The sequence below is a fragment of the Clostridium yunnanense genome, assembly GCF_016595795.1.
Classification (GTDB): domain Bacteria; phylum Bacillota; class Clostridia; order Clostridiales; family Clostridiaceae; genus Clostridium_AR; species Clostridium_AR yunnanense.
Map to the genome: position 1 here is coordinate 30,425 of NZ_JAENHN010000046.1, position 57,671 is coordinate 88,095.

The 57,671-nt window shown below is 31.0% G+C and carries 62 protein-coding genes and 1 pseudogene (1 of these 63 cut by a window edge); 29 read left to right on the top strand and 34 right to left on the bottom strand.

From position 1 onward, the window contains the following. Positions 1 to 243, bottom strand: a 243-nt coding sequence (locus JHL18_RS25725; protein WP_420839230.1) for an IS1/IS1595 family N-terminal zinc-binding domain-containing protein, incomplete at its 3' end; no start/stop codon positions are given. A gap of 738 nt (positions 244 to 981) precedes the next feature. Here JHL18_RS25725 and JHL18_RS16335 point away from each other — a divergent pair. Both JHL18_RS16335 and JHL18_RS16340 read left to right on the top strand, forming a co-directional pair. After that, on the top strand, positions 982 to 1,428 hold the full coding sequence (locus tag JHL18_RS16335; protein ID WP_200271124.1) for a hypothetical protein: 447 nt from the start codon (positions 982 to 984) through the stop codon (positions 1,426 to 1,428). 54 nt (positions 1,429 to 1,482) lie between these two features. Next, positions 1,483 to 1,671, top strand: a complete 189-nt coding sequence (locus JHL18_RS16340; protein ID WP_200271126.1) for a YvrJ family protein — start codon at positions 1,483 to 1,485, stop codon at positions 1,669 to 1,671. 52 nt (positions 1,672 to 1,723) lie between these two features. On the opposite strand, the gene JHL18_RS16345 is transcribed toward JHL18_RS16340, so the two are convergent. The 3 genes from JHL18_RS16345 to JHL18_RS16355 all read right to left on the bottom strand — a co-directional run bounded on the left by JHL18_RS16345 (position 1,724) and on the right by JHL18_RS16355 (position 3,829). Further along, complete coding sequence (locus tag JHL18_RS16345) at positions 1,724 to 2,338, bottom strand: sugar O-acetyltransferase (RefSeq protein WP_200271128.1); 615 nt, start codon at positions 2,336 to 2,338, stop codon at positions 1,724 to 1,726. 111 nt (positions 2,339 to 2,449) lie between these two features. Next, a complete protein-coding gene (locus JHL18_RS16350) occupies positions 2,450 to 3,235 on the bottom strand; it encodes a histidinol-phosphatase HisJ family protein (protein ID WP_200271131.1) in 786 nt (261 codons plus the stop codon). Positions 3,236 to 3,253: 18 nt separating this feature from the next. Next, a complete protein-coding gene (locus JHL18_RS16355; RefSeq protein ID WP_200271133.1) occupies positions 3,254 to 3,829 on the bottom strand; it encodes a GNAT family N-acetyltransferase in 576 nt (191 codons plus the stop codon). 184 nt (positions 3,830 to 4,013) lie between these two features. On the opposite strand from JHL18_RS16355, the gene JHL18_RS16360 reads away from it, so the two are divergent. Next, the gene (locus JHL18_RS16360) at positions 4,014 to 4,904 is read left to right on the top strand and encodes an AraC family transcriptional regulator (RefSeq protein WP_200271135.1); all 891 of its coding nucleotides are present in this window, start codon (positions 4,014 to 4,016) and stop codon (positions 4,902 to 4,904) included. 287 nt (positions 4,905 to 5,191) lie between these two features. Further along, positions 5,192 to 6,004 carry a Cof-type HAD-IIB family hydrolase gene (locus JHL18_RS16365; RefSeq protein ID WP_200271137.1) on the top strand — a complete coding sequence of 271 codons (813 nt, stop codon included), beginning with the start codon at positions 5,192 to 5,194 and terminating at the stop codon, positions 6,002 to 6,004. A 179-nt stretch (positions 6,005 to 6,183) separates the two neighbouring features. Here the strand turns inward: JHL18_RS16365 and JHL18_RS16370 are convergent, their stop codons facing one another. Then, entirely contained in the window at positions 6,184 to 6,426 is a 243-nt protein-coding gene (locus tag JHL18_RS16370) for a DUF4351 domain-containing protein (RefSeq protein WP_200271139.1), read from the bottom strand. A gap of 351 nt (positions 6,427 to 6,777) precedes the next feature. After that, positions 6,778 to 7,437 carry an LbetaH domain-containing protein gene (locus tag JHL18_RS16375; protein WP_200271142.1) on the bottom strand — a complete coding sequence of 220 codons (660 nt, stop codon included), beginning with the start codon at positions 7,435 to 7,437 and terminating at the stop codon, positions 6,778 to 6,780. 254 nt (positions 7,438 to 7,691) lie between these two features. Here JHL18_RS16375 and JHL18_RS16380 point away from each other — a divergent pair, with 254 nt between their 5' ends. From JHL18_RS16380 to JHL18_RS16400, 5 genes are all read left to right on the top strand, one after another. Beyond that, entirely contained in the window at positions 7,692 to 8,282 is a 591-nt protein-coding gene (locus JHL18_RS16380) for a DUF3267 domain-containing protein (RefSeq protein WP_200271144.1), read from the top strand. Between the two features lie 253 nt (positions 8,283 to 8,535). Then, positions 8,536 to 8,919 (top strand): BlaI/MecI/CopY family transcriptional regulator, encoded by a 384-nt coding sequence (locus tag JHL18_RS16385; RefSeq protein WP_200271146.1) that lies wholly within the window; start codon positions 8,536 to 8,538, stop codon positions 8,917 to 8,919. A gap of 5 nt (positions 8,920 to 8,924) precedes the next feature. Next, on the top strand, positions 8,925 to 10,646 hold the full coding sequence (locus JHL18_RS16390) for a M56 family metallopeptidase (RefSeq protein ID WP_200271148.1): 1,722 nt from the start codon (positions 8,925 to 8,927) through the stop codon (positions 10,644 to 10,646). Positions 10,647 to 11,115: 469 nt separating this feature from the next. Then, positions 11,116 to 11,340, top strand: a complete 225-nt coding sequence (locus tag JHL18_RS16395; RefSeq protein WP_200271150.1) for a DUF1659 domain-containing protein — start codon at positions 11,116 to 11,118, stop codon at positions 11,338 to 11,340. Positions 11,341 to 11,470: 130 nt separating this feature from the next. After that, positions 11,471 to 11,689, top strand: coding sequence for a DUF2922 domain-containing protein (locus JHL18_RS16400; RefSeq protein ID WP_200271152.1), 219 nt, complete (start codon positions 11,471 to 11,473; stop codon positions 11,687 to 11,689). 145 nt (positions 11,690 to 11,834) lie between these two features. Here the strand turns inward: JHL18_RS16400 and JHL18_RS16405 are convergent, their stop codons facing one another. The 4 genes from JHL18_RS16405 to JHL18_RS16420 form a co-directional block, all read right to left on the bottom strand. Continuing rightward, on the bottom strand, positions 11,835 to 12,815 hold the full coding sequence (locus tag JHL18_RS16405) for an aldo/keto reductase (RefSeq protein WP_200271154.1): 981 nt from the start codon (positions 12,813 to 12,815) through the stop codon (positions 11,835 to 11,837). A gap of 52 nt (positions 12,816 to 12,867) precedes the next feature. Continuing rightward, positions 12,868 to 14,220 (bottom strand): MATE family efflux transporter, encoded by a 1,353-nt coding sequence (locus JHL18_RS16410; protein WP_200271156.1) that lies wholly within the window; start codon positions 14,218 to 14,220, stop codon positions 12,868 to 12,870. Positions 14,221 to 14,376: 156 nt separating this feature from the next. Next, positions 14,377 to 14,892, bottom strand: a complete 516-nt coding sequence (locus JHL18_RS16415) for a flavodoxin (RefSeq protein ID WP_200271158.1) — start codon at positions 14,890 to 14,892, stop codon at positions 14,377 to 14,379. A gap of 323 nt (positions 14,893 to 15,215) precedes the next feature. Beyond that, the gene (locus tag JHL18_RS16420) at positions 15,216 to 15,776 is read right to left on the bottom strand and encodes a TetR/AcrR family transcriptional regulator (protein ID WP_200271161.1); all 561 of its coding nucleotides are present in this window, start codon (positions 15,774 to 15,776) and stop codon (positions 15,216 to 15,218) included. 133 nt (positions 15,777 to 15,909) lie between these two features. Between JHL18_RS16420 and JHL18_RS16425 the strand changes: the two genes are divergently transcribed. After that, on the top strand, positions 15,910 to 16,878 hold the full coding sequence (locus JHL18_RS16425) for an alpha/beta hydrolase (RefSeq protein WP_200271163.1): 969 nt from the start codon (positions 15,910 to 15,912) through the stop codon (positions 16,876 to 16,878). Between the two features lie 221 nt (positions 16,879 to 17,099). Continuing rightward, complete coding sequence (locus tag JHL18_RS16430) at positions 17,100 to 17,822, top strand: DUF4386 domain-containing protein (RefSeq protein WP_200271165.1); 723 nt, start codon at positions 17,100 to 17,102, stop codon at positions 17,820 to 17,822. Here JHL18_RS16430 and JHL18_RS16435 read toward each other — a convergent pair. Continuing rightward, positions 17,819 to 18,415, bottom strand: a complete 597-nt coding sequence (locus JHL18_RS16435) for a Crp/Fnr family transcriptional regulator (protein ID WP_200271167.1) — start codon at positions 18,413 to 18,415, stop codon at positions 17,819 to 17,821. The two genes, JHL18_RS16430 and JHL18_RS16435, sit on opposite strands and share 4 nt — an antisense overlap. Before the next feature lie 370 nt (positions 18,416 to 18,785). Between JHL18_RS16435 and JHL18_RS16440 the strand changes: the two genes are divergently transcribed. Next, a complete protein-coding gene (locus tag JHL18_RS16440; protein WP_200271169.1) occupies positions 18,786 to 21,419 on the top strand; it encodes a PRD domain-containing protein in 2,634 nt (877 codons plus the stop codon). Between the two features lie 165 nt (positions 21,420 to 21,584). On the opposite strand, the gene JHL18_RS16445 is transcribed toward JHL18_RS16440, so the two are convergent. Next, positions 21,585 to 22,082, bottom strand: a complete 498-nt coding sequence (locus JHL18_RS16445) for a DUF3284 domain-containing protein (RefSeq protein WP_200271171.1) — start codon at positions 22,080 to 22,082, stop codon at positions 21,585 to 21,587. Between the two features lie 413 nt (positions 22,083 to 22,495). Here JHL18_RS16445 and JHL18_RS16450 point away from each other — a divergent pair, with 413 nt between their 5' ends. From JHL18_RS16450 to JHL18_RS16470, 5 genes are all read left to right on the top strand, one after another. Next, a complete protein-coding gene (locus tag JHL18_RS16450; protein ID WP_200271173.1) occupies positions 22,496 to 22,804 on the top strand; it encodes a PTS sugar transporter subunit IIA in 309 nt (102 codons plus the stop codon). A 68-nt stretch (positions 22,805 to 22,872) separates the two neighbouring features. Then, entirely contained in the window at positions 22,873 to 23,172 is a 300-nt protein-coding gene (locus tag JHL18_RS16455) for a PTS sugar transporter subunit IIB (RefSeq protein ID WP_200271175.1), read from the top strand. A 19-nt stretch (positions 23,173 to 23,191) separates the two neighbouring features. Beyond that, on the top strand, positions 23,192 to 24,484 hold the full coding sequence (locus tag JHL18_RS16460) for a PTS sugar transporter subunit IIC (protein ID WP_200271177.1): 1,293 nt from the start codon (positions 23,192 to 23,194) through the stop codon (positions 24,482 to 24,484). Positions 24,485 to 24,644: 160 nt separating this feature from the next. Continuing rightward, complete coding sequence (locus JHL18_RS16465) at positions 24,645 to 26,126, top strand: family 1 glycosylhydrolase (protein ID WP_200271179.1); 1,482 nt, start codon at positions 24,645 to 24,647, stop codon at positions 26,124 to 26,126. A 111-nt stretch (positions 26,127 to 26,237) separates the two neighbouring features. Beyond that, complete coding sequence (locus JHL18_RS16470) at positions 26,238 to 26,816, top strand: serine/threonine protein kinase (protein ID WP_200271181.1); 579 nt, start codon at positions 26,238 to 26,240, stop codon at positions 26,814 to 26,816. Between the two features lie 57 nt (positions 26,817 to 26,873). Here JHL18_RS16470 and JHL18_RS16475 read toward each other — a convergent pair whose 3' ends face one another. Continuing rightward, the gene (locus tag JHL18_RS16475) at positions 26,874 to 27,119 is read right to left on the bottom strand and encodes a hypothetical protein (RefSeq protein WP_200271183.1); all 246 of its coding nucleotides are present in this window, start codon (positions 27,117 to 27,119) and stop codon (positions 26,874 to 26,876) included. Positions 27,120 to 27,494: 375 nt separating this feature from the next. Between JHL18_RS16475 and sigY the strand changes: the two genes are divergently transcribed. Genes sigY through JHL18_RS16505 form a run of 6 tightly spaced genes read left to right on the top strand, consistent with a single transcriptional unit; the run spans position 27,495 to position 30,477 of the window. Then, on the top strand, positions 27,495 to 28,031 hold the full coding sequence (sigY, locus tag JHL18_RS16480) for an RNA polymerase sigma factor SigY (protein WP_200271185.1): 537 nt from the start codon (positions 27,495 to 27,497) through the stop codon (positions 28,029 to 28,031). Position 28,032: 1 nt separating this feature from the next. Beyond that, on the top strand, positions 28,033 to 28,413 hold the full coding sequence (locus JHL18_RS16485) for a phage holin family protein (RefSeq protein WP_200271187.1): 381 nt from the start codon (positions 28,033 to 28,035) through the stop codon (positions 28,411 to 28,413). Next, the gene (locus JHL18_RS16490) at positions 28,410 to 28,610 is read left to right on the top strand and encodes a hypothetical protein (RefSeq protein WP_200271189.1); all 201 of its coding nucleotides are present in this window, start codon (positions 28,410 to 28,412) and stop codon (positions 28,608 to 28,610) included. The genes JHL18_RS16485 and JHL18_RS16490 overlap by 4 nt, the downstream gene beginning before the upstream one ends. Positions 28,611 to 28,614: 4 nt before the next feature. Further along, positions 28,615 to 28,797 (top strand): PLDc N-terminal domain-containing protein, encoded by a 183-nt coding sequence (locus tag JHL18_RS16495; RefSeq protein ID WP_200271191.1) that lies wholly within the window; start codon positions 28,615 to 28,617, stop codon positions 28,795 to 28,797. After that, positions 28,797 to 29,735 (top strand): ABC transporter ATP-binding protein, encoded by a 939-nt coding sequence (locus JHL18_RS16500; RefSeq protein ID WP_200271193.1) that lies wholly within the window; start codon positions 28,797 to 28,799, stop codon positions 29,733 to 29,735. The genes JHL18_RS16495 and JHL18_RS16500 overlap by 1 nt, the downstream gene beginning before the upstream one ends. After that, on the top strand, positions 29,725 to 30,477 hold the full coding sequence (locus tag JHL18_RS16505; RefSeq protein ID WP_200271195.1) for an ABC transporter permease subunit: 753 nt from the start codon (positions 29,725 to 29,727) through the stop codon (positions 30,475 to 30,477). The genes JHL18_RS16500 and JHL18_RS16505 overlap by 11 nt, the downstream gene beginning before the upstream one ends. Before the next feature lie 98 nt (positions 30,478 to 30,575). Here JHL18_RS16505 and JHL18_RS16510 read toward each other — a convergent pair whose 3' ends face one another. The 4 genes from JHL18_RS16510 to JHL18_RS16525 all read right to left on the bottom strand — a co-directional run bounded on the left by JHL18_RS16510 (position 30,576) and on the right by JHL18_RS16525 (position 34,170). Continuing rightward, on the bottom strand, positions 30,576 to 31,073 hold the full coding sequence (locus JHL18_RS16510) for a GNAT family N-acetyltransferase (protein WP_200271197.1): 498 nt from the start codon (positions 31,071 to 31,073) through the stop codon (positions 30,576 to 30,578). 171 nt (positions 31,074 to 31,244) lie between these two features. Beyond that, positions 31,245 to 32,012: a class I SAM-dependent methyltransferase gene (locus tag JHL18_RS16515; protein WP_200271200.1), complete on the bottom strand. Its 768-nt coding sequence runs from the start codon at positions 32,010 to 32,012 to the stop codon at positions 31,245 to 31,247. A gap of 434 nt (positions 32,013 to 32,446) precedes the next feature. Then, positions 32,447 to 32,857 (bottom strand): VOC family protein, encoded by a 411-nt coding sequence (locus JHL18_RS16520; RefSeq protein WP_200271202.1) that lies wholly within the window; start codon positions 32,855 to 32,857, stop codon positions 32,447 to 32,449. Between the two features lie 302 nt (positions 32,858 to 33,159). After that, complete coding sequence (locus tag JHL18_RS16525; protein WP_200271204.1) at positions 33,160 to 34,170, bottom strand: sensor domain-containing diguanylate cyclase; 1,011 nt, start codon at positions 34,168 to 34,170, stop codon at positions 33,160 to 33,162. A 739-nt stretch (positions 34,171 to 34,909) separates the two neighbouring features. Between JHL18_RS16525 and JHL18_RS16530 the strand changes: the two genes are divergently transcribed. Next, positions 34,910 to 35,893 carry a phosphotransferase enzyme family protein gene (locus JHL18_RS16530; RefSeq protein WP_200271206.1) on the top strand — a complete coding sequence of 328 codons (984 nt, stop codon included), beginning with the start codon at positions 34,910 to 34,912 and terminating at the stop codon, positions 35,891 to 35,893. Positions 35,894 to 36,004: 111 nt separating this feature from the next. Here the strand turns inward: JHL18_RS16530 and JHL18_RS16535 are convergent, their stop codons facing one another. From JHL18_RS16535 to JHL18_RS16555, 5 genes are all read right to left on the bottom strand, one after another. Continuing rightward, a complete protein-coding gene (locus JHL18_RS16535; protein ID WP_200271209.1) occupies positions 36,005 to 38,050 on the bottom strand; it encodes an FtsX-like permease family protein in 2,046 nt (681 codons plus the stop codon). Beyond that, entirely contained in the window at positions 38,040 to 38,807 is a 768-nt protein-coding gene (locus JHL18_RS16540; protein ID WP_200271211.1) for an ABC transporter ATP-binding protein, read from the bottom strand. The genes JHL18_RS16535 and JHL18_RS16540 overlap by 11 nt, the downstream gene beginning before the upstream one ends. A gap of 93 nt (positions 38,808 to 38,900) precedes the next feature. Beyond that, positions 38,901 to 39,911: a sensor histidine kinase gene (locus JHL18_RS16545; protein WP_200271213.1), complete on the bottom strand. Its 1,011-nt coding sequence runs from the start codon at positions 39,909 to 39,911 to the stop codon at positions 38,901 to 38,903. Further along, on the bottom strand, positions 39,908 to 40,576 hold the full coding sequence (locus tag JHL18_RS16550) for a response regulator transcription factor (protein ID WP_200271215.1): 669 nt from the start codon (positions 40,574 to 40,576) through the stop codon (positions 39,908 to 39,910). The genes JHL18_RS16545 and JHL18_RS16550 overlap by 4 nt, the downstream gene beginning before the upstream one ends. A 123-nt stretch (positions 40,577 to 40,699) precedes the next feature. Continuing rightward, a complete protein-coding gene (locus JHL18_RS16555; RefSeq protein ID WP_200271217.1) occupies positions 40,700 to 41,608 on the bottom strand; it encodes a ketopantoate reductase family protein in 909 nt (302 codons plus the stop codon). 151 nt (positions 41,609 to 41,759) lie between these two features. Between JHL18_RS16555 and JHL18_RS16560 the strand changes: the two genes are divergently transcribed. Then, entirely contained in the window at positions 41,760 to 42,308 is a 549-nt protein-coding gene (locus JHL18_RS16560) for a TetR/AcrR family transcriptional regulator (protein ID WP_200271219.1), read from the top strand. A gap of 37 nt (positions 42,309 to 42,345) precedes the next feature. After that, the gene (locus tag JHL18_RS16565) at positions 42,346 to 42,738 is read left to right on the top strand and encodes a DUF1622 domain-containing protein (RefSeq protein ID WP_200271477.1); all 393 of its coding nucleotides are present in this window, start codon (positions 42,346 to 42,348) and stop codon (positions 42,736 to 42,738) included. Between the two features lie 252 nt (positions 42,739 to 42,990). On the opposite strand, the gene JHL18_RS16570 is transcribed toward JHL18_RS16565, so the two are convergent. Continuing rightward, a complete protein-coding gene (locus tag JHL18_RS16570; RefSeq protein WP_200271221.1) occupies positions 42,991 to 44,403 on the bottom strand; it encodes an MDR family MFS transporter in 1,413 nt (470 codons plus the stop codon). Between the two features lie 111 nt (positions 44,404 to 44,514). Between JHL18_RS16570 and JHL18_RS16575 the strand changes: the two genes are divergently transcribed. Together JHL18_RS16575 and JHL18_RS16580 are read left to right on the top strand one after the other, a co-directional pair. Continuing rightward, positions 44,515 to 45,099: a TetR/AcrR family transcriptional regulator gene (locus JHL18_RS16575; protein ID WP_200271223.1), complete on the top strand. Its 585-nt coding sequence runs from the start codon at positions 44,515 to 44,517 to the stop codon at positions 45,097 to 45,099. 278 nt (positions 45,100 to 45,377) lie between these two features. Next, entirely contained in the window at positions 45,378 to 46,274 is an 897-nt protein-coding gene (locus tag JHL18_RS16580; protein WP_200271225.1) for an alpha/beta hydrolase fold domain-containing protein, read from the top strand. Between the two features lie 298 nt (positions 46,275 to 46,572). On the opposite strand, the gene JHL18_RS16585 is transcribed toward JHL18_RS16580, so the two are convergent. From JHL18_RS16585 to JHL18_RS16605, 5 genes and pseudogenes are all read right to left on the bottom strand, one after another. Further along, a complete protein-coding gene (locus JHL18_RS16585; RefSeq protein ID WP_200271227.1) occupies positions 46,573 to 48,051 on the bottom strand; it encodes a DUF4153 domain-containing protein in 1,479 nt (492 codons plus the stop codon). A 15-nt stretch (positions 48,052 to 48,066) separates the two neighbouring features. After that, positions 48,067 to 48,180 (bottom strand): annotated as a pseudogene (locus JHL18_RS16590) (helix-turn-helix domain-containing protein); the annotation flags it as partial. A 391-nt stretch (positions 48,181 to 48,571) separates the two neighbouring features. Next, complete coding sequence (locus JHL18_RS16595) at positions 48,572 to 50,908, bottom strand: sensor histidine kinase (RefSeq protein WP_200271231.1); 2,337 nt, start codon at positions 50,906 to 50,908, stop codon at positions 48,572 to 48,574. A gap of 205 nt (positions 50,909 to 51,113) precedes the next feature. After that, the gene (locus JHL18_RS16600; protein WP_200271233.1) at positions 51,114 to 51,572 is read right to left on the bottom strand and encodes a hypothetical protein; all 459 of its coding nucleotides are present in this window, start codon (positions 51,570 to 51,572) and stop codon (positions 51,114 to 51,116) included. Further along, positions 51,559 to 51,780, bottom strand: a complete 222-nt coding sequence (locus tag JHL18_RS16605; RefSeq protein WP_200271235.1) for a helix-turn-helix domain-containing protein — start codon at positions 51,778 to 51,780, stop codon at positions 51,559 to 51,561. The genes JHL18_RS16600 and JHL18_RS16605 overlap by 14 nt, the downstream gene beginning before the upstream one ends. A 192-nt stretch (positions 51,781 to 51,972) precedes the next feature. On the opposite strand from JHL18_RS16605, the gene JHL18_RS16610 reads away from it, so the two are divergent. After that, positions 51,973 to 52,494 carry a GNAT family N-acetyltransferase gene (locus tag JHL18_RS16610; RefSeq protein WP_200271238.1) on the top strand — a complete coding sequence of 174 codons (522 nt, stop codon included), beginning with the start codon at positions 51,973 to 51,975 and terminating at the stop codon, positions 52,492 to 52,494. Positions 52,495 to 52,611: 117 nt separating this feature from the next. On the opposite strand, the gene JHL18_RS16615 is transcribed toward JHL18_RS16610, so the two are convergent. From JHL18_RS16615 to JHL18_RS16640, 6 genes are all read right to left on the bottom strand, one after another. Then, positions 52,612 to 52,827: a hypothetical protein gene (locus JHL18_RS16615; protein WP_200271240.1), complete on the bottom strand. Its 216-nt coding sequence runs from the start codon at positions 52,825 to 52,827 to the stop codon at positions 52,612 to 52,614. A gap of 117 nt (positions 52,828 to 52,944) precedes the next feature. After that, complete coding sequence (locus tag JHL18_RS16620) at positions 52,945 to 53,511, bottom strand: RNA 2'-phosphotransferase (RefSeq protein ID WP_200271242.1); 567 nt, start codon at positions 53,509 to 53,511, stop codon at positions 52,945 to 52,947. A gap of 136 nt (positions 53,512 to 53,647) precedes the next feature. Beyond that, the gene (locus tag JHL18_RS16625; RefSeq protein WP_200271244.1) at positions 53,648 to 54,724 is read right to left on the bottom strand and encodes a helix-turn-helix domain-containing protein; all 1,077 of its coding nucleotides are present in this window, start codon (positions 54,722 to 54,724) and stop codon (positions 53,648 to 53,650) included. 278 nt (positions 54,725 to 55,002) lie between these two features. Then, positions 55,003 to 56,127, bottom strand: coding sequence for a radical SAM protein (locus JHL18_RS16630; protein ID WP_200271246.1), 1,125 nt, complete (start codon positions 56,125 to 56,127; stop codon positions 55,003 to 55,005). A 377-nt stretch (positions 56,128 to 56,504) separates the two neighbouring features. Further along, complete coding sequence (locus tag JHL18_RS16635) at positions 56,505 to 57,062, bottom strand: GNAT family N-acetyltransferase (protein WP_200271248.1); 558 nt, start codon at positions 57,060 to 57,062, stop codon at positions 56,505 to 56,507. Between the two features lie 265 nt (positions 57,063 to 57,327). Further along, on the bottom strand, positions 57,328 to 57,671 hold the final stretch of the coding sequence (locus JHL18_RS16640) for a serine hydrolase domain-containing protein (RefSeq protein ID WP_200271250.1). Its footprint extends 826 nt past the window's final position; only the last 344 of its 1,170 coding nucleotides appear in the window; the start codon falls outside the window, past its right edge; it ends in the stop codon at positions 57,328 to 57,330.

The following is a 57,671-nucleotide window of genomic DNA, read 5'->3' on the forward strand; positions in this document are numbered from 1 at the left end:
TTCCATCCAGGTTCTAGTGTTCTTTTTTGAATAACTCCACAATGAATTAGTTGTACGCGAAAAAGTTTTTTCACATACTTTACATTTGTATCTTTGAATTCCATTATAAAAGCCATATTTAATATACCAATTTGACTCACAAATTGGACAAGTCTCTACAACTCTATTTTTATAAAAATCTCTTTTTAGAACATCATTAGTATGCAGATCAAATTTTTTAAGTTTAACATCATGCTGTAGCAAAAAGAACACCTCACTAAGAAAATTTAATAATTACTCTATCCTCTTAATGCTTGCCACATGTTCATTTTTTTAATCATTACCAACATTTATTTAACAAATAACTCCATACTATAAAAATTCACTGAAGTACCATTCTGATATGATTCCTTTTATAGTAGTCAGTTAATATAATAAAAATGCTAATATAAAGATGGAATATATCCATCTCTTCTTAATTGAGTTTTTTTTGCGCATCATCTTTTTCTGAACATAAGTTAAGAAATTCTTGTTTCAGAATAGTCTTGTTAATAAAAATATTAAAGTAACGAGACTTTAGATGCTTAATTGATGAAATACATTTAATAGAACTTAAATTGAATAATTTTATTGATATTACACTGTACTAATATTACCTAAGCCCGCATTAATCCAATAAATTTTTAACTTTTTATAATTAAACCTATTTAAAATCTTATGATGAAAAAATCATAACTTTTTAAATAGAATCGATTTTTTAATATTAAAATTTAAGTTTTTTAAAAATAAAAAAATATAGCTTTTTAAATATGAAAATTTATAGCTATTAAAAAATTTATTCATAAAATCAGGGTTTCAATGTATTTTTTAGCTTTAAGTCATATATTTTAGATGAATATTTTTAAATTTCGAGGATTTCCCAAAGCTTTAATTTAAAAAAGATTATCATGGTAATTCACAACTAATAATTAGATATAAATTTATTTTTAGAGGAGTTTAAAAATGGCTAGAAAAAATAGAAAGACAAATGATATACAAGAATTTTGCATTGACGACTATATGGAGGAGAATGGATTGGTTGATGGAGAACCAAGTGGCGGCAATGTAGTAAAAGCTTTTAGCTTTGTATCATCGGATACAACAAATTGTCCAAAGGATGAGGAAATTATCATTAAGCAAACAATGTCAAAGTTATCTGAAAAGAAAAATATAAGCGCTTCAACTGAAATTTTAGACAACAGAAGATTGAAAAAAGAAGTAAATGGTAGGACACCTTCAATAGATGGAGAAGGTTTTGATATTAATAGATCTTATAAGCTAAGAGAATCAACTGCCAGAATGCTTAATGAGATAAAAGCAGCTCATCCAGATGTAAATGTATATATGAATACAATAGTAGACACTGCCCTAAGGCATTACTATGATTATGTTTTTAATAAAAATAATTAGCCTCAATGGATTTTACCTTTCGAAAGCATATATGTTATGTAGGAGGTGATACCAATGGAAATAAATGATTTAGTGAACCTTATAGCGAATGTAGGATTTCCTGTAGCAACTAGTGCTTATTTACTCATAAGACTAGAAAAACAGATTATTGGACTTACAACATCAATAAACAAACTTAATATCATAATTTCTACTAAGCTAGGCGTTGTTATAGATACCAGCGATGATAATAAGGTTGCATAATTTGAAAAACAGCTTGAACATTTGTCCAAGCTGTTTTCTTATAAACAAAACATTATCCTTTATAATCCTCAACATCAAATTCATGATTTTTGTAATAATACTTACGATCTTCTTCAGTAATTTCACGAATAACCCTGCATGGATTTCCCACCGCTATTACGTTGTCCGGAATGTCTTTAGTTACAACGCTTCCAGCACCTATAACAACATTATCCCCAATATGTACCCCTGGATTTACAACAACATTTCCTCCAAGCCAAACATTGTTGCCGATGGTTATACTAATGCCGTATTCATATCCTGTGTTTCGTGATTCAGGATGTATAGGATGACCTGCGGTATATATAGCTACGTTTGGGGCAAATTGTACGTTATCGCCTATGATTACTTTTCCCACATCTAAAATAGTGCAATTATAGTTTGCGAAGAAGTTTTCTCCTACCTCTATGTTTTTACCATAATCACATTGAAATGGTGCTTCTACGTTTATATTTTTACCGGTTTTACCTAAGATAGCTCTTATTAATTCATCACTTTTTTGTTTTTCTTCTGGCCTGCAATGATTAAATTCATATACCTTTTTTTTATTTTCCATTCTCTCTTCTGGTAATTCATCTAGCCACGCCTTATATGGAAGACCTGCCAGCATTCTTTCTTTTTGATTCATGTTTATCCCTGCCTCTCATCTATGTTAATCTAAAAATATACTTATTTTATCCTACTACATATAAACTATTGGTATACAGATAGTTCATTTTCATTTAAATTTTCTTATATCTTATAATTCATGAAAAATCGGTTTCATCTTTTCAAAGGTACAGAACTTAGTAAATCCAATGTTCTTCAATTCATCCTTTATGTAGTCAATTTTATGACCTACATGATTTTCTTCATGAGTATCTGAACCTATGGTAATAATATTTCCACCTAACTCTTTATATAAACTCAAAATATCTCGTGAAGGAGTTAAATCCTTTAGTCCATATCTAAAACTTGAGGTGTTTACTTCTATTCCCTTACCTTTTTCAATAGCAAGCTTAAGAATTTCAGTAATAATATCCTCTACCTTTTCAAAAGGATACTCTCCTTCCTTATCATATCTTTTTATCATATCTAAATGACCTAAAATACTATAGTTGTCGTAATTCTTCATCATCTTTAATATCTCTTCATAATACTTTTTGTTATACTCCTGCTGAGTTTTTCCTTTTTGAAAGTCATATGTCCAAAACTCTTGATCATCTATCTGATGACAAGAAAGTATTACAAAATCAAAGTCATATTTTTCGAAATCCTTTTGAAAAATATCAATAGTATGAAGCTGCATACCAAATTCAATTCCAAGCTTTATAGCTATCTGATCCTTGTATTTTTCCTGGCATCTTTTTAGTTCCTCTACATATTTTTCATAGTCACAATTTAAATCAGTCTTCACACCATGATCCACATGCTCCGTAAAACATATTTCATTAAGTCCTATAGCTATGGCTTTCTTTACAGCCTCCTCCATTTCATAATCAGAATCATCACTGAAACTAGTGTGCATATGATAATCAGCTAACATTCATTGTTCCTCCTTCATCTATAAGTAATATGCTAAAGCTACTGCATTGTTATCGTATTCATAAATCTCTTTGAAGCCATATTTTATATAAAAGCTATATCCAATAGAATTCCTTGAATATGCGTAAAGCATCATTGTTTCAAAACCTTCACTTATAAGCTGCCTTGCTAGTGCATCCAACAACTTATGTCCACACCCTAGTCTCTGATACTCAGGCAATATATCAATATGAAAATGTGCTGGGTGATAATCTGCTACCTTATCTAAATCCAATAAAAATTCATCAAAAAACTTGATATCCTCTGGTGATAACTCTCTTAATCTTGGGTAATATACATCCCGCATCGCCTGTTTATAACTAACATAATCTGTATTGCAAATCACATATCCAAAGGGTTTATCCTCTTTGTCCACTGCAACCCAAATATGCTCTGGCTCCTGTTCTGTAAAATAATCGTTGAACATGACGCATACACCCTCAAGCTTATTTTCATCCTGCTTATAATTCTCCCAGGCAGTTTCCTTGCAAATATGCCTTAGATAAGGTTTATCAGACTCCCTATATTTTCTTATATTTATAATATTATTTTCCATTATATCATACCTCCTAGCGAGAGTTATAAAGAGCTCAAATATTGAAACTTATTTTATATTTGCCTTTTTGTGTTGTCCATAATATAATAATATTCCATTATATCTTATAATAATATAAAAATAGACGATATTTATATAACAATCGTATATTATAGATAAACATATAACTTTTGGAGGTTAGACAATGATAGAAATGAATTTGTTAAGTGATAACTCTGAGGTTGTTTCATATAATTTTTCAGATTTCCCTGTTCGTGCAAAGCATGCCCTACTGTCTGATTATCCTTCTATGGCTGCAGCAAACCATTGGCATGAAGACTGGGAGTTTACTTTAGTTTTAGAAGGCAAGATGTGTTATTCAGTAAATGGTAAAACCTATGAGTTACAAGAAGGTCAGGCTATCTTCGTGAACTCGGAAAATATGCATTATGGATTTTCCTCTGACGGCTCTGATTGTAGCTTTATATATATCCTACTTCATCCGCACCTACTCTCAACTATTGAAAGGATCAAAGACAATTATATCCTCCCAATATGCAAGGATGCTTCCCATCCCTTTATTATTTTGGCAAAAGAAATACCTTGGCAAAATAAAATAATTGAACTGTTAAAGAACATCTACGATTTGTGTAACGAGGAGCAATATGGCTTTGAATTGCAGCTCATGAGTTTGTTCTACTCTTTGTGTTATAGTCTTCATCATAATATGAAAAATAACATTTCCACCTACGAAAGTATTGAGAATAAAAAATTAGAAGCTATGCATAGCATGATAGGCTATATACAGAAAAATTATCATAAAAAGATAACCTTAAATCAGATTGCTACAGCCGGAAATGTATGTCGTAGCAGCTGCTGTGATATTTTTCAGCTTATTTTACAAAAGACTCCAATCTCCTACTTGACTGAATATAGACTTGAAAAAAGCATTGAACTTTTGAAAGATCCTTCCCTTTCAATTACAGAAATAGCTCTTCAATGCGGTTTTAATGGTTCTAGCTACTTTACAGAGATCTTTCACAAGAAGATTGGATACACTCCAGTTCAGTATAGGAAAAGGAAGCTTATGATATAAACAAACTATTCTTATAATTTTATAGAATAATGTGATATAACACCTAGCCCTTATGGAATATAATTATGTTAATATAAAAACTTCTCGTGCTCTTATATCTTTTTCGGTTTTATAGGATATTATAGATAACCTACTTCATATTAGAATTTATATTTTCAAATTCTCCTCTCAGAACCCAAAGGAGTTTTGAAAATAGATTTCGGATTGAAGTAGTTCATCTTTATATAAAATCACATGAATTAAAAAATAAATAAGTAAATCAATAAATCAACATGGAGGGTAACTATATGAAAGAAATAAAAGCAATAATGGCTGATGTAGATGGAACTCTTTTATGCAATGAAGGATATGTCACTGAAAGAACAGTAAATGCAATTAAAAAAATCAAGGAAAAAGGAATTCTTTTTGGACTTTCAACTGGTAGAGATGCTGTGTCTTGCCAGAATCTATTAAAGGAATGGAACATTGAAGGTTTAGTAGATTGCATTGTAGGAATGGGTGGAAGTGAAATTGATGATATTTCCCTTGGCGTTCAAAAGTCTAGCTATCCACTTGATGGAGAATTAATCTGGGAGATTATTAGACATTATGAAGATATGGACTTAAATTTTTGTATCCCTAAGGATGGAATTTTGATAGGATACAAGGATGATGAATACATAAAACTACTTTCTAAATTAGACAAACTTCCTTATGAGATTGTAGATTTTAATGAATTATTAAAAACCCCACAGGGAAAAGTTATGATTATCTGTAATCCAGACTATATGGACAAGGTTATAGAACGCAGTAAGACCTTTAGTAGTCCTAACTATAAAAGCTCAAGTTTAAAAACAGCAAGTATTCTATATGAATATATGGATCCAAGAGTTTCAAAGACAAATGGTCTTAAGAAAGTAATGACTATGCATGGCTTAACCCTAGACAATTTGCTTGTTTTCGGTGATGCAGATAACGACGCTGACATGATCGAAAATGCTAGAATTGGCGTAGTTATGGCAAATGGAAGCGAAAGATCTAAATCCGTTGCTGATTTTGTAACAGCTGATAATGATAATGATGGTATAGCTGTATTTTTAGAAGAAAAGAACTTTATATAAATATTTTTCATCTAAGGCTTATAGTATGAACACTAATTATGTACCATGGATCAGTTATATAGATAATCAAATTTTATGTAATAAAACTAAGAGATACTTCTATTAACTTTTAAAACAGCTTGACTATCTATCCAAGCTGTTTTTCCATATTTGCTACTTTAACTTTAAAAAGCAGCGTCCTATAGATATTTCTTCAAATCCTCTAAGGATTCCAAATCAAATATTTCAGTAACAATAATATCTAAAGTTGCCATAGGAAGTTTTTTTATCTTTTCTTCATATCCAGTTGGAATCTTTTTAAACTTCTTTACTAATAGCTTTATAAGGATTTCAGTTTTTTCTACTTCCTTACCTTCTCTTATTCCTACCTCTATGCCTTCTTTTAGACCATCTTCCCTAATCATTTTTCCTATTTCAGTCATACTAAAAACCTCCGATCAAAACATGGTCAGGATATCTTCACTTGTGAGCTTTTCTTTATTACTAATTTTGCTTCTCAATATTTGAAGCTTTTCATCACCATCTATATTCCTCATATAAAAAGCTTCAATGTCATACTTTAGCTTCCTGCATTAATATGTACCTCAGCATCATCTATATCCGCCGAATAAATAACTACAGTCCTTATTTTACGCTTATCCTTATAAAACAAAGAAGCATCATAATATAAAAATCTTTTAATATCTTCCTTTTAGTTCTTTATTTATAAAAAATCCGGATTAAGATACAGTAAAATTCCTTCTGAAATAATTCTATATTGTGGTTTTTTGACTTTATCTTCGCTCTACAATATCACCATTATTTTTCAGAATACTCTTTCCTGGAATATAACCTCTTACAGAACTTAATGGATAAACAATACTATCTTTTCCTATTACTGTCCCTGGGTTTAAAACCGAATTACATCCTACTTCCGATAAATCGCCTACAATTGCACCAAATTTTCTTAAACCAGTTTCTATAATATCTGAACCATATTTAACTTTTACTAATGTTCCATCGGACTTTAAATTGGAGGTTATTGCCCCTGCCCCCAAATGGGATTTATACCCTAATATTGAATCACCAATATAATTGTAATGTGGAACCTGCGCTTTATTAAAGAGGATTGAGTTTTTAATTTCAGTTGAGTTTCCAACTACAACATTATTACCAATAATAACATTTTCTCTAATATAAGCGGAATGCCTGATTTCGCAATTATACCCGATAATCGCTGGACCTTTTATAAGCACACTTTTTTCGATAGTAGTGCCTTTGCCAACCCATACAAATTCCTCTATTCTTTCAAAATCGCTAGGCAGATTTTTTGCGTATTCAAAAATGAAAGTCTTAATTTTTGTAAGAGCTTCCCAAGGGTACTTAACCCCTTCAAATATGGCTTTTGCATCTAATTCTTCAATGTTTAATAGATCGTTTACAGAAATCTTCACAGTAATCCTCCTCTAATTTATTTCGTCATATGCTACAAGTACTCATTAATATCTTATTTGATTATACACAAATAATGGAAAATATTAAACAACTCAATCCATTTGAACCAGTACTAAAATATAGAGAACCAATATATGTACAGTATGTGTAATATTTTGTAAATTATGCTATAATAAGTGTTATCGCCATTTATAATTTAATGAACAATAGTGAGAAAGTGTGAATTATAAATTGGATTTTAGGGGGAACAATCATGATAAGTTGGTTTAAAAGTCTGCCAGAAAAAGATATTGATTATTCAGAATGGTCACCATTTATAAAAAGTACTTGGATAAGAAGGAACTTTATGAAATTTGTATATTTATTGATGGGTATACTATTTATATCACCAGACTTTTTAAAATATAATAACTTCAAAAATCAGATTAGTAATACAATCTTTACTTTCATAAACAATTCAAATTTAGCTTATATTGCCTCGGCACTCTGTAATATATTAATCATATTAACAATATATTTTCTACATGAATTTCTTCATATTGTTGTCATATATAAAAAATGCGATCTTAGTATTACATATAATGGTGGGGTATTTCTTTGGATTACGCCTAACGCTATAATGCCTAAAAGACAATTCTGGTTATATATGACCTTACCCATTATCGGATTATCTATAGCACCATCTATTATTTCTGCATTTATGAATGGATACTTAAAGTCTTTATTGCTATATATTTGTTGGGTTAATTTAGTAATAGCTTCTGCTGATATAATTAATTCTATTTTAATATTAATGAAACCTAACAATACATTGTTTTATAGAGGATACTACAGACACGAATAGATAAATCTCATTGGCATTTTTCTTTTAAGGCGAATAAAAAACTCAGCAATGACTGTTGTTTTTTTTATTCGCCTTTTTTATATCTAAAAATAAACACTATATTTAAAAACATCAAATTTAATCAGGATAGCAAAAATCCTGTATTGAAAAATTTCTTGTAAAAAATTTACAAATTTATATTGAACTTTCCTGATTACAAGTGTAAACTGAAATTAGAAATTACAATTGTAATCGAAATAAAGGAGAAATGATGATGCCTGAAATTCCTAAAATATCAAATGCTGAATGGGAAGTTATGAAAATAATATGGAACCAGCCTCAAATTACATCAACTAATATTATAGAGGAACTAAAGAATAAAACTGATTGGAAACCATCTACTGTTAAAAGTCTAATAAGTAGATTATTAAATAAAAATGCAATTGGTTTTAATAAATTAGGTAGCGAATATTTATATTTTGCTTTGATATCAGAAGATGAATGTATAAAATCAGAAAGCCAATCTTTTATCAATAAGGTATTCAATGGTTCTATTAAATCTATGCTCTTAAACTTCGTTGAATCAAAAGAGATATCTGAAACGGATATAGAGGAATTAAAAAACATACTAAACCAATCAAGTGAAAAGAAAGGTTAATGCGTATGGACCTTTTAAATATTTTTGAGATGACTGTACTTTCCTCTTTAATCGGTAGCTTTATTGTATTAATGATATTAATTATTAAAAAGATATTTAGAAACAAATTAAACTCTACCTTTAACTACTATATATGGCTTATCTTGCTCATCAAATTAATAATTCCTTTTGGACCACAAACTCCTTTAAATATCCCTAATATATATGAAAATTTTTATATACAGAGTCCCACAAATGAAAAAACACCAATTAACTTTTCAAAACAACTTGAAAATACAGACTTAGAAGGTTCAGTATCAATAAGTGCTTTTGAACCTTCAAATAAAAGTATAGTTAGCAACACTATGAACATACCTTTAAAAGATAAATTTCATACTGAAAAAGTGTTCTGTGTTATATGGATGTTTGGAATTGTATTATTAGCAGTGATATTAGTTATAGGACATAAAAAACTTAGAAAAATCGTCAGAACTTCTATAAAAAATGTAAATAGTACACATAAAGAGATCCTATATAATTGTATGAAAAATATGAATATAAGAACTGAGATAGAACTATCATATTCTCAAAAGATAAGTAGCCCTTCTTTATATGGGTTCATCAAACCAAAGATACTAATTCCAGTTAATGTAGCAGTAAGTATTTGTGATGAAGAATTTAAGCACATTATAATGCACGAATTAACCCATTTAAAAAACAAAGACATACTTATAAATTGGGTTATAACCTTATTGTCTATAATTTACTGGTTTAATCCAATCTTGCTTTATGGCTTTCATAAAATGAGACAAGACTGTGAATTTTCTTGTGATGGTAAAGTAATTTCTTACTTAGACGAAGGCGAAAACATACAATATGGAAATACAATAATAAGAGTATTAGAGTTAGGTGGGGACACCAATAGGCTTATTGGCACTACTTCAATGGTTATGAATAGTTCTGAACTTAAAAGGAGGATTATTATGATTTCAAAGTATAAGAAGATAAATATTAAAGATATATTATTAGGAACTGTCGCTATCTTTATAATAGGTGTTTTAGGAATTGCAATAAACACCTCAAAAGTAAACTTGGATAAAGATAAATTGCAAGTAGCCAGTTCTAAAAGTACAATTAATAATAACTCAAATGAAATAGCACCAACTATTACAAAAGATTTATCAAGTGATAACACAAAGCCTATAGTACAATTTTCATCTGAAATAGTAATCTACAATAGTCACCCTGCTGAAGAGTACCCCTCTGGTATAAAGGTAACTGATGTAAGTGCTTTAATCAATGATAAACTCATTAAAAAGGGTTTAAAGAGTAGTGTCATCCAGTGCACGGCTCCTACAGAATATGAGAAATCATATCAGACTACACGCAATGTAATAACTAAAACTGTAAAAGAATATTCAAATACTATTCTATTGGATATACATCGGGACATAACAGATAACACCAAAGCTGATACAAAAGAAATAGTATTTACACTTGCTAAAAGCAACCCACATTATGAAGCAAACAAAAAATTTGTTGACTGTCTATTTAAAAACATTAAAAATTCAAGAGAAGTTAAATCATCAATGTCAATTTATAACAATCAACCATCCTATTTTAACCAAGATTTATCTAACAATTCTGTGCTCATTGAGATTGGAAATAATATGTCCAGTGACAGCGATATTGAAGCTTGTGTAAATGCACTTGTTTCTGCATTAAAGGATATTCAAGAGGATTCATAAACCTAATGATCTTGCTCTGATATATTTGGATATAAACATATTAATATGGATTTCTATCTCACCATAAGCGCAATAACTTCTATTGTATGGCTCCAGAGAGATTACATTCTATTATAAATTTAAATAAGAAAATTCTACATTGGTTTGATGATATGAAGAATATTATACCAATATGGTATCATTCAGAATCTTTTATATAAAGTGATGGTTTGTGATATTGAATTATTAATAAGGATAGTATAAAGACTACAAATTACAATTCCTCTAAAGATTTAGCTAAAATTTAATATGAACAATATTCTTATAGTGAGTTTTATAGGTGGACAATCCCACCTATATTTTTTTATCCTATATTTTAAGACTATATTAGAACATAGGATAATTTTTTATAAAAATATTTTTAAAAAACTGTTTTCCTTCTGATTAAAGCATATATACCTTATGAGAACAGATAAAGGAGGAAAACAAAATGGCAGTAAACAAAGTTTTAGAAACAACTTCTTTTTATATAGAAGTTGAAAATGGTACCGACAAGCAAGGTGCTAAGGTCTATAAGAAGAAAAACTTCTCTGGTGTTAACACAAATGCAGCTCCAGAAAATGTCTATGCTGTAGCAGAGGCAATAAAAGGAGTTCTAAGTATTGGCTCTAGAGATACTTTCTTAAACGAAACTTCAAAATTGGCTAATGCCTAATATGAAGTAACAGAGGTCTAAAATAACCTATATAACAAGTTTTTGACGGTGAAAACTTAACTTTTTATCTTAAAAACTCTTTAATGACCTCTTAACTAAAACCAAAATATTAAATAAGGAGGATTATAATATGGATTATACATTATCTATGACTTTTGTTAATACTACTGGTGACAAGGTTTCTGTCAGTGTATCCGATGTAAAACCTGATTTATCTCAGGCAGAGATCTCAGCTCTTATGGACACTATCGTTGCTAAAGATATATTCTTAAGTAAAGGTGGTTCCATAGCAGCTAAGTACGGAGCTCAAATCACTGAAAGAAAAACTACTAAGTTTGATATAAAGTAGTTTTCCTAAATCTTTAATTTATGCAAAAACAGCTTGAACGCTTTTTGTCCAAGCTGTTTTTGTTTCATAGTAGATACTTCTAAATACATTGCCTCTATTTATCATTTCCAACATTCAAATTACCTTGAACGTAGAATTTATAGAGTTAATTATGTCCAACTATCACATGAGGTACATACGGTTCTTCTAAATAAGCAATTTCTTCTGGTGTAAGCTTAACTGAAATTGCACCAACGGCATCTTCAAGTTGGGATATTTTTGTAGCACCTATAATAGGAGCTGTTACAGGGGATTTGTGCAGTAGCCAAGCAAGAGCCACATGTATACGAAGAATGCCTCGTTTCTCTGCAATCTCTGCAACCCTATCTACTACTAATTTATCTGCACTTGCAGTGGAATCATATTTTGACCTTGCAACTTTATCTGTTTCTAAACGCTTAGTAGTTTCTGACCAGTCACGTATAAGTCTTCCTGATGCCATGGGACTGTATGGAGTAACACCGATTTTTTCTTCCTTGCAAAGAGGCAACATCTCCCTTTCCTCTTCTCTGTATATAAGATTATAGTGATTTTGCATAGATACAAAGCGAGTCCATCCATTTTTCTCAGCTACATGAAGCGCTTTTTGGAACTGCCAGGCATACATAGCTGAAGCCCCTATATACCTTGCTTTACCTGATTTTACAACGTCATGTAAGGCTTCCATGGTCTCTTCAATAGGAGTATTATAGTCCCAGCGGTGGATAATGTATAGGTCTACATAATCTGTACCTAGACGTCTAAGGCTATTATCAATTTCACTCATTATTGCTTTTCTGGAAAGTCCACTGCCATTTGGTCCTTCGTGCATCTTTCCATGTACCTTTGTGGCAATAACTACTTCATCTCTGTTTGCAAAATCCTTTAGAGCTTTACCAACAATCTCTTCACTTATTCCGATTGAGTACACATTAGCAGTATCAAAAAAGTTTATGCCTAGATCAAGAGCTTTCTTAATGATAGGACGACTATTATCCTCATCAAGTACCCATTTATGAATCCATTTTTCCGTATCTCCAAAGCTCATACATCCAAGACATAACTTTGACACATCCATACCAGTATTTCCAAGTTTAACGTATTCCATATTCCTATTCCCTCTTTCTAAATATTTTTTAAGAATTTTCTATACAAAATCTTTAAATAACCTTAAATTTTGTCCATTTATCATTTTTATAATGAATTTCAAAAATAATTGTTTTTACAATCCAGTCTACAAACATAGCAATCCAGGTACCTAACATTCCCATATTAAATCCTATTGCAAATACGTAAGACAAGACAATTCTACAAAAAATCATAGATAAAGTACTGACTATCATTGGGAATTTTGCATCCCCAGCTCCTCTGAATACAATAGGAAGCATATAGCCAGATGGCCATATTAAAGTCATCATAACTGCATGTGCGATAACTATCTTCCATGTCATGGATGTAGCATCTGGCGAAAGATTATAAACATGCATAATCACTGGCATTAAAAGTAGTACTACTACAGAACTAAGAATAAATCCTAAATGGATGATAATTCTTACTTTTTTCTTATAGTACTTTGCCTGTTCAAAATCTCTAGCTCCCACACATCTTGATATGATAACAGAAAGTCCGAGATTCATTGCCATACCCGGTAGCACTTCAAACATAACAATAGTTCCTGCAACAGAGTTAGCTGCGATTGATGCGGTTCCAAACATTGAAACAATACTTAATACAATCAATCTTCCTAGATAAAACATCCCATTCTCAAAACCAAAAGGTGCCCCAATATTTAAAATCCTTTTTATCATATCTTTATCAAATTTTTCAGTTAAAAACTTTGTAATTCTAAGCTCACAATCACTTTTATTTGCAAGAAAAAGAATAATCAGTGCTGCACCAATTCTTGAAATTAATGTAGGAATTGCAACACCTGTAACCCCCATATGAAATCCTGAAACTAATAATGCATTACCAGCTATATTTATAATATTCATAACAAGCATAATTTTCATCGGCAGCTTAGAATTGCCCATAGTACGAAAGATTGCAGCACCAGAATTATATAAAGCTAAAAACGGAACTGAACTTGCTACTATCATAAAATAATGATTTGCTGCATCCGATACATCTTTTGTAATATCTCCAAATAAATGATTTAGAATTAGTGGTTTAAAAATATATAATAATACAGTTATTACAACTGATAACAATAGTGAACACTTCACTAGCTGATTTGCTGCTTTAGTTGCTTTTATATTATCTTTGCGCCCAAGATACTGTCCTGCAATTACTGCTCCTCCTGTTGCTAATGCTGCAAATATACTAATAATTAGTGCCATAATAAAATCTACCAATGACACTCCTGATACAGCTGCCTCTCCAACTTGTGCCACCATCATGGAAGCTGCCATTCCAACGGTATATTCAAGTCCCTGCTCTATTATCAGCGGTAAAAATAAAGTAAGTAAGTCACGATTTGAAAAAAGACGTTTCTTTTCTAAAGTTGCTTCCATTTAATCAGCTCCATTTTCACCTGTTCTTTTCAAAAATTAGATATAGGGTTCCATTACGAAAACTTAAGTTATTCATGTTCGAAAATCGTGCACCTATGAATTTTAGGCATGCATATCTTAATAGTTGAAGTTTGAGCCCTATAATTACATTAAAACTCAGTACTTTTGAGCCCATTTAAAAATTTCTTTTTCTGCTCCCTCAACATTACTACCTTTGATAGCAAGTCCTTTTTCTACCTTTGCACTTGTACAAAGTTTTTTAATATCACTTTCACTACGTCCCATCCCACTTCCCTCATGAGTACAGAAAGGAATAACTTTCTTTCCAGATAGATCATAGGTTTCTAAAAAAGTAAATACAGCCATAGGAAAAGTTCCCCACCAGTTAGGATATCCTAGGAATATCACATCATAAGAATCCATTTCATCAACCTTGCTAGTTAAGTCTGGTCTTGCATTTTGCTGTAGCTCTTCCTTTGCTACTTCTGTACATTTTGTATAATCCTCAGGATACGGCTTCACAGCTTCTATACGAAATAAATCCGCTTCTGTTATTCTTTGAAGCATTTTTGCAGCTACCTCTGTGTTTCCTACTGGTAAACTTACAATATTACCGCTCACATAGTTATACCCTTCTCTTGTAAAATAGGCTATTAAAGATTTTCCACTCATTATTTGTCCCCTCTTTCTTAATCTCTTATTATTACCCTACTCCTTGGACCTAACTCCAAGTCAATAGTTTTTTATTACCGACCCTGTAGAATGAATAACTAAATTCTTGATGCCATATTTATACTAAAAATTCATGTAATCAGAAAAAACAGCTTAAACAAAAGATTCAAGCTGTTTCTTGTAATATTTTATTTTATCAAATTCTCTAAAGACCCTAAATCAAATAATTGATAATACACTTAAACTCCCATACAAATATTTCCAGAGAAATAATATCTACTATTTCTTATATACATAATTTTTTTATCCTCTTCGGTAAAAAATTAGCCGCTTATATTTTTCATGCTACCATAAGACAAACTAGATAAATTATTGAAAAGTTCTACTTCAGAAAATGGCTTTTCTTCGAACCAATACATTAAACTGCTAATCAAACCACCTACAAGATACTCTACAACAAAATTACTGCTTTCCTCATTTAACACACCATTTTTTAAGATGTTAGCATAAAAAAGTTTCTTCAACTTTTCCTTATGCTCTACGGCAAAATATGGATCACCTTTTGAAGAGAGTAAAACTCTATAGTATTTTTCGTTTAGTTTAAGTAGCTCAATGGTATTCTTGAGAAGCTCTTCTTGGTTATATGTCTCTACATTAATATCGGTGAACTTTTTATCAAAATCTTCAAATATCCTATCTTCAATATATTTTAATGCATCATTTATATCGTCAAAATGAACGTAAAAGGTGGCTCTATTATAACCTGCTTTATCTGTAATTTCCTTCACAGTTATTTTATCTAAACTTTTCTCTTCATATAAACTCCAAAAAGCTTCCGCTAAAATACTTTTTATATACTCACGTTTATCTTTATATATCCCCATAAAGATTCCCTCCATATTGAATTTTAGACAAATTGTCTTCAAGTGTTTATTGAATAAAACTCTACTGTAATTTAATATATAGATAATATACAACACATCGTCTAATTTTACACTTAAAAAATTGGAGGCAGAAATGAAAGTAAAATTTAGTTCTATTGATAAAGATTTGAGAATTAACGGAAGAGTGTTTAAGCTTCTTAATGCTACATATACTGAATCAGGATTACGCTTTATGTATAAAATGAGTCGTAAAAGTAAAATGAAGGTAGCAGATGAGACCATACAATTCTCAGAGGAATATATCGTGAGAAAAGATGGTTCAAGGCTTCGTATTTGCATATTTAGACCTCTAACTCCTAAAAAAGATGTACCAGGTGTTCTTTGGATACATGGAGGAGGCTATGCACTTGGTGCCCCTGAGGTATCAAAGCTATATGCAAAAAAATTTATAGAAGCCCGTGATTGTATTGTCATTGCTCCTGATTACAGACTGTCAATAGAAGCACCCTATCCTGCTGCTTTAGAAGATAGCTATGAAACTCTTTTATGGATGAAAAATCACGCAAAAGAACTAGGAATACGCTCTGATCAGCTAATGATTGGAGGCGATAGTGCCGGTGGAGGACTAACTGCAGCACTTTCTTTATATGCAAGAGATAAGGGCGAAGTTAATATAGCTTTTCAGATGCCACTATATCCAATGATTGATGATAGAATGACAACTGACTCTGCAAAGGACAATGATGCACCAGTTTGGAACTCTAAATCTAACTTTATTGGCTGGAAGCTATATCTTGGTAGTTTATTTGGCACTGAAAGTGTGCCATGCTATGCCGCTGCTGCAAGATCAGAAGATTATACTAGTCTTCCACCAACAGCAACCTTTGTAGGAAACTTAGAACCCTTTAGAGATGAAACTATTCAATATGTAGAAAACTTAAAAATGGCTGGAATACCTGTTGATTTTAAAATCTTCGATGGATGTTACCATGGTTTTGATCAGATATGTCCAAAAGCTGAGGTAACTAAAAAAGCTCATGAATTTCTTGTTAATTCTTTTAAATATGCAACAGAGAACTATTTTGCAGAGCAAGAGACGTAAGGTATAAGTAAATAGTTTAAACCAATATTACTAAAATCTTAGTTCTCTTGACTTAAGTCAAGGCTTTACTATTATAAGGTTGATATAATCATCTCATATATAGATGTACCTCTTCGAACCTCAATCTTTTTTTAAAACTCTCACGGCTTCTGGTGAGAGAATTTAAAAATAATAAATTTCATTACGAAGTGGTACATCCATATAAAAAAGGAGATGATTATATGTTAATATTTGAAAAAGAAAAAATATCACTTCGCACAGCAGCTTTAATAGCTGGAATTACCATATGTATTATAGCCATTACAGCAGGATTTTCAGTAGGAGTTGTTCAGAGCAAGCTAATTGTAGAAGGTGATTCTGCTTCTACAATGTATAATATAAAAAATTCACTTTCCCTATTTCAACTAGGGATCTTTAACTGGCTCGTAACTCTTATTGGAGATATCGTTATTTCTTGGGCATTATATATCTTTTTAAAACAATTTGACAATAGTCTTTCGCTACTTGGTGCATGGTTTCGACTTGCCTATTCTGCTATTCTTGGTATAGCTATACTAAACTTGATATTTGTGGCAATCTTATTAAATACCAAATATAAATTTTCTTTCCCTGAACCAGAACAATTACAGTTTTTAGTACTACTGTTTATCATAGGCTTTAATAAAATATGGTCTTTGGGACTTATTATTTTCGGAGCTCATCTTTTCATAATTGGCTATTTGGTGATAAAGTCAGGCTTCCTCCCAAAAACATTAGGAATACTTTTAGTAATCGCTTCTTTTAGCTATATATTTATTCACATAATGCATCTATTTTTACCTCAATTGGAAAGCACTACAAAAATATTGGAAAGCATATTAAGCCTTCCAATGGCAGCTAGCGAACTAGGCCTAGGCATATGGCTGCTATTTAAAGGTGGCAAGTCAAAGAAGGTAAAAGCTTAAGGCTTTATAAATAGGCTATCTTTGGATACTCTTTTCTTAATTCTACTTAAGGATTCTGGAGTAATCCCAAGATAGCTTGCCAATTGGTGCTGTGGCACACGATTTATTAGTCCAGGTCTTTTCTTAAGTAGCATTCGAAAACGCTCTTCTGGAACTGCAGCCATGAAGCTTGCTCTTTCCTCTTGTTCCTCTCCAAAATTTTGTTCAATCATAGTCCTCGTTATCTTTTCCAGCATTGGGAACTTAGAGTACATATCTTCTTCAGACTTCAAGTCTCCTTCAATAACTATTGAATCTTCTACGCAGGATAAAAAATATTCACTTGGTGTCCTTTGTTTATAACTTTTAAATATAACCGCAGCTTGATTTTCTGTAAAAAAGTTGATGGTCACTTCTCTGCCATCGTCTCCGATTTTATACTGCCTTATGCATCCAGCTAGTACAAAATAACACTTGTCCGCCACTTCCCCCTGCCTTAAAAGTTGTGTCTTTTTACTGTATCTATTAACTACAATATTTTTCGCTATTTCTATGATTTCCTCCCTACTGAGAGAGGTACTTTTTTCCATGAACTCTATCAAATCTTTATTCATATCTATGTCGTCCTTTATAAATAATTTTCTTATTAAGGTTCTTATTTACTACGTTTTATATTCTTCTATTTTAGCAAAATAAGGCATTGTACACCATAGTTCTTCATTATGCTATGCCGTAAAAATTCTATTTTGATCAATCCCATATAAAAAATTTTATCTCTTAATATTACTGTTACAAAACTATACACAATAATCATCCAATTATTGTAAACAATCACATTTACTTTTATAATATTAATAAAGTGTTTGTTGTAGAATGTATCTGCAATTTTAACTAGAGCTTTAGATATCTGGACCCAGTATAGGGTTTTGCACATTCATAGAAATGAAAATCTTAGGAACAATTGAAGTAAGGGGGATAAATAAGTTGAAAACTCTAAAGGAAACTGTATACGAATTCATACAGCAAGAAATTTATAGTACTAATGAATATAAAAATGGCTTGGAAACTAAAACTGTTGCTGAAGCTTTAGGCTTACACCGCTCCAATGTAAGTGCTTTATTAAACGAGCTTGTAAAGGAAGGTAAGCTTTCAAAGACAACCACAAGACCGGTTTATTATAAGCTCCCTGACCAAATTAATCAAAGTTCAGAAAAGTCCTGTTTCACTCAATTAATTGGTTATAACGGAAGCTTACGAAATGCAATTCAATTGGCCCAAGCTGCTATTCTCTACCCAAGGTCTAGCTTAAATGTTTTGCTTTCTTCTAAGACAGGCTGTGGAACAACTTATTTTGCTTCCTTAATGTTTGAATTTGCTAAAGAAATGAGAATCTTATCAAAGACTGCTCCTTATATAAAAATAGACTGTCGTCATTACTCTAAAAATGTATCTATATTAAATGATGACCTCTTTGGAAATCAAGGTGATTTAAATAATAGTTGCTTCGCTAGAGCTCAAGGCGGAATGCTCTTTCTTGACAATGTTGATTTGCTTGATGCAAAGCAGCAAAGCTTTCTCTTTAAATTCTTGGATTCAGGCAAGATCTTTTCTGAGGATAAAACAAAAAACTTAGATTGCAATGATTTGTTTCTAGTACTTGCCTGCTCTCCACAAAGCGGCTTACAAATCAATCGTATAATCCCTGTTACCATTGAACTTCCTGAACTAAAAGATCGTTCTATGGAGGAACGTTTTGAGCTTATCAATCATTTTTTCCAAGTCGAAGCTTCAAACTCAGAACGGTCTATTGAAGTTACTGCGGAGTCAATAAAAGCCTTACTATTATCAGAATTTAATTATAATGTTAAGGGCTTAGAACTGGATATTAAAGCGGCCTGTGCAAATGCTTATGTTCGAGTTGTTAATGAGTCAGAACAACCTATTTATGTATGTGTTAATGATTTTAAGGGACAAATTAAAAAGAGTCTACTGAATCTAAAAGGCTATGCTAACGAAATTGATGCACTTATTGGTAAAAGAGATTCAATTATTTATGATAAAAATATTATAGATCCAAACTACTATGATCCTCATTCAACAGTTGATATGTATTCTGAAATCAAAAAACAGTATGATGAGTTATCTAATCTTGGAATAACAGACAGTGGTATTGAAAATGTTATGAATACCCATATCCACAATTTGTTTAAGAAGTACCGTTATTATAATGGTTTTGATGATTCAAACAATCTAGAGCAGCTTTCTAAAATTGTAGATCCAAGGATCATTGAAATGGTCAATATATTTCTGGATAATTGTAAAAAAGGGCTAGGAATAAACTATAAATCAAATGTATTTTATGGACTTTGCCTCCATGTAAATTCATTGTTAACCATAAATCTCTCTGAGCAGAGAATAGACAATAATCAAATCATCAAAATTGTTCAGGATTATCCTAAGGAATATGCTGCAAGTGTACAGTTTGCAACGATCTTAAAGGAAAAACTAAATTTAAATCTGCCAATTCACGAGGTAGTTTTAATTGCCATGTTCCTAATCGAATCCGATGAAAATAGCGAGGAAGACCACCCTGTAATGCTTTATATCATGCATGGCAGCCAAACAGCCTCCTCTTTAAAGGATGTTACAAATAGCTTAACTCATTGCCATAATTCATATAGCTATGATTTAGCTTTAGATATCGGAACAAGACAAGCTATGGAGGAAATTAAGGCGCTTATTGAGAAAATCGATCGCGGTAAAGGTGTTATTGTCATATATGATATGGGTTCTATTAAGACAATGCTTGATACTATCTCTGAAGAAATTGATGTAAAAATTAGATATATCAATATGCCTATTACATTGATTGGTATTGACGTTGCAAGAAAATGCTCTATGGAAAGTGACATCGATTATGTATATCATATGGCTAACCTTGAAATCAATAGTATGAAGAAAAATGTAGAAAAGCATAACAATATCATAGTTACTCTTTGTCATACAGGCGAAGGGGGCGCAGCTCAGTTAAAACTATACATCGATCAATATTCAAAGCTAGGAATGAAGACCATAGCCCTTGCAATATCTTCACGAAATGAGCTTTTAAGAGAAGTTTTAGCACTTCAAAAAACTTATAACATCCATAGTTTTGTTGGTGCATACGATCCGAAGCTATTCGGAATTCCCTTCATCTCTATACAAAAAGTTTTTGAAAGCTCTAAAGAGGATTTAGACCGTATACTAATGTTTGAGCCTGTTAATTCTCGTTCGGTGGATTATAACGATGTATATAAATACTTAGGTGAGCAGTTCAAGTACACATCTATCTCAAAACTTAAAACTGTGCTTCCAAATATAATAGATGAATTCAGCATGCTGTATCAATTTACTGAAGATCAAAGAGTTGGATTGTTTATGCACCTCGCCTGCCTAGTAGAAAGGCTGCTAGATGGTAAGTCAGTAGTTAGTAACAATGATAGAAACAAGCTAATTTCAGTATTTAAAGAAGATTATCAAGCTATAGTTAAAATCCTAAAACCTTTGGAAAGAACCTTTAAGATAATAATAGATGATAATGAAATCACAACCATAATCATGATTATAAAAAAGGTGTAAGCTCCTAAAAAGTAACTAAAAATGCCTCTTGTTCTATAAAACATAGACAGGAGGCATTTTTTCTCTTTAGCTTTACATATAGACAACCCCATAATTAAATTTATATTTTCGGTTATTTTCAACACTGTATTTAAACAATGACATATTTTTAGAGTTGCCCCCATATTAGACTTCTTTAGAAAATAGTTTTTTCATATGTTTATGCTCTACAGGATGTGGACGAACTGGTTCTACAATCCCCTCTTTACTACTTAGAATTTTCTTTTGAATATCATAGAGAGTATCTGTCATTCTTCCATAATAAACAGCCTCGCTAAACATTCTCATCAATTTGTTATGCTTCTCTTTTTCAAAGCTTTCGATATGTTGATTAAATGTTATCTTTAAGCCTTCTTCTACCACTTCAGTTTCATAAGTTATGGTAATTGTGTCCACTAAGGTTTTGATTTTTGACTTGTAAAACTCTCCTCTTTTATACTCCAATATAGATATATCAATACGAGTATGGGCGTTGTTATCATATTTTGAATACTTCAGTCCTTTCTTGATATCTTCCACGCTTAATTCCTTACCGAGGCATTGATTAATATCAGACAAGAGATCGTTTTCAAGAAAATCATAAAAGTCTTTTTCAGTTATTTTTAATATTCTTGTTAGTTTCATGGACACATTATAGCACATCATTTGGAAAATAAATACAGTGTTTTTTATAAGTTTTCATCTCTTTTTATAGGGCAATAAAGTCCGTAAACCTTGATCTAGACTGCATTCCATAGGTAAAGATACTAAATGTAACACTTTTATAAATTCTTAAAGATGTTAAAAAGTATACTTTGCAAATGATATGGTTATACACTAGATAAAAAATGAATTTAAGATTAATACACTAGCCTTCCAATTCTAAAAAAATCCTTATTTTAATAAAAAACAAGTGTATTTTTGAAAATATACTAACTAAATACTGTATAAAAATCTTAAAAACCTTGTCTGTAATCGTTTTGACAAAAGATTTTTTATACACTAAAATGAAATCAATCCAGGAAATAATTTACATTTTAATATAAGGGGGATATCCAATGGACGAAGAAAACGATTTAGTATCAATGACGATTATTGCAAACTCAGGTGATGCGCGATCTTTTGCCTTTCAAGCTTTGGAGGAAGCTAAAGCTGGAAACTTCGAAAAAGCAGAAGAGCTTCTAGCAAAGTCTGATGCAGCAGCAACTCTAGCTCATAAAGCACAAACAGAGTTATTATTCAAAGAAGCAAATGGGGAGAGACAAGACATTAATGTGTTACTTGTTCATTCGCAGGATCATCTAATGACAAGCATGCTGGCAAATGAACTTATTAAAGAAATTGTTTTACTATACAAAAACAGATAAAAATGTATCATTTCAATTTAAAAGTCTAAAATAAAGCGTTACATTTATAAATTAGGAGGATGGAATATATGAAGATTTTATTAGTATGTGCTGGTGGAATGTCAACAAGCATTTTGATGAAAAAGATGGAGAGCTATTGGAAGGAAGCCGCAGAAGAACTTGACATTAAAGCCGTGGGCCTCGCTGAGTACCAAGATGTATATCAAAATTATGATATAGTCCTTATGGGACCACAGGTATCCTATCGTTTGAAGGAAGTAAAGGAAAACACTGGACTACCATGTGCTCCAATTCAATCCTTTGATTATGCAATTGCAAATTGCCCTAACATTATGAAGTTGGCAAAAAAGTTATATGCTGAAAAATAATTAAATAAGGAGAGGTAAAATGGAACAGTTATTTGAAAGTAAATTCATGATCAAGGTTCAAGATTTTGGTCAAAAGCTAGGCAGTAACAAATTCTTAGCTGCTTTGCAGGCTTCTATGATGTCCTTAATGGGTATCATAATGGTTGGTGCTATATCACAAATTATTTGTTCAATAGGTAGCGAAACCATGTTAAATCTATTTTCTTCAAAAAGCACGCTTTATGCAATCATCTATTTACCTTATCAATTTACAATGAACTCCTTATCTTTATGGGTTGTTGCTTTATTTGCTTTTCACTATGCAAAAAACTTAAAGATGAAATCTCCTATTATGAATGCAGTTGACGCATTGGTTTGCTTCTTATTAGTAGCCGGTGCTTTAACTACAAGTGAAACTGGAGTAACATCTATTAGCATGACTTACCTTGGAGCTCAAGGCATGTTTATCGGATTCCTTGTTGTGTTTATGTCTGTGCGTATTGAAAAGTACTGTGCTGATAAAAATATTCGTATAAAAATGCCAGACGTAGTTCCTCCATTCTTACAAGATGGTTTTTCATCAATTTTGCCACTATTATTTAGTGCAATTATTTTCTTAGCTATTTCCAGTGCTGTATCAATAGGTACAGGTGGAGCTTATAATGTTTGTTCAGGATTTATGGCGCTCCTCGGTGTTCCATTAAATGCATTAACCTCAGTTCCAGGTATGTTCATCCTTTGTATTTTTGGTGCGTTATTATGGTGCTTTGGTATTCATGGTACCATGATTTTAGTTCCAATTATTATGCCTCTAGGTATACAAGCAGCAGTTGCAAATGGTGCAGCACATGCAGCTGGTAAGCCTTTAGTGTTCTATCCAGTAGCATTATTTGGAGCAATGGCTATCTGCGGTGGTACAGGTAATACCTTACCTCTTGCACTTATGGGACTTCGCTCTAAATCTAAACAAATCAGTGCAGTTGCTAAGATCTCTGCAGTTCCAGGATGGTTTGGAATCAATGAGCCTATGACCTTTGGTATGCCAATTATGTATAACCCTATTCTTTGTATACCTTATGTATTAAATATTCCGTTTGTTATGTTATGTACTTATCTAGGATATAAATTTGGTTTCTTACAACCTGCTTGGATTTCTATTTCAGCCTTACTTCCAATGGGTTTTGGTCAATATTTATCTACCTTAAGATGGCAAAATGCAATATGGGATTATCTAATGTTAATTCCTTCTACAATAGTTTGGTACCCATTCTTTAAGATTTACGAAAGGCAATTAGTTGCTAAAGAAGCTGCTGCTGATCTAGTGGAAGCATAGTTTATACCTAATAAATTGCTATATAAATTATATGTTCAAGCTTAGTGGCTATGCAGTGTATGCATAGCCTACCCACTTTAATATATAAGTGGTGTTTTAAAGATACCTAATAATAGAACAAGCAACAAATAATTAAGATTTCAAAACGGAGGTTAAGTAAATGAAAGGTTTTCCTAAGAATTTTTTATGGGGTGGCGCTACTGCTGCCAATCAATATGAAGGTGGATGGAATGAAGGAGGAAAAGGCGTCAACACATCAGATGTTATGACCGCTGGCTCTCATACCGTTCCTCGACGATTGACTTATAAAAATGTAAAAACTGGTGAAACAGGTGCAATAATTGGTTTTGGACCAAATGCAAAACTTCCAGAGGACTGTATTCCTGCTGTAATTGAGGGTGAATACTATCCAAGCCATGTTGCAACAGACTTCTATAATCATTATAAAGAAGATATTGCTTACATGGGTGAGATGGGCTTTAAGACCTTCCGTTTAAGCATGAACTGGGCACGTATTTTCCCAAATGGTGATGATACAGAGCCTAATGAAGATGGTTTAAAGTTTTATGATCAAGTTTTTGATGAATGTGTGAAATATGGTATAGAGCCACTAGTAACCCTATCCCACTATGAAACACCAATCAGTCTCACAATTAAATACGGTGGCTGGTCAAACAGAAAATGTATAGATTTCTTTGAAAACTATGCGAAAACAGTATTTAAATATTATAAAGGAAAGGTTAAATACTGGCTAACCTTTAATGAAATCAATTGTATGGAATTTGCTCCTTTTGTTGCAGGTGGTTTATCTGACCCATCACCACAAAGCAAAGCACAAGCAGCTCACAATCAATTTGTAGCAAGTGCTAAGGCAGTTAAAGCTGCTCACGAAATAAGCAATGAAATAAAAGTTGGACAAATGCTCGCATACATGCCTCTTTATCCATACACTTGTGATCCTAAGGATCAGTTAATGGTTATGGAAGCTGCTCAAACTAGCCTCTTCTACTCAGATGTACAAACTGGAGGTCACTACCCTGCTTACAGGCTAAAGAAATATGAAAGAGAAGGTATTATATTAGAAACAGAAGCTGAGGATTTTGAGCTTCTTGAAAAATACTCTGCTGACTTTTTAAGTTTCTCTTGTTATGGCTCTGTGACTGTTTCAACCCATGAGGATGTTAATAAATCTAACGGAAATCTAATGATGGGTATTAAAAATCCATATTTAGAGACAAATGCTTGGGGCTGGGCAACAGATCCAGAATGTTTAAGAATCGCACTAAATACCTTGTATGATCGTTATCACAAACCATTATGGATTGTGGAAAATGGGATTGGTTGGGATGATAAAAAAGAGGAAGATGGCAGCGTACATGACACTTATCGTATAGACTATTTACGTAAGAATATTGCCTCCATGAGAGATGCCATAAATATTGACGGCGTTGACTTAATGGGCTATACAATGTGGGGCTGCATCGATTTGGTTTCTGCAGGAACTGGAGAAATGAAGAAACGTTATGGTTTTGTTTATGTAGACCGCGATGATGAGGGAAATGGATCTCTAGAAAGAAGCAGAAAAGACAGCTTCTATTGGTATAAGAAAGTAATTGCAACTGACGGGGTAGATTTAGAATAACTTTTTTCCTACTCATACAAAATGCCAATAAAACTATAAACCTATTGAAATAAAGTAGAATTCTTAAAACAAAAATCATATTATATTTAAAACAATCATTTAGAGGATAATATGCGGTACATTTTAAACATTAAAGAATGCAAATTTCTAGGAAAAGGGGATGAAGGAGCAGTATATTTAACTCCTGAGGGCTTTGCTTTAAAAATATTTTATGAAAAAAAGAAAGCTGAAAGTGAAGTTGCTATTTTAGAAAAAACTAATGGCAGTAGATTTTTCCCTAAAGTTATGTTTATTACTGACAATAAAGTTCTAAGGGATTATGTTGAAGGAACAAATTTATATGAATACATTAGTAAGAACGGATTATCTTACAACCTTTCTGTTGAAATAATAGAACTTATAGAGGAATTTAAGCGACTAAATTTTAAAAGGATTGATATTAGAAATGCACATATCTTTGTAAATAAGGATGAAAAAATACAAGTTATTGATCCAAGAAAGGTGTTTGAAAAAAACATCCCCTATCCTAAAGAAATGATTAAAATATTAGTTAAACTTAATTTATTTGATGAATTTCTCAAACATCTTTTAGCTTACAATGAAAATCTTCTTAATTATTGGATTAAAGCCTATGAATACTTTGAAGCTATGCGTAAGAAAAAAATTGTTATAGATATGATTGCTTGTTAGAATGGCATAAAGATGAAACACTTCAATCCGTAGACTCAAAATAAAAATTTTGATGTTCTACGGATTTTTTTCACACTTATAATGTTTTTTATATTTATTTCTTATAATTATAAATTGTGCTGCACATGCTAAAAAGATTGTAATTCCACTCAAAAGCGATAGAACTGCACTCTTGATATCTTTTCCATTAGTTATACAAAATCTCATATTTAACAACGATATAATTATTGCAATCAATGAAACAATAACTGAAAATCCAGATATAATTTTTGATACTTTACCTTTCTTTGCAATATCCTTCATAGTATTTCCCCCCTCTATATAAGTACTTTAAAAAATACAGATCACCATAATTCATTTTCCTTTTCACTATAATTGTAGCACACTTTCAACTAATGATTGGAGTGCAATCCACATCTTTTAATAACTTTTCTATGAATAAACATGATCTAGGAGTAAAATTATAAATACTAATGCTTACCAATAAATCTTTTTATTAAATCATGCATTATTAAAATGGTTAATTAGGCGCTGCTCTTTGCGCAAGCTCTTTAAAGCGTCGGATAATTAACCATTTCAACATATTAGTTTAGCACACTAAAATTTTTTTATATTTTATTGAACTTTTTTAAAACTCCTACGTTTAAGTAATGAAAACAGCAAGAAGAGGTAGAATTCATGAATTTCAAAAATCAAGATGAAGAAAATTTAATAGCAAGAGCTAAAGCTGGTGATAAATATGCTTTTGAAATACTGATTAGTAATAACTTTTCTATTTTAAAGGGATATGTATTAAAGATGACTTTAGACAAAGACCTAACTGAAGATATCGTTCAAGATACCTTGTTATCTGCTGTTGTTCATATTGATTCCTTTGTGTCTAATGCTAAGTTTTCAACGTGGCTTATAAAGATTGCCACCAATAAATATAGAGATTACTTAAGAAAGAACAAAGAAACCGATATATTATTAGATACCTTTCAGTCTTCTTCTATTACTGAAGAAGTAGTAGTAAAAAAAGAAGAACTCGAAGAAGTTTTAAAAATATTAAAATCAATGCCTGCTGATAAAAGAACTGTATTTATACTAAAACATTATTATGGTTACAGCTATGAGGAAATAAGCTCTATAGTAAATTGCCCTATTGGTACGGTAAGATCAAGAATTCATTATGCAATAAAAGAGATAATTTCAAGATTTAATGGAGGTAAGTAAAATGAAACCCTTTGATAATTTTGATGAGAATATCGATAAATATTATGATGGTTCTCTAAATAAAGAAAGCAAGGAAGAATCAGATTTAAAATCTATTTTAGATAAAATGTCTATTGCAGAAGATTTGGAGAACAATGTTTCAGTAAATGTAGATATAAGTTCTATTGTGGAAAATGGAGAGCAAATCCGTTTTGAAAAGAAGCTTAGAAAAGAAACCTTTAAATTTCTATTGTTTTCGGCATTTTTATCAGTATTTATCGGCTTTATGTATATGAGAGTTTCGTTATATATAACCTTTGCAATTCAGTTCATAACAATGATATTTTTACTAATCTTAAACCAAGTTTTTCTAAAGAAAAACACAAGGAGGGAGGCCAAGTGAACGGGATTAATGTAGTAACTATTACAATTCTTCTTATATTAGTTACCATACAAGGAACTATTATATTTAGGGATGCTGTTAAAAAGAAGATTCCAAACCCTTGGATTTGGGGAGTCATTGGTCTCATGAACATTCCAAGCTCAGCGATAATTTATCTTATTTATAGAAAGTTATATTTTAAAAAGAATAGGAGTTAATCTTATGAGTATAGATTTTACACTTTTAATGCCTGTTTTATTACTTCAAGTAATCTTTTCTATTTTTTGCTTTATAAAACTTATTAAAAATCCGGTAAAGCATCTTCCAAAGTGGCTTTGGGCAATATTGTGCCTAAACACCCTTGGCTGCATTGTTTATTCAACCTTAGGAAAGGATGAAGAATGATGGAAAGTCTTCAAGCTAAAGCTGAATTCACTTTAGAGCTTAATTCTTTAAACAAGAACTATGGTAAAACTCAAGTGCTTAAGGATATAAATATAAAAATTCCTAGAGGAGTTATATATGGGTTTATCGGTGAAAATGGTGCTGGCAAGACTACAACTATGAATATTATCTGTGGCTTAAAAAAGCCTTCTTCAGGTAAGGTTATCTTTAGAGGAAGAGAATTAAGTTATGATAAAGAGAGAGAAGCTATAGGTTATCTTCCTCAGCAGCCTAAGTTCTATAGTTATATGAAGGTTCATGAATATCTAAATTTTATTCTTTCACTTTCAGAAGCAAAGGATAAAGCTTTTTCAACTGAGGAACTGCTTTCAATAGTTGGTCTTAAGGATGCATCTAAAAAGACAATAAAAACACTTTCAGGAGGTATGCTCCAAAGGCTAGGTATAGCAGTTGCCATCTGCAATAATCCTGAACTTGTTATATTAGATGAACCTACCTCTGCTTTAGATCCTGAAGGACGAAGAGAAGTTATGAATATCATAAAAGGCCTAAAAGAACGAGGAATGACAGTATTTTTCTCAACTCACCTTTTAAGTGATGTAGAAAATATCTGTGATTATATCACTATAATTCATAAGGGTGAAATTCTAGCCTCCACTACTCTAGCTTCCCTTAAGGATAAGTATAGAGCTTGTTATTACGAAGTCAAATTTGGTAATAAAGTAGAGCCTAAAAATTACCCAAGCTTTATAAAAGATATAAATATCAAGGACGATATAACTCAGATTTATACTGACAATACCTTAACCGATGAGAGAGATATGTTTAATTATTTATTATCCTTAGGCTCTCCTATAAAAGCTTTCACAAAAAAAGAAGTATCCTTAGAGGATATATTTTTTACCATTATTGAGGGAGGTGTCACAAGTGACCTTTAAAGCGTACTTAAACAAGGAATTTATAGAAGCTAATAGAGAAAATAAACTAATAATACTATTTACGGGCTTCTTTTTCTTTAGTATAGCGACTCCTCCAATGCTAAAACTTACCCCAAAGATTTTAGAAAAACAGTACGGTACTGATATGTCTAGTCTCTTTAAAACTAATGCAGTTGATTCTGTTGCAAATTATTTAGGAAGCAATATGCCTCAAATTTGCATATTGGTTTTATGTCTTACTTTAGGTGGAATTCTTTGCAATGAAATATCAAAAGTAACCATAATACTTCCCATTACCAAAGGAGCTTATAAAAGTTCCATTGTAATTGCAAAATTTAGCTTTTATGCGGTTGTATTATTTATAATAAGTACAATTTCTGTACTTACTAATATATATTATTCTTTTTTGGTATTTGATCAAGCATTTCCTTCCATTAAAGCTGTTATACTATGCTGCTTACTTGTATATTTGTATGTGTTGTTTATGGTTTCAATAATATTTTTGTTTAGCAGTCTTTTAAAGAAAGCTATGGGAGTTGCTTTAATATCCATGGGAATTAATATTATCCTTACACTTTTAAGCACCTTCAAATATTCCCTGAATCCATTTGCACTTATTACTGAAGCCTCAAAGCTTTCAACAGAACTACCAATTAAGACCTTTTTGATAACAGCTATTTTAACCATTATGGCTTTTACTTCTTCAGTGCTGATATTCAAAAAAAGAGAGATAGATGCTTAAATTCAGATAATGCAATAAATCCAAGTAAAATTATAGCTACAATAAAAATAATGCAGCCACTTTTACTAGTGGCTGCATTATTTTCTCATTAATTACACTTACACATTAAATATCTGAACATTAATCTCTAAATCATCATCTTTTTCTTTTGTTTCTATATATTTAATACCTTGATTCTCATAAAATTTCATCCAAAACTTTGCTGCAAGCTTATTAGTTGATATCTGCACTACTTTGTATTTTCCTTTATATGTGTCCATCAAAATTTTAATTGCCTCATTTGCCATTCCTTTATTTCTAAAACTCTTTAGAACAAATAGTTCATGTACCACATAGTTAATGTCTTTAGGAGCATATTTTCCCGTATTAAAAAGGACAAAACCTGCCACTTCTCCTCGGTAAGTTATAAAAAAAGGATTTAAATCCTCAGATTTAAAATATAATTCTAAACCCTCATATTCAAATTTTCCATCCTTATTAATTTTCAAATCATCTGCAAACTCTGATAGGTCATGTAAATATAAGCTGGTTAAGTTTTCAAGCTTTGCTTTTGAGTCTATAGTTACTCTTTCTAGTGCTACTTCCTTTAAATTCATTTTATAACTCCCTTACTAATTATTCATACAAATTATATCTATATCTGAGCTGCTTCTAAATTGAACTTCAATTTTCAAACTCTCCTCTAAGAAACCAGATAGTTTTTGAAAATGGATTTCATATTAGAATGTTTCACCTTTAATTTGAAATTTATAGACATACTATACAATTCATTTTCTTGCTAAATACAACTCTATTGTGTCATGAATATTGAACAAATCACCATTTTTCTTAATGATATATTTAATTTCATTTTCAAACAATTGCTTTGAAGGTTCTGTCATAGTTATGTGATCAGAGTAGGTGTTTAATAAACAAATATATTCTTCCGAGGTAAACTTTCGTGTACCATGATATAGCTTCACCTCTACATCTCTAAAGCCGTAAGTTTTAATAGTTTCTGATATTCTTTTATATCTTTCACTACTATTTTCTAATGCCTTATCTGCTGATGGCCAGTATTTTTCATATACCTTTTGAATTTCCAGATGCGAAGAGTAACTTTCTTCTGCTGGAGCTGGTTTGTTCCAAAATAAAGCTAAGGTTCCGTTATCCTTTAACAACCTCAATACCTTTGGGTATCCAATACTGTCTGGAATCCAATGAAAAGCAGTAGCAGAATAAAGAAGATCTATACTGTTATCATCACACTGAAATTCTTCAAAGGAAGTGTTATAAAGCTTAAAATTTTTATATTGTTTAAACTTTTCTTTTGAAAATTCCGCAAGTTTATGTCCAAGTTCAACTGCTGTTACATTATACCCTGCATTAAGAAAAGGAGTTGTAGCTTGTCCTGTTCCAATCCCAACTTCTAATGCATTTTTACCTTTACTAAGCCCAGAATACTGGAGTATATCTTCAAATAACTCTTCACAATATGTTGGTCGCCACTTTTCATAATTACTAGCATCTTCATTGAATGTAAGTCGCTTATCCATCTTTCCACTCCTTTTCAGATCACAAGTGTTTTGTTTTTTACATTTTACAATTATAACACTTAAATACAATTTATACCATAAAGTACAATAAAGTCTTCATCATTTTTAATATACGTATGAATTAGTTTATATCTAGATGAACCACTTCATATTAGAACTTATATTTTCAAATTCTCCTCTCAGAACCCAGAGGAGTTTTGAAAATAGATTTCGGATTGAACTGGTTCATCTTTAACATCACACCTCAAATACCCAATGCTTTAGAAAACAGAAAAAGCACTCATCCTGTAAAGACAAGTACTTTTTATTAAATACCTTATTAATTTTGCGTCATCCATAATCTTTAAAGTAGAAGATTCTAATTATCTATTAAATATTATGATTTTATCATAGAATCCTTAATAGGCATAAAATCGCTCCATCACACCATCTTCTTAAAATGTAATATCAGTATCTCTCATTTCAATTTCAGTTCCTTCTGGAGCTTTTATTTTGAATAAACTTTCTCCAAGCACCTCATAAACAACTTGCCCATTTTTAAGTTTAAAATCCTTATAGCCTAGAGATTTAATTCTTTCATATTCCTTCTCTACATTATCAACCATAAATGCTAGATGAACTGGGCCAGCATTTAATGAACTCCACTTATTAAATTTCTCGCCTTCTTTAGGTGTTTGAAGCTCTATCATAAAATCTCCAAAGCTTATCCATGTATTATAGGCTCTTCCGTGAAAATTTGGAGTTTCACTAACTATATTGAATCCTAGTATTCTTGTATAAAAGTCTAATGACTCTTCATACTTCTCAGTTTGAATACATATGTGATGTATCATTTTTATACTCATAATTATTCCTCCTAAAATTGTTTATTAACTAAGCAATAAATCACTTTAATAATTCACTATTAACTATTTATAAATTGTACCACGGTATCTGTAAATTTAGTAGGTTCTTCATCGTGTGGTCTATGATCACTAGGATGAAAGTTTGTAAGTATTTTCATGTCATATTAGAGTTAAAATAACTCAACCATACTGTAGTTATCCTACGACTCTGAGTAGTAGGATAATTTCACAAAGAATAAAAGAAAAACACACTGATAAAATTATCAATGTGTCGTTTTTGTTGTATTACTTAAAAACTTATATCAGCGTACATTCCCCTGTCCTTTACGCTCTCTTTTTACTTCATACATAGCTTTATCTGCTTTTTCAATCAAAACATCCAGCTCAATGCCATCTTCTTTAAAAAGGGCATATCCAATACTTGCTCTAAGATTTATTTCCTGGCCTTCAAATTCGAAAGGTTTTGTGATTTCAAAGTCCATTGTATGAATCAATGAATTAAATTCATCCTTGTCCACTAAATTTGCAACAATGATTCCAAATTCATCTCCACCGAGTCTAGATACGGTGTCTTTTTCTCCCAAAGTGCCGTTAATTCGCTGGGCAACTTCTTTTATTGCTGCGTCTCCCGCTCTATGTCCATAATTATCATTTATCTCTTTAAGCCCGTCCATGTCTAGCGTAATGATTGCAAACTCTTCATGTTTTCTTGAAGCCAGTGATAACCTTTGTCTCAAATTATCATAGAATAAAGATCTGTTAGATATTCCTGTGAGATTATCATGTGTTGCTTTATAAAACAACTCACTTTCACCATTTTTCATTGCGTTAAACATCTCTGCTGCGATAAGTCCTGACATAAGTTCTAGAATTTTAATGTCATCGTCACTGAAGTGATTAGCTCTTGCAGAAAGAACCTTCATTACACCAACCACATCATTCATGCATATTAGGGGCATCACAATCATGGAATTAAGACCGATTTGTCTACATGCTGCTTTGTTGACTCTATCGTCACTTTCAATATCATTGCTAATCAAAGGGACCCTCATCTTTATGCATTCCCCTGAAAGGCTACCTTCAATATTCAATCGTAACCCTAAAAAACTCTCAGCCATCCCAGATGCAGCACTGTAAACCAGTTCTTTTTTCTCAATTAATTCAACGGAAGCACCATCTGCATTAGTCATAAGCTTGGTTCTTTGCGTTACTAAATCCATTATGTTACCAAGATCCATCCCCTGTTGAGCTACCTCAGTCTGCACTTTAATGATTTCTAGTAACTTGTCATTACTTATACTATTTTGGTTCAAAACTATCCAGCCACCTTTTCTATTTCTATTAATTATAAATTTTTTCCTAAAAATTAATTAGCTTCATATCTAATAATTATAGCTTAAATTGTACACCACATCAACATTCGACATTATTCTACAAGTTGTTTTTTTGAGGTATCCCTATATTCACTATTTTCCACTTAAAGTTTGTTATATCAATGAATTGAAAAAAACTCATGTTGCTTATGGTACGTTTCACTACAATATTTGTAACCCGCCATAATTACAATAATAGGTCATAAAAACCTATTCTAGACTTACCTTCTTAATCTAGTACTCAGGTAATCCATTAAATTAATCTTATAACTGAAACTTAATATTCATATGTGTCATTGCGTTTATAGAAACTATATGGTATATTATGGTTAAAGCTTAATAGTAAATTTTAGGCGAAAGGAGTGAATTTTTTTATGCAAAAGTTATATGAGGTGATTTTTAAATAATTGCATATAGGTTCAAAAGCATTTTTTAAGAGTACTTTCCTACTCTTTATTTATTGTGCCTTTTGAACAACTTTGATTTAACCTTTCAGCCTTAATAGTTAGTATTTAGAATTCACGGTACAGGTTAGCGTGTATTTTTTATGTCCAAATATTAGGTATACCACAGTAGGTTAATCTTGCTGTGGTATTTTTATATACTTTTTTATGTACTTTTTATATAACTTTATCTCTAATTCAATTAAGCTTTAAAATTTATGAAAGAGGTTACGTGAATGTTAAAATTAAAATATTTGTTTGATAATAAAGATTTAGCACATATGATACTTGAAAATTGGGAGTATGATCATGACGATCCTAATCTTTTAAAGTATTATAGAATTTCATCAAATGCAGTTTATTGGTGTAGGAATCAAGGCGAGACTTTCTTTCTTAGATTTACACCTACTGAAGAAAAACCAAAAGAAAAAATACTTGCTGAACTGGAGTTTTTGAGCTATTTAAGAAATAATGCTTATCCTGTAGTTGAAACCATACTGTCTAAAGCTGGCAACGAACTTGAAGAAATAAATACCCCTTGGGGAAGCTTTTATGCCGTTGCCTTTAAAGAAGCCTCTAGAAAACAAATGTCAGAAATACCTTTGACAAGGGATTTAATCTTTGGTTTAGGTAAAGCCTTAGGAAAGTTGCATAAATTAAGCAGTGAATTCAGCCCAGTAAATAATAAACGAAGTGATTGGAAAGAAACATCATGCTGGATGGAGGATGTATTATCAAATTTTCCTAACGAAACTGCTGCTAGAAATGAGTTATCTATGCTTAAAGATTATTTTTCAAAAATGCCAACTACTAAAGAAACCTTTGGTCTTATCCATTATGACTTCGAGCTTGACAATCTGTTTTTTAATGAAATCACAGAAACCTATACACCTATAGACTTTGATGATTCCATATATCATTGGTATGCATTGGATATCGAACAATCCTTAGGTAGCATCAAAGAAGAGATACCTGAAGAACAAGTAGAACTTTCGGTAAATGAGTTCATCAATGGTTACCGCTTGGAATATGATATCTCTGATGAAATGCTCAAATTATTACCTATCTTCAGAAGATATGTTAATTTATATGGATATGTACGAATACTTCGTTCTATAGAAGAAAGCTTGGACAATGAACCTGACTGGCTTATAAATCTGAGAGCTAAATTAGAAAATTCCTTAAATAATAGAAAAGCTGTCTTTACAATGCCAATTTAATTTATTATAGAAAGAGTGTATCTGGGAGCTTAATGTCTTACCCAAATACACTCTTTTCTTTCTGAAAAACACACTATAAGAAATTTACATCACAAGTGCACCATTTGATATTCAATTGACATTTCTCTTGAAAGTATAATAGGTTCCTACAAAGTAACATATAAGTATAAGAAGCATTAAAACAACTCCAAAGGTCACACTTAAAACAAAGGTTGTGTCTCCAACAAAAACTGTAATTATATCCTTATAAAACAAATAATAATTATATATAAATATTGCAGTCCCAATCATTGCTATAGTAATAGGAACTATAAAATATATTGAAATTTGTTTTAATATAATCTTATTTATTTCATTTTTTTCAACACCTAACCTCTTAAGCACATTAAATCTATCCTTATGCTCTATAGAATCAGTAAGTTGACTAAGTGATAAAATAGTTAAACTTATCATTAGAAGTACTCCACCTAAATATATGCCAAGAATTCTCATAGCTAAAGTTGTATTTAAGATAGTGTTTGTTTCTAATGATTTTATCCTTGTTCTAATTACATTTTGTGCTATATCATATCTGTCGATGTACTTTGCTGTGAACTCAGCATTATTTTTTCTAAACCAATTATCTACATATTTATATTGAAAATCATTGGCTTCTTCATAACTCATTTCATGGTTAAGATTAGCTACAAAATTAGTTTCTATATGATCAAGTTTATCACATACTTTATCTGGTAAAATTATAATATTTTCTACAATCTGGTAAAAACCTTCTCCAATGGATTCTTTATAAACTGAATTCTTGCTGATTTTATATGTTACACCATTGATATTCAAATTAGAATGTTTAGTTACATAGTCATTTATTACTTCATCTGTAGTAGCATTGTGCCATTGAGTGGTAAATTCATTGTTTTTAAGTTCTATTTTCTCATACCCAAGCATACTTCTTAGTTTATTAAAATCACTTAATTTAATTGCTGATATAGGCTTACTATTCCCTTCTAAATTTACTATGTATTTTTCTACCTGACAGTAATCCATTACATCGTAACCTTTATTCTTTAAATAATCGACAACTTCGCTATAATCTAACTTAGGTAGCTGTCCAGAATCCTCTAGCTTAGCTTTTGCTAAAAAATTAGCACTATAATTATTTCTTATATCTATATCATATGGAACTCTCATGTTTAAATATCCCAATGCCCACTGAGCCATTACAATTGTTATTATAAAACTTATCATAGCTCCTAAAAAAGTCATTGATAACGTGGCCATTAATATCGGTGCAGTCTTTACTTTAGATACTATTGACCCTATTAAAAATAAATTTGTGCCTTCATATTTAAAATTAATCCTCTTATTTTTTATGTAAATCATTATATATGCAATTGAATAAAATAACGCGTAAGTCCCTATAATAAAAGTAATTAGTGATACACCAATATATATTAATGATTTTACACTATAATCAATTTTTGAATTTATCAATTTAAAAGTACAACTACCACAAATAGTATATAAAATTATTGAAAATGCAAATATTATACTGTATATTTTACCACTTCTTTTAAACTGGAACTCAACTTGTTTATTCGCATTCAACATGTCTATAACTTTGATTTTTCTTAATACCACAACATTATATAATCCTACTATACAAAACATTATTATAAAAAATATAAATGTAATTCCAACTGTATCCATATATAACCTTAAGCTAAATACTACTTCTTGTTTAGCACTTTTTAAGACTATAGCTGTAATTACTTGCGAAAATAATGTCCCTACGAATATTCCTGCTATTATAGCTAAGATTCCCACTACAAGAGTTTCAATAAAAAACATTAATGCCACGCTTTTTTGTTCTGCTCCCAGCAATATATATGTTGCAAATTCTTTTTGTCGTCTTCTTATCATATATTTATTTACATAAGATACAAGCAAAATAAGGATTGCTGTAATTATATAAGTTGAATACTTTAATATTAATTCTAAAGTTTTAAAGTTATAGGATTTTTCAGTAATTAGTTCATAGCTTGAACTAGAAAGAGATGTAATTGCATAAAATAAGCTCACACATATTGTTATTGTTATAAAATAAATTAGATAGTCTTTTATAGATTTTTTCGCATTATTTTTGGCTAACTTAGCGTACATCTCTAACATCACCACCTAATAACGCTACTACATCTAATATCTTATTAAAAAATTGCCTTCGTGTATTTTGACCTTTTACTAACTCTGTAAATATTTTTCCATCTTTAATAAATAATATCCTGTCGCAATAACTAGCAGTAAAAGAATCATGTGTTACCATTAATATTGTTGCATCTAAATCTTTATTTAAATTTGATATCATCTCTATTAATATTTGAGCAGATTTTGAATCAAGTGCTCCTGTTGGTTCATCAGCTAGTATCAATTTAGGATTAGTTACTAACGCTCTTGCACAAGCAGTTCTTTGTTTTTGCCCTCCTGATACTTCATACGGATATTTTAAAAGTAGATCTTCTATTCCTAACTCTCTTGAAACACTAAACACTCTATTATCTATTTCACTTTTTTTGGTTTTATTTAAGGTAAGAGCTAAAGCTATATTTTCATGGATAGTCAATGTATCTAACAAGTTAAAATCTTGAAATATAAAGCCTAAGTTTTCTCTTCTAAACTTTGCTATATTTTTTTGATTTATCTCTGTTAAATCTTTTCCATCTAAATAAATATTACCTGAACTAACATCATCAATTGTCGCAATCAAATTTAACAATGTTGTCTTACCTGATCCAGATGGCCCCATTACGCCAACAAATTCGCCTTTTTTTACATTAAAACTTATATCATCAATAGCTTTAACTACATTCCCCTTATTTCCATAGTATTTTTCAATATTACTTATTTTTAATATTTCACTCATTATTAATCACCTCAAAGATATTTTAACTTATATATCACATGCTAGATTCGATTTAATATTACTTTTAGGTGACAATGTTGTAACCTTACTAATTTATAACTTACAAAAGCTCCCTATAGGAAAAGTAATAATAACTTTTGTATATGTATTTATTTCTGATTCTATATCTATTAATAATCCTAATTTATCACATAATTTTTTGCATAGATACAATCCAATCCCAGTAGATTTGTTACTCAATCTGCCTACATTTCCTGTAAAACCTTTATGAAATACCCTATCTGTTTCATCCTGAGGTATACCTATTCCATTATCTTCAACGATTAATTTAATCCCATTTTTTATAACAGATAAATATACCTTAACTTTTGGATTTTCATCTTTCCTATACTTTATAGCATTTACTATTATCTGATTTAGAATAAATTCAAGCCATTTACTATCGCAATATACTGTCCTATCTAGATTATCAATATCTATGTTTATACCATTTAAAATAAAGCCTTGTTTATTTCTTGTAACTACACTATTCACACAATGCTGTAAGCTTATTTCCTTCACAAGATAATCTTTATCTACATCTTCAGTTCTTGCATAAAACAACGCTTGCTCTACATATCTATCAATCTCTTCTAATTGCATAAGTATTGCTGAACTCTTAGTTGTTCTATTATTTTCTTCTATTAACTTTATAAGAGCTATTGGAGTCTTTACTTCGTGAACCCATTGTTCTATATACTCCTTATAATCTTTAATTATTAATTTTTCTTTATTGATTTCTTCTCTCATTGCTTTGCTTGATCTTTTTAAAAGATAGTAATAGGGCTTTGCTTCAAGAAAAGGTGGGATTTCTAGCACTTCGCTTATTAAGTATTTTTTATCTATTTTTGATACGTATTTTTCAACTAATTCAAAATAGTCTTTTCTTTTTTTATAAGCAGTGAAAAAGTAAACAAGTAAAACACTAATCCATGACGATGCTATTATCACTATTGTTGCAAATTCATTACCTATACTTAGAAGAAATATAGATAAGACTATCAAAGCTACAATATTTAAAGATATTGTTCCAGCGTTACATTTTAAATAATCTTTTAAACTCATACTATATAACCTTGGCCTCTTTTAGTTTTAATAAAACAATCCAGCCCTATTTTTTCTATTTTGCTTCTTATTCTTGTAATATTTACAGTGAGAGTATTATCATTTACAAACATAGAATTGTCCCATAGATACTCCATAATTTCAACTCTAGATACAATTTTTTCTTTATTGATTAATAGGTAATATAATATTTTTAATTCGTTTTTTGTAAGCTCTTCGCTATAACCACTATGTTCAATAGTACTTGTTAAGATATTTAACTTCAGCCCATTATATTCAATTACCTCTAAGTTAGAATCATTGGGGTATGCTCTTTTAATAAGTGCATTTATTCTAGCTAAAAGTATTTGGGTATTATATGGTTTTGTAATAAAATCATCTCCACCTAAGGTTATTGCCATAAGTTCATCTATATTTGTATTTCTACTTGTTATAAAGATTATAGGTACCTTTGAAAAGCTACGTATTTCAGTACATATCTTAAATCCATCATCATTAGGTAAATTTATATCTAATAAAATCAATTCTGGACTATTTTCTTTTACTATTTGTGGTATGTTATCAAAAGTTCTCGGTTTCAACACCGAATAACCACTTATCATCAACAAGTTCCCTATTTCATTTTGAAGCTGTTCATTATCATCAATTATCATTACTGTAAACATGCTTTTCTCTCCATTTATCATTTCTTTTATCCTATTAATTATTTTATCTCACTTACTACACAACTTCAAAATAAATATTGAAAAAATTGGTTTAACGTTATATCACTTACAATTTTTCCGTTCTTATATTGTGACATCATTTTCACTTAAAAACTTCAATAAATCATTATTAAGTTTCACAACTTCGTTGTTTGCGCTACTGGCATAATCCGGTAGCATCATATCCTTCACCATTTTAGATCTTAGCCACATCATAAAGAAAACTTTCAGAATGAAATTTGGAGATTTAAGCACAATTTTAAATGCAGAGGGATTAATAGATACTCCAGCTTTTTGTATTGCCCTTAAATATGCTTTTAATGTGATTGTTATTTTGTGTGCCGTTTTTCTGGTTCTTGCTGTTTTTTCATTACTTATGTTATTTTCAAAATATAAACCGCCCAAAAGTGCAATATCCGATATTGAATGTGTTATTAGAAATGCTTTCATATCCTTATTAATTGTATAAGGAAGTTTTGCTGTTTCAAATAATTTTGCGAGGTTTTCTATGCGTTCTGTCACTAAACCATTATTTTCTCCAAACATAGAAGCCACTAAAATCTTTGGTGGGATCCTGGCATATAATATCCCATCTTTTATCTGCCCTCCAAAACCAGGAAAACCTGGTAAAAGTCTATCTCCAACAATATCTTGCCAAGTCGAAAACCCAATTGAACTGTTTGTCATCGTAACTATATTTTTGCTTTCATTGTCTTTTAGTGCTAACAACGCTGATTCAGACTTATCATAACGGACTGTAACGAAAATAAAGTCATATACATCATCATTTTCAAGCTTATCAATGACCTTTACTTTTATAGATTTAACTACACCTTTTTCACTATATTGTAGTCCTTTCTCTTTCAATGCTTTAAACCTATTAGAACGTGCAAACATAGTAACGTCAATTCCTGCTTCAATAAATTTCATTGCGTATATGCTTCCTATAACACCTGCACCAAAAATTAAAATTCTATTTTGTCTTACAGACATAAAACCACTCCTATTTTATTGATAATATATTCTCTTGATTATAAGACAACGCGTTGTATAATAGGATTGTAAAGCTTTATTATAGCTTTATCAACCATCAGTTTTTCATTATTTGTTGGATGATATTTTCGTTCATAACAAGGAGGGTAAAATGAAAAAGCAACCTGAAATTACAGAAAAAACAAGGCAAGCATTTATAGATGTTTTTTGTGAGTTATATAGTGAAAAACCCATTGAAAAAATCTCGATTAAAGATATTACCAGTAAAGCTGGATATAATCGTAGTACATTTTATCAATACTTTGCTGACATTTACGAATTGTTAGACTTCGTTGAAGCTGATTTATTGAACTACATAAAAGAGGAGTTTGCGAATAAAGAGGCCTTTACAGATCTTATTGAAAATACACTTAATTGCTTTGAAAAGAGCGAGCATATATCAACTCTCAAGGCTCTGTTGGGTGATTATGGAAGTGTACATTTTTTAGAACGCTTGAAAAGAGAAATTCCATTTGATAAATTAGACTTAAACTTTCCCGAATATAATATTTTAACTCCATACTTGATTGAGTTTTACATATCAACATCACTTTCCTTATTTCGTCTTTGGCTCCGACAAGAAAGGGATTTATCGTCAGAAGAATTGTTAAAGTTAGTAGATACCCTATATACAAATGGGATAACACCGTATTCTAAGTAAAGTTTATTTGCTCATTAAAAAGATATTGGTTTATAATATGGTACTTACGGGTAAGCTATATTTTAATAAAGGAGGTGCCATATTGGATATTAAGAAAATTCTTGAAATCCTTATTATAGGTTTACAAGGCTTATCTATAATAATCATAGTTTGGGGAGTTCTTCTCTGCCTGATAAACTTTATTAAAGTGGAGATCTCCATTGATAATAGATCAAATATAGTTCAAAAGATTACATCCACAAAAAATCATTTAGGCTCTTATATACTATTAGGTCTAGAGGTTCTAATAAGTGCAGATATTATAGATTCTATATTAAACCCTACCATGCATGATATTTTAAGGCTAGCTACTATAGTTATAATTAGAACAATAATATCTTATTTCCTAAATAAAGAGATGAAAGCTACTGAAAATAGTCAACCAAGTTAATTACATTTCTAGTAGTACCAGAATTACCTATAGAATTCAATCTCCTCCTATAGTATAGCTATCAAAACTCAAATAAATATCTCAGACATATGAAAAACCAGGATATTCACTACCCTGGTTTAATAATCATATAACTCTATTCTTACTAAAATTAGATTCATTCCATAAATCTTGTCTACCCTCACTTCTTATATAATTAAGATACTTGCAGAATAAACTAAAAGCAAAGCCATTATTATATTCACTGTAACTCTATGCTTTCACAACTTCCTTTTTGCGATTATTAGTTAAGAAGAAAGCTGGAATCAAGGCAACCACTAAACTAACAACAGTAAATACAAAAGAATTATGATAAGAAGTTAAAAGTAAGTCTTTTGTTGGTGCTTGTGATCCAATTGAATGTTGAATGATGGTAGCCAAAATCGCAGTACCAATTGCTCCTCCAATGTTTTGCAGCATACGTGTGGCAGTGGTTGCTTCGGATATTAATTCCTTTGGAACATTATTATAAGAATCAGACATTACAGGAATAGTTAAACCACCTTGGGCAATGCCACGAATAAATAGCACAAGGATAATCCAAAGATTACTTGTTGATGCTGTAAATAATGTAAATGGTAGTGTTCCAGCAATTCCAATAAACACTGAGACTTGTACCACAATCCTAGCTCCTAATTTATCTGTTAGTTTTCCAACTAAACTTCTAGAGACCAAAAGTCCTATACCTTGGCTAATTAAATAAATACCTGACCAAACAACACTAAGTCCTCTAATATTTTGTAGATAAAGCGGTAATAAGAACATTACTCCATTCACTGTCAATCCTGACATCACAAGCAAAATTGTTGATGCTGAGAAATTTTTTATTTTGAAGAGTTTCAAACTTACTAGTGCACTCTTTTCTTTTAAAATAGCATAGGCTACATATCCACCCATAAGCAGAACACTTATTATTAATGGTAAAACTGCCTTATTTGAAGTACCTGATACTAATTCACTTACCTTTGAAATTCCTAAAATGAAGCTAGTGAAGGATCCACCTAAAAGAACAATACTTGGAATATCTAATTTTTTTCCTTTCTTACTTGGTTCAAAGTTTGGTAAGCCAAAAATAATTAATGCTGCTGAAATAATAACTATAGGAACATTAATATAAAAAATCCAGTGCCAATCCAATGAGTTTACGATGAAACCACCAAAGGTTGGTCCAAGAATTGGAGCTAAAACAGCAGGAATACCGATAATTGACATTAGACTTCCTAAGTTTTCACCACCTGAGGAACGAACAATTAAGGTGGTGAGTAGTGGTATTATAATCCCACTTCCGATACCTTGAATAACTCGTCCAGCAATCAATAAACCAATTGACGTAGAAACTGATGCAACCACTGATCCAGCTAAGAAAAACATCAAACCATAAAGATAAAGTTTTTTTCCATCAATCCATTCAATAGCCCAACCTGTAATAGGAACAATAATCCCTAAGGCTAATACATACCCTGTGCTTACCCATTGAATACTATCAACTCCAGCACCAAGATCCTTCATGATCGTATTTACTGCAACATTTGTCATTGTTGCATCTAACATTGGAGCTATTGCACCTAAAACTAATATAAGTGCTATTACAACTATTGATTCGCTTCTTTTCACTTCATTTACCATGATACACCTCCAAAAATATAAGATACTGTAGTATCTTATTTCTATGTGGTATATAATATGCCCTTATGTTATAATTGTCAATAGAAAAAATTTTTGATTGAGGGAATTTTTATGATAAAAAATAGGCGAAGAGGAAAAGAATTAGAAGATGCAATTCTTGATAGTACCTGGCAGCTACTAAAAGAATGCGGTTATGAAAAGCTTACCATGGATAGCATCGCAGAGAATGCTAGCACAACCAAAACTGTTCTTTATCGCAGATGGAGTGGAAAAGCTGATATTATTATATCAGCTGCAAAGCAGCACTTACCTGAGTTTAAGCTTAAAGATCCTAATACTGGTGATTTAAAAAATGATTTAGTTGAACTTTTCTTTCCTGTTATTGGTATTATAGAATTGCTAGCTGAAGATACAGTTCGAGGAATTTTACGTGATCAACTGCAAAAGGTTTCATTCATAGATATTTTGAGCACAATTAATTCAGAAAATGTTCTAACTCCAATACTAGAGCAGGTATTTAATCATGCACATGAGAGAAAAGAAATAGATAAAGAAAAACTCACAAATACTACAAAAGCTCTACCAATGAATTTGATTATAAATGCAGTATTAATTGGAAATTTAAATAAGAACACTATAATACATATGGTTGATGATATCTTAATTCCAACTTATAAACATACTTTGGACATGTAATATCACATTTGTTCATAAAAAAAACTTATTGAAGCGACTTCTTCAGTAAGTTTTTTCTACTTATTTATACTTGTTCGATAATCCCGGATTCTGGAGATTATTGGGCACGTATAAATCAATAGTTGAGTTATGAATCCTATAAACAATGAATCACATGTAACTTTATAAAAACTTTATAAAAGCTTTAAATTAACTTTAATTTCACATACTATAATAATCTTGTATTTCAAACTATCACATGGATTGACTATAACAAACAAAAATAGGGAGTAAATCGTATGGAAAGTATTCAAAGCAAGTTATTAAAAGCTATATTGAAGATTGTTAAACTAAAAAAAATGTGGGAAGTAACTGGCGATGAATTAAGAAAAAATATAGAGAAGAAACAGTTATCAGAAAGCCATGAACCTCCAAAAAAAGTTCAAAGAGATTATAACATTAGTGAAAAGGAGTTTAATGGTTATTGTTGTTATACAATGAAACCGTTAAACAATGTGGGAAAAAAGCATATTCTTTTTCTTCACGGGGGCGGGTATGTATATGAGATTATGAGTCCTCATTGGGAGTTTTTAGGCAGATTAATAGACTCCTTAAATTGTACAATCACTGTTCCAATTTATCCTTTAGCTCCAAAGCATCAACACCAAGAGGTTTTTGACATGATTGTTCCCATATATCAGCAAATTATTTCAGACACAAAGTTTGAAGATGTTGTAATTATGGGTGATTCAGCAGGTGGAGGAATGAGTCTTTCTTTAGCACAATTGTTAAAAGAAAAGGGTCTGCCACAACCTGGCAATATTATTCTTATATCACCTACTTTGGATATGACATTCAGTAATCCAGAAATACATGAAGTAGAAAAACTTGATCCAATACTAGCTGTGCCTGCGATTGCTGATATAATGAAGTGGTATGCAGGAGAGAAGGGTCCAAAACACTACTTAATTAGCCCTATATATGGTAACTTGGAAGGGCTAGGTAAAATTAGTTTGTTCATCGGTACACATGATATATTGTATCCTGATGCTAAAAAATTCAAGAAAATAGTAGATGAAAAAGGAGTAAAAATAAATTATTATGAATATACTTCAATGATTCATATTTGGCCATTATTTTTCTTTCCTGAATCGAAACAAGCAACTAACCAGATTATTGAAATTATAGAGTCATAGTAACACCTTAATGCAATTTAACACTCTTCATTAACATATCACAATTCTCTCATAAAAACTAACCAAGGACTTACACTATCACAGTAAGTCCTTCTTATTAAGTCTATTTCAGAAATATTTAATATATTAAGCTCCAAACTCTGCACCATATAATTTTAGTTAATATAGATAGGCAAGTTCCAAATGAAATATATATTTTATAATTCTATTACATTAATGGTTGATAGAAATATCTCTTAGTAATATTTACATAGAACTGGAGTATCTATTCCGCTGAATTGATAAACTACTTAAATCATTAACTCCCCTGGTTCAATAATTCTTTAGCTTTATTCTTACTAAAATTAAATTCACTCCATGACTTTTCTCTATCAAGGGTTTCTTTTCTGTATTTCAAATTTCCATTTATAATATCTTTTATAATATTATCGCCTTTGTCTCTAGCTTCAATCAAATAAGGAACCGCTTCATAAGACAAGGTAGTCAAATAATAAGCATCTAACTTTCCAGTTTCATTAAATCGCTCTATATTTTTTCTAGCTATAAAGCCATCTATATTCATATAGTTTATTACAGTATACATACTTATTGTTATCACAATTATGCTCTTCATTATAGGAATCTTTCTGTACCAAATACCAGCAGCCACAACTAAACAAAGTGTGAAAAGTAGCAGCATGAATAAATGCACTGATACTCTTAAGAAAGTATATCCAAAGGCGTTCTCATACAAAGTAAGCTTAAAGTTTGCAGAGAAAAGCATATTTAAAGTGAAGGCTACAAGTATAGTTAAAAGAACATTTGCAGTTCTTAAAATCTTTGTATTTTCTTTATTTATACGCTTTACACAGCTTAGCACTATTATAAAATTAATAAAGTTAACCGCTGCTAACTCAAAGAAGCCTTTTCTAGCATAATCAGCATAGGTAAATCCTGCTGGAAGTGCCACCTTGCCTCCCCCGTATAAATATGAAAATTGAATAATAGTGAAAACCAAATATAAAACATTTAAGAATATTAATACAGTTATTATAGTGATGCCTCCCCAGGCTGCAGCAGGAGATTTCGCCACTTTCCCTGAAGCTTTTCTCTCACTTTGAAAGCTCCAAACATAAGCAAATAGATAGAAAAACACAACTAAACTCACTATTGTATGTGGTATAAATTCACCTGTATCTATATTATTGAAAACATTTGTGATGTTATCAAAGTAGTAACCAAAAACCATGTCTGCAGAGCTTAATAGTACTATTAATATTACAAGTAAAGGCAAAGAAACAAGTATACCAATTAATATCTGTTTTTTTCCTTCCTTAATCTTAACAGTTTTCCCCAACTTAATTGAAGCCTTTAAAATTGAAAATGGTTTCCCAACATTATTGAACATATCTCCTACTGCTCTTCTTAATATTTCAACTATAAAGCTAGCTTTATCCCATTTAAGCTTAGGATTTACTATCAAAATAGAGCTTGCAATCATAAGAATTGGAACCCCTAAAAAGTTGAATACATTAAATACTTGATTTGTATGAATCGTAAAACTAAAAGACAGCAATGCTATTGGTATAAGTAAAAACCATCCAAAGCTTTTTTCTACACTTCTAGCTCTTATGGACCATAAGAAAAATCCTATGCATAACCCTATGAATATAAAGTAAGATACTCCAAAATTTTTATCAATAAACAATCTGTCAAAGGTCACCCCAAGCAGTAGTGAAAATAATATACAGTACAGTCCATCTTTAGTTTTAGTTTCTAAATTTTTATTATCTTCCATTTCATCACTCCCCTATTATCCTCTAAACTCTAAAATATCTCCCGGTTGGCAATTAAGCTCCTTGCATATAGACTCCACTGTAGGAAATCTTATTGCCTTTCCAGTGTTTATTATGTATAAATTTGTATTGGCACTCATAAATATCAAAACCATTTGCCAACTTTCTGATTTCATAATACTATAAATTTTTAATAATTTCAATAACTTTTTATTGTTTTTCAATAAAAAGTTATTGAATATACATAAACATATTTTAGTTCGGTTAATAGAAAGACGAGTGGCCACTTTGTAAATTGAAAAGCAATCTTTCAAATTTACAATTATACAGATGTACAACTCACCATGTCTTAAAATCAGGATATATTTAAGATATGCATCTTTAAATATATAACAAAATAAAAAGAATAGCCCTAATAGCTATTCTTAAGTAAAATAATAATTTCATCTTTATATGTCTTTGTTTAATATATTAAACACATAGTTAACAAACACATATAAATACGTTAAATATGTAATTATCCTATAAATATATATCAGAAAATTCTATATTAGTAGCTTGCACAAGACGATCATCATTCATAAGATCAATCATTATGTTCTCATTGCACTCTTCTACCGCAGTTTCATCTGGAAGAAGTATCGTAAAGGTAGTGCCAATACCCTCCTTACTTTCAACTGATATGCTACCATCTAAGGCCTCAACAAATCTTTTTACCAAGGCTAATCCTATACCTGTACCTTCTGCTTGTCTTGACAATGAACTATCAACTTGTCCAAATCTCTCAAAGATTACATCTAATTTTTCCGGAGGTATCCCTATTCCAGAATCCATAACTTCAACGCATATATTACCTTTTAACATGATTAATTTTATATCGATGTTTTTACCTATAGGGGTAAATTTAATTGCGTTAGATAGGAGGTTTAAAATAATTCTCTCATATTTTTCATCATCAATTCCTATTATCTTTTTCTCAAAGGAAGATTTAAATTTAAGTTTTATTTCCTTTTGCAGCGCAAACTCACATACAGATTCAACTATAGCTTTAGTAAGAAAAACTATATCTATATTCTTTTTATGTACTTTTATATGTCCTGCATTAACCCTGGTAATATCAAGAAGATTATTAACAAGTCTTAGCTGCCTATTAGTATTTTGCTTTATAGTTCCCACATACTTTTTAATAATATCTGTCATTTGATGGGGATATACAAGGTTTAAAGTTTGTATCGCCATATTGATGACGTTAAGTGGTGTTCTAAACTCATGTGAGATAATTGATAAAAACTCATCCTTCATCTCTATAGCTTTTTCAAGTGCTTCATTCTTTTCACGTTCCGCAGCTAACAATCTTTCTTGAGCTTCTTTTAGTGCTTGCTGGCTTGTCATAAGCTCTGTGATATTAAGGGAGTTTATCATCCCATATAAAAAGTTACCTTCTTCATCATGAATTGGCGTTCCACTAGTAACAGTGTAATTCAGCCTATCATTTAAATTGAAAGCCAAAACCTCCCCCCTTACACATTCTCCGTTCTTTACACGACAAATAGGAGTTTTATCAAAAACAACGTTTTTCCCATCTAAATCGTAATACTTAATTTTTTTGCCTATATCTTTAGACTTATTTGATTTGGCTGAAAAATCTTCTCTCGCCTTTTTACTTGTTATTACATATTTTTCTTCCCTATCGAATACATAGATATACTCTTGAATATTATCAAGCATAGTGTCCAATAATTCTTTCTGCTTCCGTAATTCTTCTTGCTGTCTTACCTTTTCAGTGATATCACGATTGGTTTCAAGCACTATCTGATGTCCATGTTCATCCACCACTAATTGATGTCTTGTCTCAACTATAAGCTTGCTACCATCTTTCCTAGTGTGCTCTATATTTCCACTCCAAACTCCTTCTCTTAAAAGTATTGGTCTTATATTATCGAAGGGTTCTGGATGTACTGTTTTCAACAAGTCATGACTAACACAACCCATAGCTTCCTCACCACTGTAACCATATTGCTGCGCCGCTCCTTTATTCCAGTAAGTGATGCCTCCATCTAATTTCCAAGCCAAAACAGCTTCAGACGAAAGGTCTAGTAAGGCCGCCTGCCGCCTTAACTGTTTATTTTGTTGCTCAATAATCTTAGCCTGCTCTTCTACTCTTTTCCTATCTAAAACCTTGTCTGTTACATCTGTTGTAATCTCAACACAGTATTTTAAAATACCATTCTCAAACACAGGAGTGAGACTTGCCTGCCAGTAGGTCACACCTCTTACAAACTCATACATATACTCATCATTATAAAATGGTTCTTGTGTTGAAAGTACATTCTTCCATATATCTTCAGAAGTACTACCAGACCACCTTGGTATAAATTCAGATATTCCTTTACCTAGAGAATTCTCTTTATTATTAAATGGCTTGTCAAGAAAATTAAGCCAAGTCTGATTTGCCTTTAGTAGAGTTATATCAGGCATACTAAAGATAGCAACACCAAATACATTATGAGAACTTAAAGCTTCTAGTGCTAAAAACTTCATATTAAGACGAGAATTAGGCTTTTCAGAGAAAATAAATATTTCTCCATTGTCGTCTTCTTTAACATATATATCAACAAATCTAACTTCAAGCGATTTTGTAAACAAAAAATATTCAGCAGATTCATCTATATCCCCATAGTTAACATCTGGTCCAATTCTTAAAGTTGTAAATACATCTTCTATATTTTTATTTAAAAGTTCCTGAGCTCTAAACTCGGTCATATCTACAAATTCTTCACTAACCTCTACAACAGCGCCATTATCTACCACAATAAAAGAAAGCTCTTTAACGCCTCTTAATGAAGTACTACTATTCATAAGAATCCCTCCAACCTGCAAAACAGCTGTATCTTACGTTTATTTAAATGCTAACATTGTAACATCTAATTCCACTATTTACTATATGTTTTAGAAAGTTTATTAATTTCTTATTCAATCCTCATTTTACCATTCATCTTTGGTAAGTTCTAGACCAAAACAAATTAAAAAATGGTCTAAACATTACTGTTTAAACCACTTTTTATTAAAACTTGCGTGAATAATAGATAAAAAGAGATCCTTTTACAAAGGACATAAAAAGTGCAACTACTATTAGTGTCAGAAATGCTATTTGATTAAGAAATCCAGTTATTATAGCAGCGATTTGAATTGTTGCTAAACAAAAGTCAAACCCTACTCCACCGAATTTACTCACAATAAATTTTTTTCTTTCATCGTTCTCTTTTATATACAATTGTCTTAATTTTTCTTTGTCTTTTAGTGCTTTTATATATTTTTTAATGTACACAAGCACAATACCATGTGTACACACAAATGTCCCTATCTGATAACCACGTATTATATTTGTTATATTTCTATTACCATGAGCTATGCTAATATTATTAAAATAGACACCTGCCATAATTATTAGAAAAATCGCTAATACATCCCCTAAAATCATAAAAACTATTCTTTTCTTCAAATCACCCTTAAATTTCTCCACTATATAACTCCTCCACTTCTGAAAAATCAAATACCTCTTCAATGGGCAACCCAAAGTACTTTGATATTTTATAAGCTAGAACTAAAGAAGCCGTGTACTTTTCGCACTCTAATGAAGTTATTGTCTGCCTTGTAACACCTACTGCAGATGCTAATTCTTCTTGAGATAATCTATGCTTTTTTCGCAATTCTTGAATTCGTGTTTTCACAAAACAAACCTCCTAGCAAAGTATACTTTGCATCTTTAGTATAGTTAACTTTGCATAAACTGTCAAGTAAGCTTTGCAAATTATCCGGTATTTATTTTACACAATTACAAATTAATGTTATAATTAACAAAAGTTTATGATGTTTCACATATTTGCTTTTACTATTACAACTATATAGGGGGGAATAAGTACATGTTATTTAAAGATATAGAAACAGAAAGATTACTGCTCAAAAACATATCTATTGATGATAGGGATTTTATCTTCAGTGAATTTTCAGATGGTGTAGTGAACAGATATTTATTTGACGCTGAGCCGTTGACTGAAATAGAAGGTGCTGATGAGATAATAGATTCTTATATACAACCTGAGCCACGGTTACAACACCGCTGGGTCATTATACAAAAATCAGATGGATCAAAAATAGGCACATGTGGTTTTCACTGCTGGAACCAGAGAGAAAGTAAGGTTGATGTAGGTTATGATCTAAAAGAAAACTATTGGGGAAAAGGTTATATGAGCGAGGCAATGAAAGAAATCATCGCATTTGCTATAGATAAGATGAAAATAAAGCAAATAAATGCATGTATTTATATTGATAATCAAAAATCAATTCATCTTGTTGAAAATCTTGGATTTACTTTATCCGGTTCATATTATGAGTTATTTAGAGATAAGAAATATCCTCATAACATTTACTCTTTGTATATATAAAACGCTTCATATTGACATATCAAAATACTACTGGGTTAATGTTATTCACCCAGTAGTATTTTTTTATAAGTATTATTTAAGATAGCATAGAATCTAAATTACTATTAAACAAATATATTATTTTCCTAATGCTTTGTTTAATATATTTCTTTTGTAGTTTTTAAGTTTAGCTAAATCATGATTTTCAGCATATATTCCTACAAGTATTAAAGTAAGTCCTAATCCCACACAAACTCCCTGAGTAAAACTTGGTAGCAAGTTAAAACGACTTGAAATTATACCAATAGCATTTAATAATAATCCAAAGTTTATATAATTATTAAGTTTTTTCATATCTAAAACCTCCATAAGACCTTAATTACTTCATATGGTAATTATACTACTTGTACCCATACCCATATCCTTATACTTATATATTATCTTTTTTTAAACTTGAATATCAATACACATTTAAACTTTATCTTTATTATTCTGAAGTGATATATATTTCACAGAAACATAATCAGTTAACCAAACTCCATTTTTTGAAAGATAGAATTTATGCCCATCATCAAACATTCTTATTGAATCAATCTTCAGTACAACAGGTTTTCCATGACGCTTGCCCACTGATAAGGCAGTATCAAGATCCATAGATAAATGTACATATTTCCTGCTTTGCTTCTGTATTCCTACACTCATAATACTATCAATAAATCTTGTTGAAGTTCCATGATAAAGGTATTTTGGCGGAATACTTTCCTCTAATTCCACATCAACCTCTATCGAATGCCCCTGATTAGCTCTTACCTTTGTTCTATCATCACTAAAACTATATCTTTGCTTATTATTTTCCTTAACAATACGTTCAAGAGTCTCAAAATCTATCGTTTTCCCTACTCTATTTATTCCTTCAATTAATTCTTCTACCTTAGCCCAGCCGTGTTCATCTAAAGTAATACCTATAGTCTCTGGACTATGTCTTAAAATTAGACTAATAAATTTTCCTAATTCTAGGTCTTTTCTATTCTCTTTCATTTTTCCCCCTCATTTAGGTTATACATTTCAGATAATATTTATGGAGTTATTAGTCAACCAATTGGTTTATACATAAAAAAATCTCAAGAAACTGCCATAGATTAAATTTCCGTAAAAACCTCTTAATTAGTTAGCTTTACATATTTTCCACAGCAGTCTTCAATTCCCTAATCCCCTCTTCATAGTCTGCTACTCCATCCAAAACTTTAAACTCTTTATCATCTATAATTGATTGAAGAGCTTTTTTTCTAATAATCTTTTGATCTTCAGGATTAGCTTGAAGCTTTATTTTTTCGAAATATTGATTACTGCTATGGTCATACTTTGCAGAAATATATTCCTTTACATAGGTCTTGAACCACCTAGCAGCTGCTTCTAGCTCATTAGTTTCAATATATAATTTGCTGTAATTACCTGCCGCTGAACCTAGCCCTATTTGAAACATCTTCTGAAGTTTATACCATGTACCTAAATAGAATTTTGCCTTGTCATAATCCTTTGCATTCCTTGAAACCTTAACTAATGCACTGAGCATAGTACAACTATAAATTATATAGTTTAGTAGTTTATTACTACAGCATTTTATAGCTTCTTCATTCTTTCCTTGTTGCAAATAAAGTCTTGTATATAGCACAACTGGGTCTATTGGGTGTAGTGGTAACTCATTAAGTGATTTTTCGCTTTCTTCATAATTACCCATATCCATCTGAAGCTGTGCCATACTAAAAAGAGCTATTGGAGTATACTTAGGATCCCTACTTTCTACTACTTGCTGCAGTATGGACAAAGAATATAGTTTTTTTGATTTTATAAATTCTTCCGTTGGATTCTCTGCTGTGATTAAATACATATAAAGCAAGGCTGCCAACTCAAGCTTAAGATAAATGCTATTTGAATACTCATTTAAATATATCAAACACTTTTCTTCTCCAGCAGAATACCCTTCATGTAAGAAAACTTTAACCAATTCTTGTTTAATATTAGTAACTTCAGTTTCTGAGAGCTCCAGCTGAAAGGATAATAATTCATCTATTGATGTTTTTAATGCTCGTGCTAATGGGGCTAAAAGAGATATATCAGGCGTAGAATTTCCATTTTCCCATTTGCTTATTGCTCCTGCTGAAACACCAAGGATTGCAGCTAATTGTTCTTGAGTGATATTCCTTGCTTTTCTTAATTGAAAAATTGTTTCCCCAAGCTTTAATTTATCCAACTTAATACCTCCGTTTTTTTCTTACTTCAAAGGCCTTCGATAGATTTATTATAAAACCAATTTCTCCTGGCCACAATGGAGGTAAAGTTGAACTTCAGTAAATAAACTTGAAGGAGCTTCAACTATAAAGATTGAATTTTGGGCTCGTTATAGTTTCTCTCTAATGAAAAAAGTGCTCCGTCCTCAATAAAATGTCCTTGCCATAGGGCCCATTTTACAAAACGCAAGCACTTTCTTCTTAATAACTATACTTTTTATTTAAATCCAAAGTCTTGAAACTAAAAAACTAGCTCACCAGGTCTATATCCACTTGGCAACTCTTCTTCAACTAAAAATTTGAAGTTTTCATCACGTAGTATTGGTAAAAATACATCGTATGGAATCTTTGTGAATTCACAGCCATAACTGCTTGCTCCGAACCACTTGCCTTCTTTGCTGCTTAAATTTAAGTCTCTAGCAAATTTTGTGTGGTTTGAGCAATCATGAACTGCTAAATCCCATTGTTCTTCATCAGCTATCTTCATGAATTTAAGAGTTAATTCTCTACTCCAAGTTGGAGATATGTATCCTTGTCTTGATATATACATGTTTTCCCCATAATAGTTGTCTATGTTATTCTCATTTAAATGCAATTCTGCACAGTTGATAAAATCTACTTTTGTATCTAATATCGCTTGCTTTTTCTCAAAGAAAGTTTCAAAAAACTCAGGAGTCATTGGAGTTTCGATACCTACGCTCTTAAAGTATTTCTTTGCTATCTTAATATTCTCAATAACTTTATCCGCACAGTTAGATGCACCTAAGTTGAAACGTATCTCATCAAGACCAGCTTCTGCTAATGCTTTTAAAGTCTCTTCTGTAGCTAAAAGACCATTTGTATATAAATGTTGATGAATATCAGCATCTCTGAACTTCTTTACTACTGGATAGTATTTTTCGATTTCCATGAATGGTTCTAAATAAACATATGAAATACCAGTAGGTTTCTTATGTATTGAAAGAAGAAGATCAATATCCTTCTCATAGAATTTTGTTTCTCCAATTTGCCACATGCCTTCTCCAATTGGAGGAATAAAATCAAGCTCGCCATAATTGTAGCAGAACTTACACTGTATATTGCATTTGTTTGTTTTTCTAATTGCACTCAAGCCAGTTCCAAATAGGCAAGAAGTGCATCCTTTTGAAAACTTACTATCATTTCCTACATAAAAAGTTCTATTTTGTAAAGTTTTAAAATTTTTAATTTCCGACATTAACATTTCATTTCTATGATCAATAGCTGCCTCGATTTGAGCAAAGGTAGCGTAAATGATTTCTTGTTGCTTTGTCATTGGTTCCTCATCCTCTGGTAACATTGCAAAAAACTCGAACCAACTCAATGCATCCTTCTTTGAAATTTTCATAAAGTTCCTCCTCTAATTATCCTCTTGAAGACTTAATTTAAATCTTCAAGCCATGCTTTCCATGTACTCTTCTTAAAAGCCATACATGAACCCATCTAATTATATATCAATTTTACTATTTTGTATTTAAATAAAGGGTATAATTTTCAAAATTGTTTTTAGCACAGACTTTAATTTTAGCATGTGTGTACAATAATGAAAACAAAAAACTGTGGACTTCTTATACATTATTGACATTTTTCACGAAGTTATTAAGTAACTTTATTAGTTGTTAATACTTTTTTTAAGTAAAATATTTATTTTATAACAATAAACGAGGCTACACCAAGAGTACCATGTCCCCCTTAGTGCAACCTCATTTTTATCAACTATTAATTTTACTTCTCAATTTTCCACCATATTATTTCGTCAGTTTCCTTATACCTAACAGCCCCTAAATTTTCTAAAAGCTTGTTCGATGGCATGTTTTCTTTTTCAGTATCAGCAATCACTGATAGCGCTTGAGGATTTTTAAATATCCATTGAATTAATGCATTTAAAGCTTCTCTTGCATAACCTTTTCTTTGATGACTTTCCTCAATTACATATCCAATTATTCCCTCACCACGTTCATTAGGGCATCCTTTAAGTATTATGAAACCAATTATTTGGTTATCTTCTTTATGAATTATAGCCCAATTAGTTAGCCACAAATAGTTGTTAGCATCCTCTAGTACCCTTCTTAACCTTACCTTCATTGCATATTCCATATCTTCATCAAGAACTGTATTTACTACGTTTAATCCCAAATCAGTTTGCATTTTTTCATAATCTTCTAATGCTAATGCAAGTTGATGTGACTTTAATGGCAATATGGTCAATCTCTCCGTATCCAAGCTATGGTTTATTGTGTTCACATCTATCATTTCATCTCTTTTAATTAACTTATAATTCATTTTTACTTTGCCTCCATAAAATCAAGATTAGGGCATAACTATACCCTAGGGTAACTTTCCAACTACTCCTATGTAGCCACTTACCTATTATGAAGACATACTTTAATATCCAATTTAACTGTACATCAAAATGTTAGTAGGATCTTGCATTGGAAGTAGTTCTATACAAATTTGAAATATTAATATCTTACTCATTGGCAACCACTCCTTTATATACTTCCAAAATATACTATAACATAAAGCTTTTATAATTTATATCTTTATCTTAATCCAAAATTGAAGGTAACACAAAATTACTTATAATATTATCTAAAAAGTAACTCTTATCACCTGTGAAATTGGTTCTTGATGTAGCTACCATCACAATATCAAGCTCCGGGATCACCCATATTTTCTGTCCTCCTGCACCTGAAGCAGAGTATGTAATATACTCTTTGCTTTGATTTTCAGCTTTCTCTCTTCTTATATACCATAAATATCCATAGTGATAGCCATATGCCCACTCAAATCTACCTTTTAAGGATTCTTCTATCCATGTTTTCGATACAATTTCTTTACCATCCCATATTCCATTATTAAGATACAAATATCCTATCTTAGCCATATCCT

Excerpts from the sequence above, each read along its gene's own strand:
- JHL18_RS16340 (WP_200271126.1), top strand. The coding sequence starts at position 1,483 with ATGGAAATAAATGATTTAGTGAACCTTATAGCGAATGTAGGATTTCCT.
- JHL18_RS16500 (WP_200271193.1), top strand. The coding sequence starts at position 28,797 with ATGGAAAGTCTTCAAGCTAAAGCTGAATTCACTTTAGAGCTTAATTCT.
- JHL18_RS16470 (WP_200271181.1), top strand. The coding sequence starts at position 26,238 with ATGCGGTACATTTTAAACATTAAAGAATGCAAATTTCTAGGAAAAGGG.
- JHL18_RS16575 (WP_200271223.1), top strand. The coding sequence starts at position 44,515 with ATGATAAAAAATAGGCGAAGAGGAAAAGAATTAGAAGATGCAATTCTT.
- JHL18_RS16495 (WP_200271191.1), top strand. The coding sequence starts at position 28,615 with ATGAGTATAGATTTTACACTTTTAATGCCTGTTTTATTACTTCAAGTA.
- JHL18_RS16405 (WP_200271154.1), bottom strand. The coding sequence starts at position 12,815 with ATGGAATACGTTAAACTTGGAAATACTGGTATGGATGTGTCAAAGTTA.
- JHL18_RS16560 (WP_200271219.1), top strand. The coding sequence starts at position 41,760 with ATGAAAAAGCAACCTGAAATTACAGAAAAAACAAGGCAAGCATTTATA.
- JHL18_RS16425 (WP_200271163.1), top strand. The coding sequence starts at position 15,910 with ATGAAAGTAAAATTTAGTTCTATTGATAAAGATTTGAGAATTAACGGA.
- JHL18_RS16580 (WP_200271225.1), top strand. The coding sequence starts at position 45,378 with ATGGAAAGTATTCAAAGCAAGTTATTAAAAGCTATATTGAAGATTGTT.
- JHL18_RS16390 (WP_200271148.1), top strand. The coding sequence starts at position 8,925 with ATGGACCTTTTAAATATTTTTGAGATGACTGTACTTTCCTCTTTAATC.
- JHL18_RS16335 (WP_200271124.1), top strand. The coding sequence starts at position 982 with ATGGCTAGAAAAAATAGAAAGACAAATGATATACAAGAATTTTGCATT.
- JHL18_RS16615 (WP_200271240.1), bottom strand. The coding sequence starts at position 52,827 with ATGAAAAAACTTAATAATTATATAAACTTTGGATTATTATTAAATGCT.
- JHL18_RS16510 (WP_200271197.1), bottom strand. The coding sequence starts at position 31,073 with ATGAATTTAAAGGAAGTAGCACTAGAAAGAGTAACTATAGACTCAAAA.
- JHL18_RS16535 (WP_200271209.1), bottom strand. The coding sequence starts at position 38,050 with ATGTACGCTAAGTTAGCCAAAAATAATGCGAAAAAATCTATAAAAGAC.
- JHL18_RS16530 (WP_200271206.1), top strand. The coding sequence starts at position 34,910 with ATGTTAAAATTAAAATATTTGTTTGATAATAAAGATTTAGCACATATG.
- JHL18_RS16635 (WP_200271248.1), bottom strand. The coding sequence starts at position 57,062 with ATGAATTATAAGTTAATTAAAAGAGATGAAATGATAGATGTGAACACA.
- JHL18_RS16550 (WP_200271215.1), bottom strand. The coding sequence starts at position 40,576 with ATGTTTACAGTAATGATAATTGATGATAATGAACAGCTTCAAAATGAA.
- JHL18_RS16460 (WP_200271177.1), top strand. The coding sequence starts at position 23,192 with ATGGAACAGTTATTTGAAAGTAAATTCATGATCAAGGTTCAAGATTTT.
- JHL18_RS16570 (WP_200271221.1), bottom strand. The coding sequence starts at position 44,403 with ATGGTAAATGAAGTGAAAAGAAGCGAATCAATAGTTGTAATAGCACTT.
- JHL18_RS16520 (WP_200271202.1), bottom strand. The coding sequence starts at position 32,857 with ATGAGTATAAAAATGATACATCACATATGTATTCAAACTGAGAAGTAT.
- JHL18_RS16565 (WP_200271477.1), top strand. The coding sequence starts at position 42,346 with ATGGTACTTACGGGTAAGCTATATTTTAATAAAGGAGGTGCCATATTG.
- JHL18_RS16595 (WP_200271231.1), bottom strand. The coding sequence starts at position 50,908 with ATGAATAGTAGTACTTCATTAAGAGGCGTTAAAGAGCTTTCTTTTATT.
- JHL18_RS16400 (WP_200271152.1), top strand. The coding sequence starts at position 11,471 with ATGGATTATACATTATCTATGACTTTTGTTAATACTACTGGTGACAAG.
- JHL18_RS16395 (WP_200271150.1), top strand. The coding sequence starts at position 11,116 with ATGGCAGTAAACAAAGTTTTAGAAACAACTTCTTTTTATATAGAAGTT.
- JHL18_RS16620 (WP_200271242.1), bottom strand. The coding sequence starts at position 53,511 with ATGAAAGAGAATAGAAAAGACCTAGAATTAGGAAAATTTATTAGTCTA.
- JHL18_RS16455 (WP_200271175.1), top strand. The coding sequence starts at position 22,873 with ATGAAGATTTTATTAGTATGTGCTGGTGGAATGTCAACAAGCATTTTG.
- JHL18_RS16430 (WP_200271165.1), top strand. The coding sequence starts at position 17,100 with ATGTTAATATTTGAAAAAGAAAAAATATCACTTCGCACAGCAGCTTTA.
- JHL18_RS16545 (WP_200271213.1), bottom strand. The coding sequence starts at position 39,911 with ATGAGTTTAAAAGATTATTTAAAATGTAACGCTGGAACAATATCTTTA.
- JHL18_RS16350 (WP_200271131.1), bottom strand. The coding sequence starts at position 3,235 with ATGTTAGCTGATTATCATATGCACACTAGTTTCAGTGATGATTCTGAT.
- JHL18_RS16445 (WP_200271171.1), bottom strand. The coding sequence starts at position 22,082 with ATGAAACTAACAAGAATATTAAAAATAACTGAAAAAGACTTTTATGAT.
- JHL18_RS16610 (WP_200271238.1), top strand. The coding sequence starts at position 51,973 with ATGTTATTTAAAGATATAGAAACAGAAAGATTACTGCTCAAAAACATA.
- JHL18_RS16485 (WP_200271187.1), top strand. The coding sequence starts at position 28,033 with ATGAAACCCTTTGATAATTTTGATGAGAATATCGATAAATATTATGAT.
- JHL18_RS16380 (WP_200271144.1), top strand. The coding sequence starts at position 7,692 with ATGATAAGTTGGTTTAAAAGTCTGCCAGAAAAAGATATTGATTATTCA.
- JHL18_RS16515 (WP_200271200.1), bottom strand. The coding sequence starts at position 32,012 with ATGGATAAGCGACTTACATTCAATGAAGATGCTAGTAATTATGAAAAG.
- JHL18_RS16475 (WP_200271183.1), bottom strand. The coding sequence starts at position 27,119 with ATGAAGGATATTGCAAAGAAAGGTAAAGTATCAAAAATTATATCTGGA.
- JHL18_RS16540 (WP_200271211.1), bottom strand. The coding sequence starts at position 38,807 with ATGAGTGAAATATTAAAAATAAGTAATATTGAAAAATACTATGGAAAT.
- JHL18_RS16555 (WP_200271217.1), bottom strand. The coding sequence starts at position 41,608 with ATGTCTGTAAGACAAAATAGAATTTTAATTTTTGGTGCAGGTGTTATA.
- JHL18_RS16365 (WP_200271137.1), top strand. The coding sequence starts at position 5,192 with ATGAAAGAAATAAAAGCAATAATGGCTGATGTAGATGGAACTCTTTTA.
- JHL18_RS16410 (WP_200271156.1), bottom strand. The coding sequence starts at position 14,220 with ATGGAAGCAACTTTAGAAAAGAAACGTCTTTTTTCAAATCGTGACTTA.
- JHL18_RS16465 (WP_200271179.1), top strand. The coding sequence starts at position 24,645 with ATGAAAGGTTTTCCTAAGAATTTTTTATGGGGTGGCGCTACTGCTGCC.
- JHL18_RS16355 (WP_200271133.1), bottom strand. The coding sequence starts at position 3,829 with ATGGAAAATAATATTATAAATATAAGAAAATATAGGGAGTCTGATAAA.
- JHL18_RS16360 (WP_200271135.1), top strand. The coding sequence starts at position 4,014 with ATGATAGAAATGAATTTGTTAAGTGATAACTCTGAGGTTGTTTCATAT.
- JHL18_RS16630 (WP_200271246.1), bottom strand. The coding sequence starts at position 56,127 with ATGAAAATTTCAAAGAAGGATGCATTGAGTTGGTTCGAGTTTTTTGCA.
- JHL18_RS16420 (WP_200271161.1), bottom strand. The coding sequence starts at position 15,776 with ATGGGGATATATAAAGATAAACGTGAGTATATAAAAAGTATTTTAGCG.
- JHL18_RS16415 (WP_200271158.1), bottom strand. The coding sequence starts at position 14,892 with ATGAGTGGAAAATCTTTAATAGCCTATTTTACAAGAGAAGGGTATAAC.
- JHL18_RS16345 (WP_200271128.1), bottom strand. The coding sequence starts at position 2,338 with ATGAATCAAAAAGAAAGAATGCTGGCAGGTCTTCCATATAAGGCGTGG.
- JHL18_RS16585 (WP_200271227.1), bottom strand. The coding sequence starts at position 48,051 with ATGGAAGATAATAAAAATTTAGAAACTAAAACTAAAGATGGACTGTAC.
- JHL18_RS16450 (WP_200271173.1), top strand. The coding sequence starts at position 22,496 with ATGGACGAAGAAAACGATTTAGTATCAATGACGATTATTGCAAACTCA.
- JHL18_RS16370 (WP_200271139.1), bottom strand. The coding sequence starts at position 6,426 with ATGACTGAAATAGGAAAAATGATTAGGGAAGATGGTCTAAAAGAAGGC.
- JHL18_RS16435 (WP_200271167.1), bottom strand. The coding sequence starts at position 18,415 with ATGAATAAAGATTTGATAGAGTTCATGGAAAAAAGTACCTCTCTCAGT.
- JHL18_RS16385 (WP_200271146.1), top strand. The coding sequence starts at position 8,536 with ATGCCTGAAATTCCTAAAATATCAAATGCTGAATGGGAAGTTATGAAA.
- sigY (WP_200271185.1), top strand. The coding sequence starts at position 27,495 with ATGAATTTCAAAAATCAAGATGAAGAAAATTTAATAGCAAGAGCTAAA.